Annotated in this window: 57 protein-coding genes, 1 tRNA gene and 1 pseudogene; 23 read left to right on the top strand and 36 right to left on the bottom strand. The window is 60.0% G+C overall.

Going from position 1 to position 56,434, the window contains the following annotated elements; genetic code table 11:
• The first annotated feature begins 410 nt into the window (after positions 1–410).
• Positions 411–854 (top strand): transposase, encoded by a 444-nt coding sequence (locus tag Q7J58_RS07095; RefSeq protein WP_304825394.1) that lies wholly within the window; start codon positions 411–413, stop codon positions 852–854.
• A gap of 217 nt (positions 855–1,071) precedes the next feature.
• Here Q7J58_RS07095 and Q7J58_RS07100 read toward each other — a convergent pair whose 3' ends face one another.
• From Q7J58_RS07100 to Q7J58_RS07115, 4 genes are all read right to left on the bottom strand, one after another.
• Positions 1,072–1,653, bottom strand: coding sequence for a Fe-Mn family superoxide dismutase (locus Q7J58_RS07100; protein ID WP_304825397.1), 582 nt, complete (start codon positions 1,651–1,653; stop codon positions 1,072–1,074).
• Positions 1,654–1,774: 121 nt separating this feature from the next.
• On the bottom strand, positions 1,775–3,067 hold the full coding sequence (gene xseA / locus Q7J58_RS07105; protein WP_304825400.1) for an exodeoxyribonuclease VII large subunit: 1,293 nt from the start codon (positions 3,065–3,067) through the stop codon (positions 1,775–1,777).
• Positions 3,060–3,257, bottom strand: coding sequence for a hypothetical protein (locus tag Q7J58_RS07110; protein WP_304825403.1), 198 nt, complete (start codon positions 3,255–3,257; stop codon positions 3,060–3,062). The genes xseA and Q7J58_RS07110 overlap by 8 nt, the downstream gene beginning before the upstream one ends.
• 152 nt (positions 3,258–3,409) lie before the next feature.
• Positions 3,410–3,559, bottom strand: coding sequence for a hypothetical protein (locus Q7J58_RS07115; protein ID WP_304825406.1), 150 nt, complete (start codon positions 3,557–3,559; stop codon positions 3,410–3,412).
• Here Q7J58_RS07115 and Q7J58_RS07120 point away from each other — a divergent pair.
• From Q7J58_RS07120 to lpxK, 3 genes are all read left to right on the top strand, one after another.
• Positions 3,558–4,085, top strand: coding sequence for a MotA/TolQ/ExbB proton channel family protein (locus Q7J58_RS07120; protein ID WP_304825409.1), 528 nt, complete (start codon positions 3,558–3,560; stop codon positions 4,083–4,085). The two genes, Q7J58_RS07115 and Q7J58_RS07120, sit on opposite strands and share 2 nt — an antisense overlap.
• A gap of 61 nt (positions 4,086–4,146) precedes the next feature.
• Positions 4,147–4,584 carry a biopolymer transporter ExbD gene (locus Q7J58_RS07125; RefSeq protein WP_304825412.1) on the top strand — a complete coding sequence of 146 codons (438 nt, stop codon included), beginning with the start codon at positions 4,147–4,149 and terminating at the stop codon, positions 4,582–4,584.
• Positions 4,585–4,602: 18 nt separating this feature from the next.
• Complete coding sequence (gene lpxK / locus Q7J58_RS07130; protein ID WP_304825414.1) at positions 4,603–5,724, top strand: tetraacyldisaccharide 4'-kinase; 1,122 nt, start codon at positions 4,603–4,605, stop codon at positions 5,722–5,724.
• 76 nt (positions 5,725–5,800) lie between these two features.
• Here lpxK and Q7J58_RS07135 read toward each other — a convergent pair whose 3' ends face one another.
• The 3 genes and pseudogenes from Q7J58_RS07135 to Q7J58_RS07145 form a co-directional block, all read right to left on the bottom strand.
• Entirely contained in the window at positions 5,801–5,977 is a 177-nt protein-coding gene (locus Q7J58_RS07135; protein WP_304825416.1) for a hypothetical protein, read from the bottom strand.
• Positions 5,978–6,087: 110 nt separating this feature from the next.
• Positions 6,088–6,368: pseudogene (locus tag Q7J58_RS07140) on the bottom strand (IS630 family transposase); the annotation flags it as partial.
• 83 nt (positions 6,369–6,451) lie between these two features.
• Positions 6,452–7,648, bottom strand: coding sequence for an amino acid aminotransferase (locus tag Q7J58_RS07145; RefSeq protein ID WP_304825419.1), 1,197 nt, complete (start codon positions 7,646–7,648; stop codon positions 6,452–6,454).
• 208 nt (positions 7,649–7,856) lie between these two features.
• Between Q7J58_RS07145 and Q7J58_RS07150 the strand changes: the two genes are divergently transcribed.
• Entirely contained in the window at positions 7,857–8,015 is a 159-nt protein-coding gene (locus tag Q7J58_RS07150; RefSeq protein ID WP_304825422.1) for a hypothetical protein, read from the top strand.
• Between the two features lie 227 nt (positions 8,016–8,242).
• Here Q7J58_RS07150 and Q7J58_RS07155 read toward each other — a convergent pair whose 3' ends face one another.
• The 29 genes from Q7J58_RS07155 to tsaD form a co-directional block, all read right to left on the bottom strand.
• On the bottom strand, positions 8,243–8,689 hold the full coding sequence (locus tag Q7J58_RS07155) for a S4 domain-containing protein (protein WP_304825425.1): 447 nt from the start codon (positions 8,687–8,689) through the stop codon (positions 8,243–8,245).
• 39 nt (positions 8,690–8,728) lie between these two features.
• Positions 8,729–10,192, bottom strand: a complete 1,464-nt coding sequence (locus Q7J58_RS07160) for a sensor histidine kinase (protein ID WP_304825429.1) — start codon at positions 10,190–10,192, stop codon at positions 8,729–8,731.
• Complete coding sequence (locus tag Q7J58_RS07165; protein ID WP_304825432.1) at positions 10,192–10,881, bottom strand: response regulator transcription factor; 690 nt, start codon at positions 10,879–10,881, stop codon at positions 10,192–10,194. Before Q7J58_RS07165 ends, Q7J58_RS07160 begins: the two co-directional genes overlap by 1 nt.
• A gap of 438 nt (positions 10,882–11,319) precedes the next feature.
• Positions 11,320–11,802: a DUF1178 family protein gene (locus Q7J58_RS07170; protein WP_304825435.1), complete on the bottom strand. Its 483-nt coding sequence runs from the start codon at positions 11,800–11,802 to the stop codon at positions 11,320–11,322.
• Between the two features lie 8 nt (positions 11,803–11,810).
• Positions 11,811–12,434, bottom strand: coding sequence for an NUDIX hydrolase (locus tag Q7J58_RS07175; protein ID WP_304825438.1), 624 nt, complete (start codon positions 12,432–12,434; stop codon positions 11,811–11,813).
• Between the two features lie 172 nt (positions 12,435–12,606).
• Positions 12,607–12,909, bottom strand: a complete 303-nt coding sequence (locus Q7J58_RS07180) for a DUF2818 family protein (protein WP_304825441.1) — start codon at positions 12,907–12,909, stop codon at positions 12,607–12,609.
• Positions 12,910–12,988: 79 nt separating this feature from the next.
• Positions 12,989–14,485, bottom strand: coding sequence for an NADH-quinone oxidoreductase subunit NuoN (gene nuoN, locus Q7J58_RS07185; protein ID WP_304825443.1), 1,497 nt, complete (start codon positions 14,483–14,485; stop codon positions 12,989–12,991).
• A 35-nt stretch (positions 14,486–14,520) separates the two neighbouring features.
• Complete coding sequence (locus Q7J58_RS07190; protein WP_304825446.1) at positions 14,521–15,996, bottom strand: NADH-quinone oxidoreductase subunit M; 1,476 nt, start codon at positions 15,994–15,996, stop codon at positions 14,521–14,523.
• A 13-nt stretch (positions 15,997–16,009) separates the two neighbouring features.
• Complete coding sequence (gene nuoL / locus Q7J58_RS07195; RefSeq protein ID WP_304825449.1) at positions 16,010–18,040, bottom strand: NADH-quinone oxidoreductase subunit L; 2,031 nt, start codon at positions 18,038–18,040, stop codon at positions 16,010–16,012.
• 27 nt (positions 18,041–18,067) lie between these two features.
• Positions 18,068–18,385, bottom strand: a complete 318-nt coding sequence (gene nuoK, locus Q7J58_RS07200) for an NADH-quinone oxidoreductase subunit NuoK (protein WP_304825452.1) — start codon at positions 18,383–18,385, stop codon at positions 18,068–18,070.
• Positions 18,382–19,038 (bottom strand): NADH-quinone oxidoreductase subunit J, encoded by a 657-nt coding sequence (locus Q7J58_RS07205; RefSeq protein WP_304825455.1) that lies wholly within the window; start codon positions 19,036–19,038, stop codon positions 18,382–18,384. Before Q7J58_RS07205 ends, nuoK begins: the two co-directional genes overlap by 4 nt.
• A gap of 35 nt (positions 19,039–19,073) precedes the next feature.
• Positions 19,074–19,613, bottom strand: a complete 540-nt coding sequence (gene nuoI / locus Q7J58_RS07210; RefSeq protein WP_304825458.1) for an NADH-quinone oxidoreductase subunit NuoI — start codon at positions 19,611–19,613, stop codon at positions 19,074–19,076.
• A gap of 9 nt (positions 19,614–19,622) precedes the next feature.
• Positions 19,623–20,705, bottom strand: coding sequence for an NADH-quinone oxidoreductase subunit NuoH (nuoH, locus tag Q7J58_RS07215; RefSeq protein ID WP_304825461.1), 1,083 nt, complete (start codon positions 20,703–20,705; stop codon positions 19,623–19,625).
• The gene (gene nuoG, locus Q7J58_RS07220) at positions 20,702–22,837 is read right to left on the bottom strand and encodes an NADH-quinone oxidoreductase subunit NuoG (protein WP_304825464.1); all 2,136 of its coding nucleotides are present in this window, start codon (positions 22,835–22,837) and stop codon (positions 20,702–20,704) included. The genes nuoH and nuoG overlap by 4 nt, the downstream gene beginning before the upstream one ends.
• 14 nt (positions 22,838–22,851) lie before the next feature.
• Positions 22,852–24,228, bottom strand: a complete 1,377-nt coding sequence (gene nuoF, locus Q7J58_RS07225) for an NADH-quinone oxidoreductase subunit NuoF (protein ID WP_304825467.1) — start codon at positions 24,226–24,228, stop codon at positions 22,852–22,854.
• Between the two features lies 1 nt (position 24,229).
• Positions 24,230–24,751: an NADH-quinone oxidoreductase subunit NuoE gene (nuoE, locus tag Q7J58_RS07230; protein WP_304825470.1), complete on the bottom strand. Its 522-nt coding sequence runs from the start codon at positions 24,749–24,751 to the stop codon at positions 24,230–24,232.
• Entirely contained in the window at positions 24,748–26,001 is a 1,254-nt protein-coding gene (locus Q7J58_RS07235; protein WP_304825473.1) for an NADH-quinone oxidoreductase subunit D, read from the bottom strand. Before Q7J58_RS07235 ends, nuoE begins: the two co-directional genes overlap by 4 nt.
• Before the next feature lie 23 nt (positions 26,002–26,024).
• Positions 26,025–26,645, bottom strand: a complete 621-nt coding sequence (locus Q7J58_RS07240; protein WP_304825476.1) for an NADH-quinone oxidoreductase subunit C — start codon at positions 26,643–26,645, stop codon at positions 26,025–26,027.
• 44 nt (positions 26,646–26,689) lie between these two features.
• Positions 26,690–27,169 carry an NADH-quinone oxidoreductase subunit B gene (locus Q7J58_RS07245; protein WP_068175390.1) on the bottom strand — a complete coding sequence of 160 codons (480 nt, stop codon included), beginning with the start codon at positions 27,167–27,169 and terminating at the stop codon, positions 26,690–26,692.
• 36 nt (positions 27,170–27,205) lie between these two features.
• Positions 27,206–27,565, bottom strand: a complete 360-nt coding sequence (locus Q7J58_RS07250; protein WP_304825479.1) for an NADH-quinone oxidoreductase subunit A — start codon at positions 27,563–27,565, stop codon at positions 27,206–27,208.
• 50 nt (positions 27,566–27,615) lie between these two features.
• A tRNA-Leu gene (locus Q7J58_RS07255) sits at positions 27,616–27,700 on the bottom strand.
• Between the two features lie 168 nt (positions 27,701–27,868).
• Positions 27,869–28,273, bottom strand: a complete 405-nt coding sequence (gene secG / locus Q7J58_RS07260) for a preprotein translocase subunit SecG (protein WP_304825482.1) — start codon at positions 28,271–28,273, stop codon at positions 27,869–27,871.
• Positions 28,274–28,309: 36 nt separating this feature from the next.
• Positions 28,310–29,056 (bottom strand): triose-phosphate isomerase, encoded by a 747-nt coding sequence (tpiA, locus tag Q7J58_RS07265; RefSeq protein WP_304825485.1) that lies wholly within the window; start codon positions 29,054–29,056, stop codon positions 28,310–28,312.
• A gap of 33 nt (positions 29,057–29,089) precedes the next feature.
• Positions 29,090–30,079 (bottom strand): NAD(P)H-quinone oxidoreductase, encoded by a 990-nt coding sequence (locus tag Q7J58_RS07270; protein ID WP_304825487.1) that lies wholly within the window; start codon positions 30,077–30,079, stop codon positions 29,090–29,092.
• A gap of 16 nt (positions 30,080–30,095) precedes the next feature.
• A complete protein-coding gene (gene pnp, locus Q7J58_RS07275; RefSeq protein ID WP_304825489.1) occupies positions 30,096–32,225 on the bottom strand; it encodes a polyribonucleotide nucleotidyltransferase in 2,130 nt (709 codons plus the stop codon).
• Between the two features lie 265 nt (positions 32,226–32,490).
• On the bottom strand, positions 32,491–32,757 hold the full coding sequence (gene rpsO, locus Q7J58_RS07280; protein ID WP_304825492.1) for a 30S ribosomal protein S15: 267 nt from the start codon (positions 32,755–32,757) through the stop codon (positions 32,491–32,493).
• Between the two features lie 114 nt (positions 32,758–32,871).
• On the bottom strand, positions 32,872–34,080 hold the full coding sequence (locus tag Q7J58_RS07285) for a pyridoxal phosphate-dependent aminotransferase (protein WP_304825494.1): 1,209 nt from the start codon (positions 34,078–34,080) through the stop codon (positions 32,872–32,874).
• A 26-nt stretch (positions 34,081–34,106) separates the two neighbouring features.
• Positions 34,107–35,429, bottom strand: a complete 1,323-nt coding sequence (locus tag Q7J58_RS07290; protein WP_304825497.1) for a branched-chain amino acid ABC transporter substrate-binding protein — start codon at positions 35,427–35,429, stop codon at positions 34,107–34,109.
• Between the two features lie 214 nt (positions 35,430–35,643).
• Positions 35,644–36,744: a tRNA (adenosine(37)-N6)-threonylcarbamoyltransferase complex transferase subunit TsaD gene (gene tsaD / locus Q7J58_RS07295; RefSeq protein ID WP_304825500.1), complete on the bottom strand. Its 1,101-nt coding sequence runs from the start codon at positions 36,742–36,744 to the stop codon at positions 35,644–35,646.
• Between the two features lie 154 nt (positions 36,745–36,898).
• On the opposite strand from tsaD, the gene Q7J58_RS07300 reads away from it, so the two are divergent.
• The 18 genes from Q7J58_RS07300 to rpsU all read left to right on the top strand — a co-directional run bounded on the left by Q7J58_RS07300 (position 36,899) and on the right by rpsU (position 56,382).
• Complete coding sequence (locus Q7J58_RS07300; protein ID WP_304825503.1) at positions 36,899–38,194, top strand: nitrate regulatory protein; 1,296 nt, start codon at positions 36,899–36,901, stop codon at positions 38,192–38,194.
• A 374-nt stretch (positions 38,195–38,568) separates the two neighbouring features.
• Entirely contained in the window at positions 38,569–39,864 is a 1,296-nt protein-coding gene (locus Q7J58_RS07305) for a CmpA/NrtA family ABC transporter substrate-binding protein (protein ID WP_304825506.1), read from the top strand.
• A 128-nt stretch (positions 39,865–39,992) separates the two neighbouring features.
• Positions 39,993–40,919: a nitrate ABC transporter permease gene (ntrB, locus tag Q7J58_RS07310; protein WP_304825509.1), complete on the top strand. Its 927-nt coding sequence runs from the start codon at positions 39,993–39,995 to the stop codon at positions 40,917–40,919.
• The gene (locus Q7J58_RS07315) at positions 40,916–41,728 is read left to right on the top strand and encodes an ABC transporter ATP-binding protein (RefSeq protein ID WP_304825511.1); all 813 of its coding nucleotides are present in this window, start codon (positions 40,916–40,918) and stop codon (positions 41,726–41,728) included. The genes ntrB and Q7J58_RS07315 overlap by 4 nt, the downstream gene beginning before the upstream one ends.
• A 1-nt stretch (position 41,729) precedes the next feature.
• Positions 41,730–44,213, top strand: coding sequence for a nitrite reductase large subunit NirB (gene nirB / locus Q7J58_RS07320; protein ID WP_304825514.1), 2,484 nt, complete (start codon positions 41,730–41,732; stop codon positions 44,211–44,213).
• A gap of 8 nt (positions 44,214–44,221) precedes the next feature.
• Positions 44,222–45,013 (top strand): type IV pili methyl-accepting chemotaxis transducer N-terminal domain-containing protein, encoded by a 792-nt coding sequence (locus tag Q7J58_RS07325; RefSeq protein ID WP_304825517.1) that lies wholly within the window; start codon positions 44,222–44,224, stop codon positions 45,011–45,013.
• 16 nt (positions 45,014–45,029) lie between these two features.
• A complete protein-coding gene (gene nirD / locus Q7J58_RS07330) occupies positions 45,030–45,431 on the top strand; it encodes a nitrite reductase small subunit NirD (protein WP_304825519.1) in 402 nt (133 codons plus the stop codon).
• Between the two features lie 16 nt (positions 45,432–45,447).
• Complete coding sequence (locus tag Q7J58_RS07335) at positions 45,448–48,297, top strand: nitrate reductase (protein ID WP_304825522.1); 2,850 nt, start codon at positions 45,448–45,450, stop codon at positions 48,295–48,297.
• A gap of 51 nt (positions 48,298–48,348) precedes the next feature.
• Positions 48,349–49,311: a DNA-binding protein YbiB gene (gene ybiB / locus Q7J58_RS07340; RefSeq protein WP_304825525.1), complete on the top strand. Its 963-nt coding sequence runs from the start codon at positions 48,349–48,351 to the stop codon at positions 49,309–49,311.
• Positions 49,312–49,313: 2 nt separating this feature from the next.
• Positions 49,314–50,132 (top strand): uroporphyrinogen-III C-methyltransferase, encoded by an 819-nt coding sequence (gene cobA, locus Q7J58_RS07345; RefSeq protein ID WP_304825580.1) that lies wholly within the window; start codon positions 49,314–49,316, stop codon positions 50,130–50,132.
• 60 nt (positions 50,133–50,192) lie between these two features.
• Positions 50,193–51,395, top strand: a complete 1,203-nt coding sequence (locus tag Q7J58_RS07350) for an NAD(P)/FAD-dependent oxidoreductase (RefSeq protein ID WP_304825528.1) — start codon at positions 50,193–50,195, stop codon at positions 51,393–51,395.
• Between the two features lie 24 nt (positions 51,396–51,419).
• Positions 51,420–52,337: a polymorphic toxin-type HINT domain-containing protein gene (locus tag Q7J58_RS07355; protein WP_304825530.1), complete on the top strand. Its 918-nt coding sequence runs from the start codon at positions 51,420–51,422 to the stop codon at positions 52,335–52,337.
• Between the two features lie 63 nt (positions 52,338–52,400).
• The gene (locus tag Q7J58_RS07360; RefSeq protein ID WP_304825533.1) at positions 52,401–53,039 is read left to right on the top strand and encodes a hypothetical protein; all 639 of its coding nucleotides are present in this window, start codon (positions 52,401–52,403) and stop codon (positions 53,037–53,039) included.
• 23 nt (positions 53,040–53,062) lie between these two features.
• Positions 53,063–53,797, top strand: a complete 735-nt coding sequence (locus Q7J58_RS07365; RefSeq protein WP_304825536.1) for a hypothetical protein — start codon at positions 53,063–53,065, stop codon at positions 53,795–53,797.
• Positions 53,798–53,929: 132 nt separating this feature from the next.
• Complete coding sequence (locus Q7J58_RS07370; RefSeq protein ID WP_304825539.1) at positions 53,930–55,186, top strand: hypothetical protein; 1,257 nt, start codon at positions 53,930–53,932, stop codon at positions 55,184–55,186.
• Between the two features lie 13 nt (positions 55,187–55,199).
• Entirely contained in the window at positions 55,200–55,589 is a 390-nt protein-coding gene (locus tag Q7J58_RS07375) for a hypothetical protein (RefSeq protein ID WP_304825542.1), read from the top strand.
• 167 nt (positions 55,590–55,756) lie between these two features.
• Positions 55,757–55,951, top strand: coding sequence for a hypothetical protein (locus tag Q7J58_RS07380; protein ID WP_304825545.1), 195 nt, complete (start codon positions 55,757–55,759; stop codon positions 55,949–55,951).
• 218 nt (positions 55,952–56,169) lie between these two features.
• Positions 56,170–56,382, top strand: a complete 213-nt coding sequence (gene rpsU, locus Q7J58_RS07385; RefSeq protein WP_011484193.1) for a 30S ribosomal protein S21 — start codon at positions 56,170–56,172, stop codon at positions 56,380–56,382.
• Positions 56,383–56,434 lie beyond the last annotated feature (52 nt).

The following is a 56,434-nucleotide window of genomic DNA, read 5'->3' on the forward strand; positions in this document are numbered from 1 at the left end:
CCCCGTTTGCTTGGGAATCGCTCATAAATCCGCTGACCTCCGTTTCCCTACAGGAAACATTAGCTGGTAAAAAAAACCTTCCGCGACACGGCTGAACCGATTGGCGGATGCGACAGTGGCTGTGGAAGGACCTGACTGCAAACAGCGATTGTGCCACCTTGGCCAACATCTGAGGTAAAAAAGCGGCTGGGGGCACCCACTGAAAACCGAAATGGGGTGCGATGTGTTGCACCATCGCGAACCGACAGTCTGGCGTCAGCAGCATTCAGACGATCCAAGGCATCAAGAAGGTCGTGCATAGTGCACGCACGGGTGGTCGGCACGCGATCCGTCAACAGAACCGTACCTGAAGTCATCTCGTTGTACACAAGTCCTAAGGGTAGCAACGCTGTACGGGGAGGAGGTGCAAGATGGACTGGGCAGAGGAAGAATTTGAGACGCTGGAGCTGGGTGATGCGCTGCTGAACCGGCGCGCGGTGCTGCTGGCCGAAAGGCTGAGCCAAACGACTGGTTCCAGTATTCCCGGTGCGTGTAAGAACAGGAGCGAGACCATCGCGGCCTACGGTTTTCTGGGCAACGAAGAAATCAGTTGGGATGTGATGAGCGCGCACTGGGATGCCACACAAAAGAGAATTGCCCAGCACAGCGTGGTGCTGTGCAGCCAAGACACCACAAAGCTGGCTTTCAACGGCCAGCAAACGCAAGGGCTGGGGCCGCTGAACTACGAAGCACAGCGCGGCCTGCTGCTGCACCCCACCTATGCGTCATGCCCACCAGCGAGAGCCCCTGGGCGTCATGAACGCCTGGATGTGGGCCAGAGCGTTCAAACAAGACAACGGCACACCCAGAGGTGAGCTGCTGGAGAGCAGGCGCTGGATAGAGGTTCACGATTTAAGCTCCACGCTTTCTTCCCACGATCAGTCACCCTCTCGCAGTTGCGCTTCACTTTGCTCACTGTGACCAGCTCGTAGCGGGAATTGCACCCGCAGGTGTGCGCGCATGCTGGGCGCACAACCGGAAAAAGGCCCGAAGGCATTGCCTTCGGGCCTTTCAAAAAATCGAAACCGGGGATCAGGCGAAATTAGCTTCAGCAAACGACCAATTCACCAATTTGTCTAGGAAAGCTTCAACAAACTTAGGACGCATGTTGCGGTAGTCGATGTAGTAAGCATGCTCCCAGACATCGACGGTCAGCAGCGCCTTGTCACCAGTGGTCAGTGGGGTGCCCGCTGCGCCCATGTTGACAATATCCACCGAACCATCGGCCTTTTTGACCAGCCAGGTCCAGCCCGAGCCGAAGTTACCCACAGCGCTTTTCACAAAAGCGTCTTTGAAAGCGGCGTAGCTGCCCCACTTTGCATTAATGGCATCTGCAAGCGCACCAGACGGTTCGCCACCACCATTGGGCTTCATACAGTTCCAGAAGAAAGTGTGGTTCCAGATCTGGGCGGCATTGTTGTACACACCGCCGCTGGATTGCTTGACGATGGACTCTAGGTCCATAGCTTCAAACTCGGTGCCCTTTTGCAGATTGTTGAGGTTGACCACGTATGCGTTGTGGTGCTTGCCGTGGTGAAACTCCAGCGTTTCTTGTGAGTAATGGGGTGCCAGTGCGTCGATAGCGTAGGGCAATGCGGGCAGGGTGTGTTCCATGAGTTCCTCGTGCTGTGGGTATTGTGGACGTTAAGCCGTTGGATAGTGTTCCAACAGGTGCGCCAGCCAAGCATTGTAGGCAAGCCCGGCGACAACCACCACGAACAGGGTTTCTGAGACCTCAGCTATCCACAGTGAGCTTGAGTTCACCGTCGGCCAGCATGGCGCGAAGGGTTTGTCCAGGCTTGGTTTGGTTGGTTCGGGAAATCGCCTGGCCTTGGTCATCGGTCAGGTAGGCATATCCTCGCTCAAGCACCAGGCGTGGATCCAGCAACCCCAGAGATGTTTCGCAGCACAGCAGTCGACGGCTTTTCTGCTCTATGGCACGCTGCAGCACCAGGGGCAGCTTGGCTTCCAGATTGCGAAACTGAATCTGCTGACGCTGACTGGACAACATCAGCGCGCTGTGCAAGCGGTGTTGTAAAGTGTTCAGTCGTTGGTGGCTGCCGTGTATCCGAGCCGAAGGTCGGCCCATGCGATGGGCTAGGCGGTCCAAGTGTTGAGCTCGCTGGTCAATAGCGTTGCAACAGACTTCGCCCATGCGCTCCTGCAGATAGGCCAGCTCACCCAGACGCACATCACGCGAGGGGGCACACATTTCTGCTGCGGCGGTGGGCGTAGGCGCGCGCAAATCGGCTACGAAATCGGCCAAGGTGAAATCGGTTTCATGCCCCACTCCGCACACCACAGGCATAGGCGCCTGCGCCAGGGTTCGCACCACCCATTCGTCGTTGAACGACCAAAGGTCTTCTAGCGATCCCCCGCCCCGCACCAACAACAGCACCTCGCTTTCACCGGTTTCGGAGTGTCTGCGGTAGGCTGTTTTCAAGGCAGCACACAACTCACCCGGCGCAAGAGCCCCTTGTACAGCGGCAGGGTAGACAACAACAGGCAGATGGGGTACGCGGCGGCGCAAAGTACTCACGACATCGCGCAAAGCCGCTGCACCCAGAGAAGTCACGATGCCAATGCTGTGCGGCTGCGCAGGCAAGCTCCGCTTGCGTGCGGAGTCAAAAAGGCCGTCCCCTTCCAACTGAGCCTTGAGGCGCAAAAACTGCTCAAACAGCGCACCCTGCCCAGCGGGTTGCAGGCTATCTACAATCAGTTGCAGGTCACCCCGAGGGCCATACACATCCAGTTTGCCACGGGCTTCTACCCGCAGCCCATCACGTGGGTTGAAACCAAGCTGATCGGCCGCTCGGCGAAACATGGCACAGCGTACCTGCCCTGTCTCGTCTTTCAGCACAAAGTAGCAATGACCGCTGGTCGCACGGGAAAAACCAGACAACTCACCGCGGACCACGACCGGGTTGAAACGGCTAGCCAAAGCGTCGGCAATAGCGCGCATCAACGGACCAACCGCCCAAACCCGCCCTCCTGGCGAGAGCTGCTGTGTGATGTGCAGCTCAGTCATTGGTCATCCCAAAGAAAAACTGTCCACAGCCAGTGGCTATGTTGGCTGCTTGGAAGAAAAATGTCACAAAACAGCCGGTGTTGGTCCAAGCTATTGATTTCATTGTATTTCGCACGGCCTGTTTTATCTTCATGTTGTCCACAATGAAATTATTTTCCGTGTTGCACGACGATTGGAGCAGGTTTTTCACAAAGTTATCCACAGATTCGTCGAGCAAGCTACAGGCTCAAAACATCAAGGGCTGTGTGGCATGGCGCATCGCAATATGCGGGGTTTACGAACTGGGCAGATCAGTGACACCAATGGCACTGAGCCATAATCACAAGGATTGCACATGGGCCGTCACTGTATGGCGGCATTTCCTTGGAGCCCCGTTTTGCTTTCCATCATACAAGCCGCAGGCTGGCCGATCTGGCCGCTCATCATCTGTTCTGTGCTCGGAATGGCCTTGGTGATTGAGCGCTTCATTGCCTTAAAAACCACCAAAATCATGCCTCCCAAGTTGCTTGACGAGGCCATCATGGTTTCACGCAACGGCATACCTGCAGCCGATGTGGTGATGCAGCTGGAGCAAAATTCGGTGTTGGGCGAAGTGTTGGCCAGCGGCTTTCAAGTGCTTCACAACAACCCCAGCGCCAGCGAAGACGATTTGCGCTCCAGCCTAGAGGGGGCGGGCCGAAAGGCGGCAGCCAAACTTCAACGCTACTTGGGCGCCATTGCCACCATCGCCTCAGCAGCGCCACTACTGGGCTTGCTGGGTACGGTCATCGGCATGATTGAAATATTTGGTTCCCAGGCTGGCGACGGTGGCGCAGGCCTGGCTCCTGGCGCAGGCAACCCGGGACAGCTCGCGCACGGCATTTCAGTCGCACTCTACAACACGGCTTTTGGCCTGATCGTGGCAATTCCCGCACTGATTTTCTGGCGCTACTTCCGCGGTCGGGTAGATGATTACCTGCTGTCCATGGAGTTGGCTGCCGAGCAGTTTGCCCGCCACTTGGTGAACCTACGCAAATGAACATCCGCACCTTTGGTTCTCTTCTTCTCTTGGTATTTCATGCGCTATTGGGGATGGTGCCATGAACTTCAGACTTGGTAACCGAGACGAACCCGAGATCAATCTGATCCCGTTCATTGACATTTTGTTGGTGGTACTGATTTTTCTGATGCTCAGTACCACCTACAGCAAGTTCACCGAACTCCAGGTGAACTTGCCTGTTGCGGACGCTCAGGCGCAGCGAGAAAACCCAAAAGAAGTGATCGTGGCTATCAGCAGCGACGGTCGCTACTCCATCAACAAAGAAGTACTTGATGGCGCCGGAGTGGAAGCTCTCACCCTCGCGCTCTCTCAGGCAGGCCAATACAACCGTGAAGCAGTCGTCATCATCAGTGCCGACGCGGCTGCGACTCACCAGTCGGTAATCAACGTGATGGATGCGGCTCGGCGTGCTGGACTGGTGCAAATTACCTTTGCAACCCAGCAGTCCGGTGGTAAAGCCGCCAGCGGTAAACCCTGATCACGGCAAGACTGAGGCATGGCAACCACGCGTGAGGGATCGGTGGGCTGTCAAGCCTATTGGCAAAGCATTGCCCAGCATCGCGGATTGAGCGCGTGGCTGCTGAGGCCGATTTCCTGGCTTTACGGCGCGCTGGTGGCGTTGCGCAAGCAAGGCTATGCATGGGGTCTTTTGCGATCCCACCGGTTGCCGGTTCCCGTCATTGTTGTCGGCAACGTGGTGGTGGGTGGCGCAGGAAAAACCCCCACGGTGATTGCACTGGTGCAACACCTGAGCGCGCAGGGCTGGCACCCCGGTGTGATTTCACGCGGCTACGGGCGCAGCAGCGATGCTGTGGTGGAAGTGACTGCCACAACGCCAGCAACCGACAGTGGCGACGAGCCTGCGCTGATCCAACGGACCACAGGTGCGCCGGTGTTCGTGGCCCGCCAGCGGGTGTCAGCAGGTCAAGCACTGCTGGCGGCGCATCCACACGTCAATGTGCTGCTGTGCGATGACGGGCTGCAACACTTGGCCCTGGTACGCGACATTGCAATTGCGGTGTTTGACGAACGTGGCTGCGGCAACGACTGGCTGCTGCCTGCTGGACTGCTGCGCGAATCCTGGCCACCGGCCAGTGGTTCAGCCTACCGTCCTGATATGGTGCTGCGCCAGCACCGAGAAGGCGCACAACCGCCCGACATCGCTTCTGTACCGGGTATACCCATCTTCAACGCCGTTCGCCGCTTGGCACAGTACGCTGTTGGCCCGCACGGCCAACGCATTGCACTGGAGCAACTGAAAGGTCAGGCCCTGACCGCGGTGGCAGGCATCGCAAGACCTAGCGTGTTTTTCGACATGCTACGGGCGCGCGGCCTCACCCTCGCGCGCGAACTGGCCTTGCCAGACCATGCGGATTCCGCTGCATACACCACGCTCCAGCAAAGTGAAGACGGCCTTTTGATCTGTACTGAAAAAGATGCCGTCAAATGTTTCGCATCAGTCATAGAAGAAAACAACCCCATGCCTCCTCGCATGTGGGCCGTACCATTGGAGTTGGCGCCCGAGCCTGAATTTTTTGCTGATATCGACGCCCGCTTGCTATTGCAGTCAACCCACAGCGTGGGGCGACGCCGTTACCGTGAAAACCCATCCAGGTAACGACAAGTGAACCCCAGCCGACCTGCAGCATGACAGGAAAAACCGCTGGGCCCGACCCCGGAAGATCGGCGGTGAATCAGATGGCGGCGAGGGCCACAGCGCCTGCGCTGGCAGTGGGCCACTTGCCGATGGCCTTGAGCTGCTTGATCCAGCGCGGTGCGTTCTTCTTCGCGCTCATGGCGGCGTAATCGATGTGCTGATCGAGATAGGGCTGGCGCCGCGACAGCAGGATGTAGATCAGCCGGATCACCATCAGACTTCGGTACTTCGAGGCCAGCGTGCTTGATGGATTTAAGCCTGTGAAGCCCAGTAGATGAGGTACTTGCCGATGCTGAGCATTTGCAGATTAATGCCAAATCATTACTCGATGAACTGACCCAGTGCGGCACTACTCCACGGGCCCAAATCTATCTTGAGTTGCTCGGAGCGCTTGTCGATGATCATGCGCTGGATAGTGGCTTCCTGGGCCTGACTGAGCACCTGACCATCGCCTGCAGCGCGCCCGCGAACAGCACCCCAATCGCGGCCGCCAGACAGATCGATGGCACTTCGCACCGTCGGTAACTCAGCCCCAGTCATTGTGACGATTGCATGATCTTGGAGCCTTACCTGTACAGCCTCACGACGTGCTTGTGGCATATCAAACAGCATTCAGACTTTTTTGGACCTCATCTACGGCAGCCGTCACGTCTGTTGGGGTGGCTGTTTTTTTCCCACATCAAATTCATCAGACCACTTTGGAAATCGCCTGACAAACGTAGTCTATGTTCTTGCTGTTGAGCGCTGCAACGCACATGCGACCCGTATCGGTGCCGTATACACCGAATTCGTTGCGCAAGCGCACCATTTGATCTTTGCTCAGGCCGGAATAGCTGAACATACCGATCTGCTTGGTGATGAAAGCCATATCTTGCTTGACTCCAGCGGCCTTCAGGCCATCGACCAACTTTTGGCGCATAGCCTTGATCCGCACGCGCATGTCGCTCAGTTCGTTTTCCCACAAAGCACGCAACTCAGGGTTATTCAATACGGCTGCCACCACGGCACCGCCATGGATGGGCGGATTTGAGTAATTGGTGCGGATCACAATTTTTAGTTGAGAGAGGACTCGTGAAGCCTCTTCTTTATCTTCACACAACACGGACAATGCGCCAACACGCTCGCCATATAGACTGAAACTCTTGGAAAAAGATGTTGATACAAAAAATGTGAGGCCGGCAGCAACAAACTTGCAGATCACGGAGCCGTCTTCTGCAATGCCATGACCAAAACCTTGGTAAGCCATATCCAAAAAGGGCGTGAGGCCGCGAGACTTGACTGTGTCGATCACCTGATCCCATTGCTCTGCAGTAAGATCGTAGCCCGTTGGATTGTGGCAGCAGGCATGCAGCACGACGATCGTGCCAAACTCAGCAGCATTCAGACTGGCGAGCATGGCTTCAAAGTTCACGCCGTGCTTTTCGGCGTCGTAATAAGCATAAGTGTCCACCAAAAAACCAGCGTTGGTGAACAACGCGCGGTGGTTTTCCCAGCTGGGGTCGCTGATCAACACCTTGGCGTTTGGGCTCAAACGTTTCAGAAAGTCGGCGCCAATTTTCAGACCGCCAGTGCCACCAATCGCTTGTACTGTGGCCACACGACCTGATTGCACGGGCTCGCTGTCGACACCAAAAACCAGGCTCTTCACCGCTGCGTCATAGGCTGCAATACCGTCAATGGGCAAATATCCACGCGCGCTGGGTGTAGCCATCATGGTTTTTTCTGCCGCTTGAACGCACTGGAGCAAGGGAAGTTTGCCGTTGTCGTCGAAATACACACCCACGCCGAGGTTGACTTTGTTGGGGTTCGTGTCGGCAGAGAACTGTTCATTCAGACCCAAAATCGGGTCGCGCGGAGCCATTTCAACGGCTGAGAAAAGAGACATGCTAAGTTTCCTGAGGGTTGATGTCAAAACAGCACACATTTTACTGGTCGCACTGCATCGCTGTGTCAATCAGAACCCCCACAGGTAAGTCACACACAAAGTTTTCCACAGCGTTTGAAAAACTGTTTCGAATGGAAGCAAGGCCTGTTGCCGGTGAGCAGATGGATCGAAGAAGATGGCACAGGTATGACCATCTGTCTCTAAACAGATGCGGCTCAAAGACCTTCAGCCCAAGACCATTGATGGTTATGCCCGCGCCATACGCCGCATCGGCACCCATTTTGACCATCAAGTCACCTCTCTCTTGCTCCAGCAACTCGCCGACTGCTTCACCGCCATGAAGGCCCAGCACTCCTGGCGCGGGTGATTGCAGAACTCGGCATCAAAAAACATCTCCGCACAGCCTGCGCCACGGCCGCGCCATGCACCTGATTGAGGCCGGTGAGCCATCACGGCATCCTATTGCGATGCGCCCGGATCAGACGGGGTGTTTTCTGCGAGCATGTGAAACTTTGACTGGTTGAGCTTCATTGCCAACCGCTTTACTCACTGATCTCTCGGGGGTAGGTGTCGCAGGTCGTATTGGCATGCGATTCAGTCGTCCAGTGAAGCACTCCATCGTGCGTTCCACTCACCTCGGGAGGCGTTATCTTTTAGGTGATCCAGTTCGCGCCGGTCTCGCTTAGTGGGACGGCCTTGGTTCAAGTGTTGGGCAGGTTCGGGAGCCAGCCTGCGTTGCTCGACGGTAGCCACCCGCACAGCGATGGATTCCGCTGTTTCTTCATAGAGCAAAGCCGCAGCAGATGCAGGGCCGCGTGCATTGCTGAGTGCCCGAACAACCACCGTTCGCACCACCGGACCGGTGCGTAACTCCAGTGTGTCTCCGGGCTTGACATCGCGTGAAGGTTTGGCCAACTGCCCATTTTGACGCACTCGACCTTTGTCTATTTCTTGAGAGCAAAGGTTTCGAGTCTTGTAAAAGCGGGCTGCCCAAAGCCACTTGTCAAGACGGACCTTTAACAAGGTGTTGTCGGTGTTCATGTAAAGTGGTTTTAGATGTTTCTAGGTTTCTGTGCACACTCAAAGGACCAAGGGCAAGCGCACAGTAGCGTCCAGACCCACCACCTGTGCGTGTGCTTCGCGGTTGGTCAACTCAATACTGCCATTCAGTGAGCGCACGATCCCGAGGCAAATAGCCAAACCCAAACCCGATCCGGTGCTTGCCGTACCCGCCCCCGTCTCGGTGGAAAAAGGCTGAAATAAACGCTCGCGCAAGTTAGATGAAATGCCGGGGCCACTGTCACTGATGGTAAGTGCAGCGGTCTGTGCATCGCTCACCAAAACGACCGCCAGACGCGACTCTGCAGGTGTGTGCTTTATGGCGTTATGCAGCAGGTTGCGGCTCAGTTCGCGAAGCGACCAGAGGTGCGAACGCACCAAGGCTGGCGCAATGTCAAGTGAAAAGTCAAGCGAACGTTCCGCGATCAAGGCAGAGAGATCAAGTGCCACATCGCGCACCACCTCGGACCAATCGGTACAGGGGGTGGTTTTGTCTTCTCGAAGTTGTTCGACTTTGGCCAGCGCCAGCATTTGGTTGGCAAGTTCATTGGCTCGCTCGACCGTGTGACCAATTTCCTCAAAGGCCTGCATAGGTTCGATGTCGCCGCGCAATGCTGATTGCACCTGGACTTTCAGTACCGCCAGTGGCGTGCGCAATTGGTGCGAGGTGTCGCGCACGAACCTCTTTTGGTGGTCCAGCAAATGGGCCAAGCGAAGCATATGCTGGTTGGTGGCGTCCAGCAACGGCAGCAATTCGCGGGGTGCGCCCGCCGTAGGCAAGGGAGCAAGGTCGTTGTCGTTGCGTGCTCCCAGCGCGTGACTGAGTGCGCGCACAGGTCGTGTGGCGTGCTGCACGACCAGTACCACCACCATGGCGATTACCAACACAAGCACAGCTTGCCGCCACAGGGTATCGAGCAAAATCTGTCTGGCCAAGGTTTCCCGCAATTCCAAGGTTTCAGCCACTTGAATGGTTGCCATGCCCTGACCCCCCAGGCCTGCTACGGGTTGCAGCAGCACCGCCATGCGCACGGGGACACCGCGGTATTCGTCGTCGTAAAAATGCACCAAGGCGGCGTAAATTTTCTGCGAAGGCATGGTCTGCGGCCCTGCAGGCAAGTCTTCAAAACCCGAAACGAGTTCGCCCGAAAAGCCGCTGACGCGATAAAACAGACGGCTTCGGTTGTCGGCCTCGAAGGCTTCAAGTGCCGAGTACAGCAGAGACGACTTTATGTGAGCACTGGAGCCTTCACCGACAACCTCCAATTGTTCGCCCAATGATTTAGCCGTGGCCAAAAGGGTACGGTCGTAGGCGGTGTCGGCTGCCGCCAGTGCCTGGCGGTAGAGCACCACGGTGTTGATCAGCACAAAGCCGAATACCGGAAGCAAAATACCCAACAGCAGGGTTCGCCGCAGGGAGCTGGGCTGGTGCTCACTTGGCGGTGCTTTGTGGAGCAAATCGGCTGCAGCAACAGCAGGTGCCATCAGGTTCCAGCCTTGAGTAAGTAGCCCAGCCCCCTCAGCGTGACAAGTTGAGCGCCGGTGTGTGCAATTTTTTTACGCAAACGATAAGCCACCACCTCAATGGCCTCGGGTTGTACCTGGCTTTCTCCAGGAAACACCAGTTCAAACAGGCGTTCCTTGGCAATAGCGTGACCTGGGTTGCCCAGTACCGCTCTCAGCAAAGCCAGTTCGCGCGGAGCCAGCTCCAAAGGCATGCCGTTGAAGTAAGCAGCCCCGCTGTCTTTTTCCAAGTGCATGCCGCACCACACGAGTGGTTTTCCCATTGCGTTGTGGTGTGTCTCCGTGTTGCCGTTGGCACGGCGCACGAGGGCACGCACACGGGCTTCCAGTTCGTCCAAATCGAAAGGTTTGGGCAGGTAATCGTCAGCACCCGTGTTGAGACCCACGATGCGGTCTCCCACAGTACCGCGAGCCGTCAATATGATGGTTGGTGTGGTGAGTCCGGCCGCACGTGCGTCCCCCAACACCAGCAAACCATCGCGCCCTGGCAGACTCAGGTCCAGCAACACCACATCAGGCAGGCAAGCCTGCCACAGTGCCAGCGCGCGCGCGCCATCCCCACAAGTCAGCACCTGGATACCGCGGCGCTCAAAAGAGCGCTGCAGTGTGGTCTGCATGGCTGGATTGTCTTCAATGAGCAGCAGTTTCATTCTAAGTCGGCAGTGCCGGAAGCAAAAGTCATACGATTACCGTCAAACCGATAACGTGGCGAGCGACCATGGCTACGACGGCATTGACTGCGTGCTAGGCGCCCAACCCGCACAGTGTGTTGTCGTACTACGACGAGATCATCGTGACGGACACACTGCCCGGGCGTGTTACACAGGCAGGATGAAGAGTTTTCTGTACTCGCGTGGTATCGGCATATTTGATTATCCGAAGTTTGCCAATCTCTTGCGGAATCGCATCCAATCGGTCTACGCGGCCAACAGCGTGAGCATCGAGCACATCAACAAAAGTCTCATCCGCAAGGAAGACCTGTTGGATCGCGTGCTGGCAGTGCGCGGCAATGCACCAAGCATGGTGCGTGTGATTGGCACCGATGACTTTCGCCCAGCTCGATCCGCGCCATGCACGGCACACACGATTTACTGCAGGGTTTCATTGAGCGCAAGAATATCCGGTAGCGGCACCACATCAATACCTTCATCCACCAACTCCATAGCCACTTCTGGGGTGGTGCGTCCGCGAATGTTGCTCGGGGCCATATCGCCGTGGTGCATGGCCCGAGCCTGATCGGCAAAGCGGTCTCCCACATCTTCGGTGTTGGCGATCACCTGACGCATGGCTTTGAGCAACTGCGCCTGAAGCTGTTTGGCCGGTGCTGCCTGATTCGAGCCAACATGGGCGTTAACGCCGGTCTCAGCTTCTGCAGTTACCGATAGACGTGAACTCTCCCGGCTTGTGCTCAGGTTCAGTCTCGGAGCACTCAGCATTTTCTGAATCTGCATATCGCCACACAGTGGACAACTCAGCAACCCGCGCGCTTGCTGGCTAGCGTAGTCGTCTTCCGACGCAAACCAGCCTTCAAAACCATGCTGGCGAGCACACTGCAGATTGAGGACTTTCATGAACGCAATTATCCAGTGCAAGTGAGGTGCGAAAGAACGGGAGGCGCATGGCTCCAGTCCAGCACCCAATCACCGTGCAGCACATTCTGCAACCACAACGCACCCACCAGCGTCTTGCCGTCGATAACCTCACCAGAGCGACACCAGAACTGGAGCTCGGCTGGTGAAGCGGCGAACACATCGAGAAACTCGCCATCGTCCAGGTGACGTTCTCCCAAACTCAGACCGCGTGCGAACCAAATATCGATGATTTCATTGGAATACCCGATGGTGGGGGCCAACCGACCTGCGAACGCCCACTCGCTGGCACTGTAGCCTGTTTCTTCCAATAACTCGCGCTTTGCGCACAGCAAACTGGCCTCGCCCGCATCCAGCTTGCCTGCAGGAAATTCAATCATGACTTGCTGCATCGGGTGTCGAAACTGACGCTCTAACACAACCCGACCGTCGTCCAGCAATGCAATCACCATTACGGCACCGGGATGCAACACAAACTCGCGTGTGGCTTCTTGTCCGGAAGGCAGGCGCACGGTGTCTCGCACCACATGCAGAAAATGACCTTGCAACAACTTGGTTCGGGAAACAAGGGTTTCGGACAGGTGAGCATCAACGGCGGCAGGCGTTTGAGGCATAGGAGTAACCGGTGATTCAGAACAATAGCCTAGAAGCAAGCTCGGCAGAAAGTATTGAAGCCACACGGGTGGGGGAAACCCACTTCAAACCTGCTTTTGAAGATTTTGACCGGTCCACAGCCGGAAAACCATGGATCGACCGGAAAAGCCCGTCCAAGCACCACACCTGTCGTCAACCGCGACGTTTGAAAAGGTAGCGGTACACGAAGCCAGGAAAAGCCAGAGTCAGGAACAGCGCACCCGTAGTGGCGTAAAACTCCCAACCTTGAGGGTAGATCTGACCCGCCGATTGCTCCAGAGCCAAACCGAATACCCCCACCAAGAGGTAACACACAAACAACTCACCCACACGCAGCCAGAGCGTTTTGGGTTGGTTGCGAGGAATCACGGCCAGCCAACGGTTGTTGACGAAAGGCAAGTTGGCAGCGATCAAGGCTGCCATCAGCACCAGCCAAACAGAGAGGGTATGGGTCATAGGTGCAGTTTGAGCCAGTGAGATGCTGCAAGTTTCAGACAGACACACCGACGCACATGCCGGTGATCTGCCTTCTGATTCAAATGAACAGGGATGCCACGGCCTGAGCACAAAGGGCCATCAGGCCGCCTGGCACAATGCCCAGAACCAACACCAATGCACCGTTCAGCATGAGCACCGATCGCACGTCCGCAGCGGCCACAATTTCGGCAGTTTGCGTGGGCGCATCAAAGTACATGACCTTGACCAAGCGCAGGTAGTAGAACGCGCCCACCAGCGACATCAAGACAGCAAACACCGCCAGACCGATGTAGAACCCGTCGCTGGATGCGAGCAGCGCCTGCAGCACGGACAGCTTGGCGTAAAAACCCACCAGCGGCGGCACGCCTGCCAGAGAAAACATGCACACGGCCATGACACCGGCGTAGAGCGGGCTGCGCTGGTTCAGACCTGCCAGATCGCTGATGTTTTCAGACTCGAACCCGCTGCGCGAAAGCAAGAGAATCACACCAAAGGTGCCCAGCGTGGTGAGCACGTAGGTGACCACGTAAAACATGGACGAACCGTAGGCGTTGGCCATGTTGCTGGCGTCGCCCTGCACCACACCGGCCAGCAAACCCAGCAACATGAAACCCATCTGGGCAATGGTGGAAAAGGCCAGCATGCGCTTGAGGTTGATCTGTGCAATGGCTGCAAAGTTGCCTACCAGCAAGGACATCACCGACAACACCGCCAACATTTGCTGCCAGTCGAAGGCCAACGGCTGCAAGCCTTCCACCAGCAAGCGCACCACGATGGCAAAGGCCGCCAGCTTGGGGGCGCCACCAATCATCAGGGTCACCGCAGTGGGGGCGCCGTGATAGACATCGGGCACCCACATATGAAAGGGAACGACACCCAGCTTGAAGGCCAGGCCGGCCACCAGGAACACCAGACCCAGGGTCAGCACCTGGGCCGAGCCTTTGAGCATCGCTTCGCCGCCCGCAATGACCTTCATCACCTCGGCCAGATCCAGCGAGCCGGTGGCACCGTAGACCATCGACATGCCATACAAGAGGAAGCCGCTGGCCAGAGCGCCCAGCACAAAATACTTCATGGCAGCCTCGGTGGCTTGCACGTCGTCGCGGCGCAGGGCCACCAGAGCGTAGCTGGACAGCGTGAGCAATTCCAGGCCGAGATAGATCACCAGGAAGTTGTGGCCCGAGATCATGACAAACATGCCCAGCAGAGCAAACAGGCTCAGCGTAAACAATTCGCCACCACGCAGCATGTCGCGGGCACCAGCGTAGGCACGGCCGTACACCAGGGTCACCATCATGGCGAGCGCAGCGAAACACTTGAGCCAATTGCCCATGGGGTCGCTGACGACCATGCCGCCCCAGCCCATGATGGTCTCGCCGGAACTGGCGTAATAACCCTGCAACAGGGCTACCACGGCCAGCGTCAGCAGTGTGAGCACATAAGTGGCACCACGCAGTGGCGACTTGACGCCGAGGTCCAGCAGCGCGATCACGCAAGCCATCACCAGCAACAGGATTTCAGGGTAAGCCGTGACCCAGCTGAGATTGTCAATCATGTAAGCGCTCTCTTTTATTTTGACCGGTCACGGAATCAATTCAGTTTGGAGATGGCAACGTGGCGCAGCAGATCCGCGACCGAAGCGTCCATCACATCGGTAAATGGCTTGGGATACACACCCATGAACAGCACGGCAATGGCCAGTGAAGCCATCACCAGAAATTCGCGGGGGTTGAGGTCGGTCAAGCCCTTGACGTTGTCGTTACCGACAGGACCCAGGTAGACGCGCTTGAACATCCACAAGGAATAGGCGGCACCAAAAATCAGCGCTGTCGCGGCAGCAGAGCCCACCCAGAAGTTGGATTTGACCGCGGCCAGAATGACCATCCACTCACCCACAAAACCAGCAGTCCCCGGCAAGCCGCAATTGGCCATGACAAACAGCAACGCAAAGGCCGAAAAATTGGGCATGGTGTTCACAACGCCACCATAGTCGGCAATTTCCCGCGAATGCACACGGTCGTACAGCACACCAATGGCCAGGAACATGGCCGCAGACACAAAGCCGTGCGCAATCATCTGCACGATGGCACCCGACACACCGAGGTCACTGAACACAAAGAAGCCCAGCGTCACGAAGCCCATGTGAGCCACCGACGAATAGGCCACCAGCTTCTTCATGTCTTGCTGCACCATGGCCACCAGGCCCACATACACCACCGCCACGAGCGACAGCGCAATCATGAGCCAAGCCCATTCTTGCGAAGCGTCCGGCAGGATCGGCAGCGAAAAACGCAAAAAGCCGTAAGCACCCAGCTTTAGCATGATGGCGGCCAGCACGGCAGAACCACCCGTAGGCGCTTCAACGTGAACGTCTGGCAACCAGGTGTGCACCGGCCACATGGGCACCTTCACGGCGAAGGCGGCGAAGAAGGCAAAGAACAACAGCGTCTGCGCCGTGCTGCTCAAGGGCAATTTGTACCAGTCAGCCAGCGCGAAGCTCCCGCCAGACTGGGTGTAGAGGTAAATCAGAGCCACCAGCATGAGCAGCGAACCCATGAGCGTGTACAGGAAGAACTTGAACGCGGCGTAAATCTTGTTGGGACCGCCCCAGATGCCGATGATGAGGTACATCGGAATCAGGGTGGCTTCGAAGAACACGTAAAACAGCATCGCGTCCTGCGCGCTGAACACGCCGATCATCAAGCCCGACAGAATCAGGAATGCCCCCATGTACTGGTTCACTCGGCGGGTGATCGACTCCCAACTCGCGACCACCACCACCACGTTGATGAATGCCGTCAGCAGCACCAGCCAGAGCGAGATGCCATCCACGCCCAGGTGGTAATGCACGTTGAAGCGCTCAATCCAGAGGCCCTTTTCAACGAACTGCATCGCAGCGGTACCTATTTCGAAACCGCTGTAAAGCGGAATGGTCACAGCCAGCGACACCAGCGCACCCACCAGCGCTATCCAGCGCACCACATGTGCCTGATCGTCACGGCCCAAGGCCAGCAGCACAACGCCAAAGAAAATCGGCGTCCAAATCGCAAGGCTCAGCAAACCCATCTTGTTCTTCCTCTTATTTGGCGAGCCACACGAAATACGTCATGAACAGCAACACGCCCACGATCATTACCAGCGCGTAGTGGTACAGGTAGCCTGTCTGCGCTTGACGCACCAAAGACGACACCCAACCAACCAGTTTCCAACTGGCGTTGACCACACCACCCTCAATCAACACACGATCGCCGCCCTTCCACAGACCAATGCCCAGGCCACGTGCGCCTTTGGCCAGCACGTTTTCGTTGAACCAGTCAAGGTAGTACTTGTTTTCCAGAATGGTGACGACGGGCTTGAGCGCACGGCCAATGGCCGCCGGCACCGCCGGGTTGATCAGGTACATGTACCAAGCCATAACAGCACCACCCAAGGCCAGGTACAACGGTGGGGTGTAGAGCGCATGGCTCAGCATGGCCAGCGGTCCATGGAAGATTTCAGCAAATTTCGCCATCGCGGGATGAGCATCGCTGTTGATGGTGATGGCGTCCTTGAGGAAGTCACCGAACAACATAGGCTCAATCGTCATGTAACCGATCACCACAGAGGGAATCGCCAGCAAGATCAGCGGCACCGTCACCACCCAGGGAGACTCGTGTGGTTTACCGTCACCGTGGTGCCCATGGTCATGGTGGTGGTCGTCGTGCCCATGGTGGGCATCGGGGTTTTGGTCATAACGCTCTTGACCGTGGAACACGAGGAAATACAGGCGGAACGAATAGAAAGACGTCACGAACACGCCAGCCAGCACCGCGAAGTAAGCGAAACCCGAGGCCGGCAGGTTGCTGAAGTGCACCGCCTCAATGATGCTATCTTTGGAGTAGAAACCCGAGAACAGCGGCGTGCCAATCAGGGCCAGCGTGCCCAGCAAGGAGGTGATCCAGGTGATAGGCATGTACTTGCGAACGGCACCCATCCAGCGAATGTCTTGATTGTGATGCAGACCCATGATGACCGAGCCCGCCGCCAAGAACAGCAGTGCCTTGAAGAAAGCATGCGTCATCAAATGGAACACCGCGACCGAGTAAGCCGACGCGCCCAGAGCAACCGTCATGTAGCCCAATTGAGACAGTGTCGAATACGCCACCACCCGCTTGATGTCGTTTTGGATGATGCCCAGAAAGCCCATGAACAAGGCCGTGATGGCACCAATGACCATGATGAAGTTGAGCGCCGTGTCCGACATCTCGAACAGCGGTGACATGCGCGACACCATGAAAATACCTGCCGTCACCATGGTGGCCGCGTGGATCAGCGCCGAGATGGGGGTCGGACCTTCCATCGAATCGGGCAGCCACACATGCAAAGGGAACTGCGCGGACTTGCCCATCGCACCGATGAACAGGCAAATGCAGATCACCGTGACCAGCAACCAGTCTGTGCCGGGGAAACCCAGCGTACCCAGCTCGGGCGCTTTGGCAAAAATCTCGGTGTAGTTCAAGCTGCCGGTGTAGGCCACGATCAGGCCGATGCCCAGAATGAAGCCGAAGTCACCCACGCGGTTGACGAGGAAAGCCTTCATGTTGGCAAAAATCGCGGTGGGCTTGTTGAACCAGAAACCGATCAGCAGGTAGGACACGAGACCCACCGCTTCCCAGCCAAAGAACAGCTGAAGCAGGTTGTTGCTCATCACCAGCATCAGCATGGAAAAGGTGAAGAGAGAGATGTACGCAAAGAAGCGGTTGTAGCCGGCATCTTCTTCCATGTAGCCAATGGTGTAGAGGTGCACCATGAGCGACACGAAGGTCACGACGACCATCATCATGGCGGTGAGTCCATCGACCATGAAGCCGATTTCCATCTTCAGGCCACCCACCACCATCCATTCGTAGATGGTTTCATTGAAGCGCGCACCATCCATCGCCACGCTCTTGAGCGTCATGGCAGACAGGATGAAGGCGATGAACACGCCCAGGATGGTGAGCGTGTGGGAGGTGCGGCGACCGATGACGTTGCCGCCAAAGGTAGTGCCCAGAATACCCGCGAGGGCTGCACCCACCAGCGGAGCCAGTGGGACGGCCAAGAGTGTACTTGCAGAAAGGGTGGTGCTCATGGTGTTCTTGCCTCTTCGGGTACGGGCTTAACCCTTGAGGGTGTTGAGTTCTTCGACGCTGATCGACGACTTGTTTCGGAACAGCAGCATCAGAATGGCCAAACCAATCGCCGATTCGGCAGCCGCCACCGTCAAGATGAAGAACACGAAGACCTGTCCATGCAAATCACCCAAGAAATGGGAGAACGCCACGAAGTTCATGTTGACCGCCAACAGCATCAGTTCGATGGCCATGAGCAACACGATGAGGTTCTTGCGGTTCAGGAAGATCCCGACCACAGACAGCGTGAACAGAATCGCGCCCACAGTGAGAAAGTGACCCAGGGTCAGACTGGTGAGGCTCATACCTTGCCCTCTTCGGTGTCAGCCGCTTCAGCAGCCAGCGGGGATTTCTGGGTGGCAGCCATGGGCAGCACGACCAGGCGGTCGCTGGCACGCACATGGACTTGCAGGCCCGGGTTGATGGCCTTGCTGTCCTTGCGCTGGCGCAGCGTCAGGGCAATGGCCGCGATCATGGCCACCAGCAGGATGACTGCAGCCACCTCAATCGGATACAGGTATTCGGTGTAGAGCAGCAGGCCCAATTCCTTGGTGTTGGCATAGTCCGGGGCATTCACACCGGTGCCGGGAGCATCGGGGCTCATGGACATGGCTGGAAAACCAGCCCACTGCACAGCGATGAGTTCGGCCGCAACCAAAACGCCCAAGACCGCAGCCAGTGGGAAGTGCTTCCAGAAACCCTTGCGCACACCTTCCATATTGATGTCGAGCATCATCACGACAAACAGGAAAAGAACCATCACCGCGCCGAGGTACACAAGCACCAGGGTGATCCCTAAAAACTCCGCCTTCAACAGCAGCCAAAGCGCAGCGGCCTGCGAGAAGGCAAGCATCAGGAAAAGCACGGCGTGCACAGGGTTGCGCGCGGTGATTACGCGGAAGCCTGCAAACAGCAGCAGTGCCGCGAACAGGTAAAAAAAGCCGGTCTGGTAGTCCATGGAATGGGTTCTTCGTTCTTGGGTCAGCCCAGGGATCAGCGGTAAGGCGCGTCAGCCGCCTTGGCAGCAGCGATTTCGGCTTCGTAGCGGTCGCCCACGGCCAACAGCATGTCCTTGGTGAAGTACAGATCGCCACGCTTCTCACCGTGGTATTCGAAAATGTGGGTTTCCACAATCGCGTCCACAGGGCAGGCCTCTTCACAAAAGCCGCAAAAAATGCACTTGGTCAGGTCGATGTCGTAGCGCGTAGTGCGGCGCGATCCGTCGTCTCGGGCATCGGACTCGATGGTGATGGCCATGGCCGGGCACACCGCTTCGCACAGCTTGCAGGCAATGCAGCGCTCTTCACCGTTTTCATAACGGCGCTGGGCATGAAGACCCCGGAAGCGTGGTGAGATCGGTGTTTTTTCTTCAGGAAACTGCACCGTGACTTTGCGACGGAACGCGTAGCGTCCCGTCAGCGCCATGCCCTTGAACAATTCAACCAGCAAAAAGCTCTTGAAAAAGTCCCGAAAGGAAAATGGAGCGACGGCAAGGGTCGTGGCAACGGAGGCGGTGGTTGTAGACATGGTCATTCGCCCTGCTTATTTCCAGATATTCCACGAGGTCTGCATCAGTGCGCCGACCAGCAGCAGATAGATGAGCGTGACAGGAATAAAAATCTTCCAGCCCAGACGCATGATCTGGTCGTAGCGGAAGCGCGGGAAAGTGGCACGGATCCAAATGAACATCGAGACGACGAGGAAGGTCTTCAGACCCAGCCAAATCCAACCGGGAATCCAGTTGAACAACGCGCTGTCGATAGGTGGCAACCAGCCGCCCAGGAACATCAAAACGGCCAGAATGGAAATCAGCCACATGCTGGCGTATTCGGCCAGGAAGAAGATGGCGAAGCCCATGCCCGAGTACTCGACCATGTGACCGGCAACGATTTCCGCCTCGCCTTCCACCACGTCGAAAGGGTGACGGTTGGTCTCGGCCACGCCGGAGATCAGGTAGACGAAGAAAATGGGCAGCAGGGGCAGCCAGTTCCAGGACAGGAAGTTCAACCCCATGTCGGCCGCCATACCGCGGCTCTGCGAAGCCACGATCTCACCGAGGTGCAGACTGCCTGCGGTCATCACAACCACCAGAAAACAAAAGCCGATAGCAATTTCGTAACTGACCATCTGGGCAGAAGCGCGCAGTGCACCCAGAAACGCGTACTTGGAATTGGATGCCCAACCGGCAATGATCACGCCATAGACCTCGATGGACGTGATGGCCAAAATGACCAGCAAGCCGGCATTGACGTTGGCGAGAATGGCGTCAGGGCCAAACGGCACCGCCACCCACGCTGCCAGCGCCGGCATGATGGCCATGATGGGGCCCAGGCGAAACAGGCCACTGCTGGCGGCGCTGGGGCTGATGATCTCTTTGGTCAGCAACTTGATGGCGTCGGCAATGGGCTGCAGCAGGCCAAATGGCCCTACGCGGTTGGGACCTAGGCGAACCTGGATGAAGCCGAGCAGCTTGCGCTCCCAGAGCGTCAGGTAAGCCACGGCTCCCATCAAGGGCGCAAGCACAGCCACGATCTTGATCAGAATCCAGAGCACAGGCCATGCGGCCGTGGTCCACCACGAGGCCGCAATCAAGCCCATACCGCCGTTGTACATGGCGTCAATCATGCGCTGACTCCTTCGATCTGAGCGCTCGATGCGCGGGCATCGTTCGTGAGTTGCAGCGAGGTGGCGCGACGCACCAGTCCATCCAACTGATAGATGGCTGCCACACACGGTTGCAGGTGGGCTGGGGTGAGGTCAACAGCTGCAGAGCTGGCATTGGAAAGACGCGAAGCATCCACCACCGTGCCAGCGGCCACGCCAGGCAGGGCGTTGGCCAAGACAGCTTGGGACGAATCGGCGTCAAAACCAGCCAGACCGAGTAGATTGCCCAATACACGAAGCACTTTCCAGGCGGGACGTGTGTCACCCAACGGGCGTACCACGGCATGGAAACTTTGCACACGTCCTTCGGCGTTGACAAAAGAGCCTGACGTTTCGGTGAAGGGAGCGATCGGCAACAGCACATCGCTCACGTCCATATTGCATTTGAACGGACTGAGCGTGACCACCATGTCAGCAGCCTTCAGACCCGCAGTGCCAGCAGCACTGTCGTAAGCAGGCTCTGTGTTCAACAGCAACGCGGCCTTGAGCGATCCACCCAACATCTGACCTGCATTGAAACCGCCCTGCCCCGGCGTAGCGCCCACGAGCTGAGCGCCCACGGTGTTGGCAGCTTCGGTGAGATAGCCCACCGTGGCACCGGTTTGTTGCGCAATCCAGTTGGCCAAAGACAGGAGGCTGGCCGCTTTTTCATGGTGCGCTGCGGCGGTACCCAGCAAGACGGCTTTCTGCTCGCCCCCCAACAGCGACTTGGCCACCGCGCGGGCTGTGTCAGTCACCTCGACAACCACCGGGGCTGTTGCGCCGGTTTCCTGCGCCACAGCGGCGGCAATACCGGCCAAAGCGACAACCCATAAGGAGCTGTCGGCCAACACGGTGTTTTTGACCGGCATGGCCCAGTCTTGCGTCGCGGTACCCAGCACGTTGATCTGGCAACCCTGGCGAGCGGCCTGGCGAATGCGTTGGGCAAACAGCGGATGGTCTTTGCGCAGGTGCGAACCCACCACCAGCACACGCTGAAGCGAAGACAACGAGGCCACCGACCGACCCAACCAGCGCGCAGCACCCAGTGGGGCCGTATTGGTGAAATTGGCGTGGCGCAGACGTGTGTCGATGTTCTGACTGCCGAGACCGCGCACCAAGGCAGCAGCCAGAGTCAGCTCCTCAACGGTACTGTGCGGGCTGGCCAACAGACCGATGGCGTCAACGCCGTGGTCGGCCTTGACCTGCTTCAGACCATTGGCGACATATTCCAGCGCCGTCTGCCAGTCCACCGTTTTCCACTCGCCACCCTGCTTGAGCATGGGCGCGGTCAGTCGCTCTTCACTGTTGACGGCTTCGTAAGAAAAACGGTCACGGTCGGCGATCCAGCACTCATTGACCGCATCGTTTTCCAGCGGCACCACACGCATGACCTTGTGGTTTTTCACCTGAACAATCAGGTTGGCACCGGTCGAATCGTGCGGGCTTACGCTCTTGCGGCGAGAGAGTTCCCAGGTGCGGGCGCTGTAGCGAAACGGCTTGCTGGTCAGCGCACCCACCGGGCAAATGTCGATCATGTTGCCAGAGAGCTCGGAATCGACCGTGTTGCCCACGAAGGTCTCGATCTCGGCATGCTCGCCGCGGTGCGACATACCCAACTCCATCACGCCGGCAATTTCCTGACCGAAGCGAACGCAGCGAGTGCAGTGGATGCAACGGCTCATTTCCTCCATGGAAATCAGTGGACCCACATCCTTGTGGAACACGACACGCTTTTCTTCTTCGTAGCGCGAAGCACCACCGCCATAACCCACCGCCAGATCCTGCAACTGGCATTCACCGCCCTGGTCACAAATCGGGCAGTCCAGTGGGTGGTTGATGAGCAGAAACTCCATCACCGACTGCTGTGCCTTGATCGCCTTGTCGCTCTTGGTGCGCACGATCATGCCCATGGTCACCGGCGTGGCACAGGCAGGCATGGGCTTGGGTGCCTTCTCCACATCGACCAGACACATGCGGCAGTTGGCCGCAATAGACAATTTTTTGTGGTAACAGAAGTGCGGAATGTAGGTGCCAGCCTTCTCGGCCGCATGCATCACCATGCTGCCCGGGGGCACTTCCACCTTCTTGCCGTCGAGTTCAATTTCAACCATGTGCGACTTCTTTTTCAGACGTTGGCCGTGGCCATGCGGGTCTTGTGTTCGATGTAGTGCTCGAACTCAGGCCGGAAGTGTTTGATCATGGCGCGCACCGGCATGGCCGCTGCATCGCCCAGAGCGCAAATGGTGCGCCCCATGATGTTTTCAGCCACGTTGTCCAGCAAGGCCATGTCAGCCGGCTTGCCTTCACCACGCTCGATACGGTCCACCAGACGCCAAAGCCATCCTGTTCCCTCGCGGCAAGGGGTGCACTGGCCACAGCTCTCGTGCATATAAAAGTAGGACAACCGCTTGAGCGATTCGACCATGCAGCGGCTGTCGTCCATGACAATCACCGCACCAGAGCCGAGCATGGAGCCGGCCTTGGAGATCGAGTCGTAGTCCATCGTGCAATTCATCATGATGGAGGCAGGCAACACGGGCGACGACGAGCCCCCAGGAATCACAGCCTTGAGCTTGCGCCCTTTGCGCACACCGCCGGCGAGCTCCAGCAAAGTCGAGAATGGCGTGCCCATGGGCACCTCAAAGTTGCCTGGGCTCTCCACGTCACCGCTGACGGAGAAAATCTTGGTGCCACCGTTGTTGGGTTTGCCACACTCCAGATAGGCCTGCCCGCCGTTGCGAATGATCCAGGGGACCGCAGCGAACGTCTCGGTGTTGTTGATCGTGGTGGGCTTGCCGTACAAACCAAAGCTGGCCGGAAACGGCGGCTTGAAACGGGGCTGACCCTTTTTGCCTTCCAGCGATTCGAGCAATGCCGTTTCTTCACCACAGATGTACGCACCAAATCCATGGAAAGCATGCAACTGAAAACTGAAATTGCTGCCCATGATGTTGTTGCCCAGCAAACCTGCGGCACGGGCTTCTTCCAGCGCAACTTCGAAACGGTCGTAGGCTTCAAAAATTTCGCCATGAATGTAGTTGTAACCCACACTGATGCCCATCGCGAAGGCAGCAATGGCCATGCCTTCGATGACGATGTGCGGGTTGTACATCAGGATGTCGCGGTCCTTGCAAGTACCCGGCTCGCCTTCGTCCGAATTACAGACGAGGTATTTCTGGCCAGGAAACTGGCGTGGCATGAAGCTCCACTTCAGGCCGGTGGGAAAACCGGCACCACCTCGGCCACGCAACGCCGACTCTTTCAGAGTGGCGATCACCTGGTCCTGCGTCAAGCCGGAAACTCCGGTGTCGGGGTTCGGTGCAGCACCGTCCTGGCCCAATACCTTGCGAAGCGCCTGGTAGCCACCGCGCGCTTCGTAGTCCTTGAGCGACCAGTTGCTGCCGTTCAAATCCGCGTAAATCTGCGGACGGATGTGGCGGCCATGGAAGCAGGTTTGTACGCCCGTGGCGCGAAACTGGGAAAGAATTTGCTCGGCGTTCATGTCACTTTGCCTCCGTCGAACGCAAGCCTTCGATCAGCTGGTCGAGTTTGTCGTTGCTCATGAAACTGCACATGTGCCGGTCGTTGACCAGCATCACAGGCGAATCGGCGCAGGCCCCCAGACATTCACTCTGCTGCAGGGTGAACATGCCATCGGCCGTGGTGCCACCCATGGTCACACCGAGCTTGTGCTCCAGATGTTTCAACGCTTTGTTGCCATCGCGCAGCTGGCAAGGCAGGTTGGTGCAGACGTTGAGCTTGTACTTGCCCACCGGCTGCTGGTTGTACATGTTGTAGAAGGTCGTAACCTCGTGAACAGCAATGGGTGCCATGCCCAGGTATTCAGCGATGGCCTTCTCGGACTCCAGGCTCACATGGCCCTGTTCCTGTTGCACGATGGACAGACAGGCCATAACGGCTGACTGCGCCTGATCGGTAGGGTATTTGGCGACTTCACGGGCGAAGCGCTGCAGGGTAGTTTCGGGCAGCGATGCCGTTTGCACAGTTTTGATGCCGGAGATCATCGGTCAATCTCTCCAAAAACGATGTCCATGGTGCCAATGATGGCCACTGCGTCTGCCAACATGTGGCCCCGCGCCATTTCGTCCATGGTGGCCAGATGCGCAAAGCCAGGAGCACGAATTTTCAAACGGTAGGGCTTGTTGGCGCCATCGCTCACAAGGTAAATACCAAATTCACCTTTGGGATGTTCGACCGCAGCATAGGCCTCACCCTCGGGCACATGGAAGCCTTCGGTGAACAGCTTGAAGTGGTGAATCAGCTCTTCCATGCTCGACTTCATCGATTCACGCGAAGGCGCCGCCACTTTGTGGTTGTCGGTGATGACAGGGCCCGGATTGGCACGCAACCACTTCACACACTGTTCAATGATGCGGTTGGACTGCTTCATCTCTTCCATGCGGACGAGGTAGCGGTCGTAGCAATCACCCGTCTTGCCCACCGGAATGTCAAAGTCCATCTGGTCGTAGACGTCGTACGGCTGGGTCTTGCGCAGATCCCACGCGATACCGGACCCCCGCAGCATGGGACCGGTCATGCCCAGGCTCAATGCACGCTCGGGCGTGACCACACCGATACCGACCGTGCGCTGTTTCCAGATGCGGTTGTCGGTGAGCAAGGTGTGGTACTCACCCAGGTAGGAGGGAAACCGTTGGGTGAAATCTTCAATGAAATCGAGCAACGACCCCTGACGGTTGGTGTTCAACTCGGCCATCGCCTTGGCGTTGCGGATCTTGCTCACGCGGTACTGCGGCATGGTTTCCGGCAGATCGCGGTACACGCCACCCGGGCGGAAGTAAGCTGCATGCATACGCGCGCCGGACACAGCCTCGTACATATCGAACAGATCTTCGCGCTCGCGGAACGCGTAAATCAAAATGGTCGAACTGCCGCAGTCGTTGCCGTGCGAGCCGAGCCACATCAGGTGGTTCATCAAGCGCGTGATCTCCGAGAACATCACACGGATGTACTGGGCACGGATCGGCACCTCAATGCCCAACAGTTTTTCGATGGCCAGACAATAGGCGTGCTCGTTACACATCATCGACACGTAGTCGAGGCGATCCATGTAGGGCAGCGACTGAATGAATGTCTTGCTCTCGGCCAGCTTTTCGGTGGCACGGTGCAGCAGGCCAATGTGTGGGTCGGCGCGTTGCACCACCTCACCATCGAGCTCCAACACCAGACGCAGCACACCGTGTGCGGCTGGGTGCTGCGGACCAAAGTTCAGGGTGTAGTTTTTGATTTCAGCCATGGGTATTCCGATTCGCCTACAGCTCAGTGCAACCCGCCGTAATTGTCTTCGCGGATCACGCGCGGCGTGATCTCTCGCGGCTCGATGCTCACCGGCTCGTACACCACACGCTGCCTCGTGGCGTCATAGCGCATTTCCACATGACCCGATAGCGGGAAGTCTTTGCGGAACGGGTGACCAATAAAGCCGTAGTCGGTCAAGATGCGACGCAGGTCGTCATGACCCTCAAACACAATGCCAAAGAGATCGAACGCCTCGCGCTCGTACCAGTTGGCAGACGCCCACAGCGACGTAACGGATGCCAGCACCGGAAAATCTTCCTCCGGGCAAAAAACCCGGACGCGAACACGCTGGTTGAGGCTGACCGACAAAAGGTGGACAACCGCAGCAAACCGCAAGCCTTCCCAGCGACCATCGCCGTAGGTTTGGTAATCCATGCCGCACAAATCAATCAACTGCTCGAAGCACGCCACAGGCTCGTCACGCAGGCTTTGCATAACATCGAAATAGTTGACCGAACTCACCGTCACGGTCACTTCACCACGCTCCACCGCGATCGACTCGGCGCGATCACCCAGCAAGGCAGCAAGAGAGGATTGAATCGCCTCGGGCGAGGTGGCGTAGGGCGTTCGGGTATCGCTCATGAACAGACTTTCTGGACGCAAACCGGATAGGCCATAACAGACACTCAGGCCCGCGCAATGGTGTTGGTGCGGCGAATTTTTTGCTGCAACTGAATGATGCCGTAGAGCAAAGCTTCTGCCGTGGGCGGACAACCGGGTACGTACACATCCACAGGCACGATGCGATCGCAGCCACGCACCACCGAATAACTGTAGTGGTAATACCCACCACCATTGGCACAAGAACCCATGGAGAGCACCCAGCGGGGCTCCGCCATCTGGTCGTAGACCTTGCGCAAAGCGGGAGCCATCTTGTTGCACAGCGTGCCAGCCACAATCATCAGATCAGACTGACGCGGACTGGCGCGAAACACCTCGGCACCGAAACGACCGAGATCATATCGAGCCGTGGCGGCATGCATCATTTCAACAGCACAACAAGCCAAACCAAAGGTCATAGGCCAGAGCGACCCTGTCTTGGCCCAGTTCACCACCGAGTCGTAACTGGTGGTTACAAAACCTTCTTTGAATACGCCTTCAATCATGAACAGCTCCGGAGTTTGCGCAAGGGTTGAGCTTGCTCATTCCCAATCCAATGCGCCTTTTTTCCACTCGTAAGCAAAGCCCACGGTCAGAATGGCCAGAAAAACCACCCCCGCCAGAAAGCCCGTCAGACCAATATCTGAAAAAGCCACAGCCCAAGGGATCAAAAATGCGATTTCCAGATCGAACAAAATGAACAGGATCGCAACCAGGTAGTAGCGCACATCAAACTTCATCCGTGCGTCTTCAAATGCCTCGAAGCCACACTCATATGGAGAGTTTTTTTCCGCGTCGGGGCGGTTGGGACCGAGTATGTAACCCAGAACTTGCGGAATGACCCCGACCGCAACACCCACCAAAATGAACAAGAGAACGGGAAGGTATTGTTCGAGACTCATCTTGGTAAGTTCCACTGACACGGCACACGGGCCATGCTGTCCAAAAATATTGGTGCCGACGGCGAGACTCGAACTCGCACAGCTTTCGCCACTACCCCCTCAAGATAGCGTGTCTACCAATTTCACCACGTCGGCTAGGTCTGCGTTGCCGGGCTCACGAGGGACTGTGTGAACCTTCTCGACAACCGTTAGAGTTTACCCTGAAACGACCCTAGTTTCGGGGGAAACTGTGGTTTTCGCTTCAAATCACACTCAAAAATCTCACGTGAAATCAACGCTTAACACAGTACATTGCCGGCCAGCTTACTTGGCTGGAATTTGGGCTGCACCTGTTCCTACAGGTTGGGTTTCCACGACAGCTGCAGCAGGTGCGCCACCGCTGGTCTGGCCAGGAATCTGTGCTGCAGGAGGCACTTCGGTGGGAAGAACAGAGCCCTCCAGCACACTGCCCGAACTCGGTGCTTCGCGCAAATTGCCGAAATAGGCCAAACCAAGGGTGCAGGTCAGGAAAACGCCAGCCAACACGGCGGTGGTCCGCGACAGGAAGTTTGCACCACCCGAAGCGCCAAACAAGCTGGCAGAGCCAGCGCCACCACCGAAGGCTGCACCGGCGTCTGCTCCCTTGCCATGCTGCATCAAAATCAAACCAATCATGCCGAGTGCAGAAAGGATCTGCACAGCAAGGAGGATGGTCAACAAAATGTTCATTTTTTTCTCCGTAATGGGTTAATTTGTGGCAACTGCTTACTGCGCAGCAGCCACGATCTGCAGGAAGTCCGCCGCCTTGAGCGAAGCGCCCCCGATCAGCCCGCCATCAATGTCGGGTTGCGCCAGCAAGCTGGCGGCATTGGCCGCGTTCATACTGCCGCCATAAAGAATATGCACCCGTTCAGGGTGTTGGGTGGCTGCAGCAAGCTGTGCACGCAACACAGCGTGCACCTGCTGCGCCATCTCTGGCGTGGCGGTCTTGCCGGTACCGATGGCCCACACAGGCTCGTACGCCACCACAATTTCGCTGGTGCAATGCGCCACGGCGTGAATGACGGCAGCCAGTTGGCGCTTGACCACGGCCTCGGTTTGGTCTGCTTCGCGCTCAGCCAGGGTCTCGCCCACGCAAACGATGGGGGTGATGCCCAGCGCCAGCGCGCGCTGCGCCTTGGTGGCCACCAGAACGTCTGTCTCGCCATGGTACTGGCGACGTTCCGAGTGACCCACGATGGCGTAGCGGCATGCGAAATCGCGCAGCATGGCCGCACTGACTTCACCGGTGTAAGCGCCCTGCTCGTGCGCCGACACGTCTTGCGCACCCCATGCGATCGGGCTACCCAGGAGCAGCGCCTGCAACTGCGCCAGATAAGGCGCTGGCGCGCACAGCGCCATGTCGGCGGCAGGTGCTGTGCCCTTCAAACCATGCAACATGGCTCGGACCAACGCCTCGTTGGCGGCCAGCGAACCGTTCATTTTCCAGTTGCCTGCAATGAGTTTTTTCATAGCTATCTCTCCAGAACTGTGTTCGGCTGGCAATCAGGACCACACCAGGACCAGCTTGCCGATATGTTGGTTGGACTCCATCAGGGCGTGCGCCGACGCAGCATCCTCAGCGTTGAACGCGCGATAGACAACCGGCTTGATACGACCGTTGGCCAACAGAGGCCATACGGTGGTGCGCAAACACTGGGCGATGGCGGCTTTGAACGACACCGGTCGTGGACGCAAGGTGGAGCCGGTGATGGTGAGGCGGCGGCGCAACACCATGCCCGCGTTGATCTCGGATTTGACACCGCCCTGCACGGCGATGATGACCAGTCGGCCGTCTTCAGCCAGACAATCCAGCTCTCGCGCCACGTAAGAACCCGCCACCATGTCCAGGATCACGTTGACACCCTGACCACCGGTCAGGTCGGCCACGGCAGCCACGAAATCCTGTGTTTTGTAGTTGATGGCGTGATCAGCGCCAAGGGCCAGACAAGCCGCGCATTTGTCGTCACTGCCTGCGGTGGCGATCACGCGCGCACCCAGGGCTTTGGCCATCTGGATCGCGGTAACACCGATGCCGCTGGTGCCACCTTGAATCAACAAGGTTTCACCCGACTGAAGCCGAGCGCGGTCAAACACGTTGCTCCAGACGGTGAAGAACGTCTCGGGCAAAGTGGCCGCAGCCACATCGTCCAGCCCCTCTGGCACCGGCAGACATTGACCCACGGGAGCCACGCAAAACTGCGCGTAGCCACCGCCCGCCACCAACGCGCACACACGATCACCCACAGCCAGACCCGCAGCCGTCATGGCGGCCGCATCACCCGACTCAATGACACCGGCCACCTCCAGACCAGGGATGTCGGAGGCACCGGGCGGGACCGGGTAGTTGCCTGTGCGCTGCAGCACATCGGGCCGGTTCACACCCGAAGCGCTGACGCGGATGAGCACCTCGCCCTCGCCCGCTGCGGGCATGGGGCGTTCGGTCAAACGCAACACATCGGGTGCGCCGTAGGCGCTGATTTCAACCGCTTGCATAGCCAACAAACCCGTCTTATTGCTGCTGTTGCTGCTGACCCTGATCACCGCTGTTGCGGTCGATCAGCGCCTTCATCGACAATTTGATGCGACCCTTTTCGTCGGTCTCCAGCACCTTGACTTTGACGATCTGACCCTCGCTCAGGTAGTCGGTCACGCGCTCGACACGCTCGTGGGCGATTTGGCTGATGTGCAGCAGACCGTCTTTGCCGGGCAGCAGGTTGATCAAAGCGCCGAAGTCCAGGATCTTGGTGACCGGACCTTCGTACACCTTGCCGATTTCAACCTCGGCGGTGATCTGCTGGATACGGCGCTTGGCTTCGTCGGCCTTGGCGCTGTCGGTCGAAGCGATGGTGATGGTGCCGTCTTCGTCGATGTTGATCTGGGTACCGGTCTCTTCGGTCAGCGCACGGATCACCGAGCCGCCTTTGCCGATCACGTCGCGGATCTTCTCGGGGTTGATCTTCATGGTGAAGAGCTTGGGCGCGAAGTTCGACACTTCGGTCTTGGCTTCTCCCATGGCCTCTTCCATCTTGCCCAGAATGTGCATGCGGGCTTCCTTGGCCTGGGCCAGTGCGACCTGCATGATTTCCTTGGTGATGCCCTGGATCTTGATGTCCATCTGCAGTGCCGAGATACCGTTGGTGGTGCCAGCAACCTTGAAGTCCATGTCACCCAGGTGGTCTTCGTCACCCAGAATGTCGGTCAGCACGGCGAAGCGGTTGCCGTCCTTGATCAGGCCCATGGCGATACCGGCCACGTGGGCCTTCATGGGCACGCCAGCGTCCATCAGCGCCAGGCAGCCGCCGCAGACCGAAGCCATCGACGAGGAACCGTTGGACTCGGTGATTTCCGACACCAGGCGCATGGTGTAGGGAAAGTCTTCCTTGCTGGGCAGCGCGGCGATCAGCGCGCGCTTGGCCAGGCGACCGTGGCCGATTTCACGGCGCTTGGGTGTGCCAAAACGGCCGGCTTCGCCGGTGGCGAAGGGAGGCATGTTGTAGTGCAGCATGAAGCGGTCTTCGAACTCGCCAGCCAGTGCGTCGATGCGCTGGGCATCGCGGTCGGTACCGAGCGTGGCCACCACCAACGCCTGGGTTTCGCCACGCGTGAACAGCGACGAACCGTGGGTGCGGGGCAGCACACTGTTGCGGATTTCGATGGCACGCACGGTACGCGTGTCACGACCGTCGATACGGGGCTCGCCAGCCAGAATCTGGCCACGCACGATCTTGGCTTCGATCTCGAACAACAGGGCTTCAATGGCCACGCTGTCAAAGGCCACACTTTCGGCCTTCAGGCTCGCCATGACGTCGGCGTAAGCCGTGCGGCAGGCCTGGGTGCGGGCCTGCTTGTTGCGAATCTGGTAGGCCGCTTCGAGTTTGGCTTTGGCCAGGTCGTCGATCTTGGCGATCAGGGCTTCGTCTTTGGCTGGTGGCTGCCAGTCCCAGACGGGCTTGCCGGCGTCGCGCACCAGTTCGTTGATGGCGGCGATGGCGATGTTGCCCTGCTCATGACCAAACACCACGGCGCCCAGCATGATTTCTTCAGACAGCTGGTCGGCTTCGGACTCCACCATCAGCACAGCGGCCTGGGTGCCGGCCACCACCAGGTCAAGCTGGCTGTCTTTCAACTGGGTCTGGCCCGGGTTGAGCACGTACTGGCCGTTGATGTAACCCACGCGGGCCGCACCAATGGGGCCGTTGAACGGGATACCGCTGACCGACAGGGCAGCCGAGGTGGCGATCATGGCCGCGATGTCGGCCTGGACTTCGGGGTTCAGGCTGACCACATGCACGATCACCTGAACTTCGTTGTAGAAGCCTTCGGGGAACAGCGGGCGGATCGGGCGGTCAATCAGGCGGCAGGTCAGCGTCTCGAGTTCGCTCGGGCGGCCTTCGCGCTTGAAAAAGCTGCCGGGGATCTTGCCGGCGGCGTACGATTTTTCGGTGTAATCCACCGTCAGCGGAAAGAAGTCTTGACCGGCTTTGGCATCGGTCTTGGCCACCACGGTGGCCAAGACCACGGTGTCGTCGATGTTGACCACCACAGCGCCGGTGGCCTGGCGGGCGATTTCGCCGGTTTCCATGGTGACCGTGTGCTGGCCCCACTGGAAGGTCTTGGTGACTTTGTTGAACATGCTCATGGGTTTTCTCCTACGAGCCACCCAGCAGAACTGGCGGGCGGCATGGCGTGCAGACCAGCTGCACAAAACCCGGACACACAACCCAGAACACGATGCCATTCCAGAGTTGTTGAGTGCCGTTTGGGCTCGACCCTCAACACCTTTGGAATGACACAGCTTCGCTCTGTTGTTGCTGCTCCGGAATCAAAAAGGGCGGCCAACAAACAAAAAACGCCCGAGCCAGCGAACCAACTCAGGCGTTTTGCGTGTCATGCCGTATTCAAAATTACTTGCGCAGACCCAGTTTGGCGATCAGGGCAACATAGCGCTGAGCGTCCTTGGACTTCAGATAGTCCAGGAGCTTGCGGCGGCGGCTCACCATGCGCAGCAGGCCACGGCGACCGTGATGGTCTTTGGCGTGCGTCTTGAAGTGGGGAGTCAGTTCGTTGATGCGGGCGGTCAAAATGGCGACCTGCACTTCTGGGCTACCGGTGTCGTTGGCAGCACGGGCGTTGTCCGCAACAACAGCGGCTTTGACGGTTTTTTCGATCATGTCGGATTCCTGGGGGGTTACATGCGCCCCGTCGCAGCCTGCCAGCGCCTGAAACACCAAGCCTGACCGCCGCAGCGGGCGTGGATTGCCGTTCAAACAAACAGCAACCGCGAATTATAGCCCAGTCGCTTTTTTGCCTTGGTCCCGCAGCCAAGCCTGCAGGCGCTCAACGCCCTGCACCAGCCGCTGCGGGTCGCGGCTGGCAAAGCACCAACGCAGCCAGCCCGCGGCTTCGGGGCCAAAGGCGCTGCCTGGGGCCAGACCCAGGCCGGCCTCACGCACCAGCCGCTTGGCCACATCCAGGCAGTCGGGCTGTCCATCCAGCCGGAAAAAAGCGTACATGCCACCTGGCGGCATGGCCAGCGTGACGCCAGACAGGGATTGCAGCAGCGGCACCAAGGTGTCGCGGCAGGCTTGCAGGTGGGCCACCAGCGCTGGCGTGACTTCGTCACCGCGCTGCAACGCCACCACGGCAGCGCGCTGGGTGAACACGGGGGCGCACGAAGTGTTGAACTCAATCAGCTTGCCCACCGCGTGGGTGAGTGCTGCAGGCAACACCAGCCAACCCAGGCGCCAACCGGTCATGAGAAAGCTTTTGGAAAAGCTGTGGGCCACGATCAGGCGGTCGTCCGGTTCGGCCACATCCAGGAAACTGGGCGCGGCACCGTTAGCGCTTTGGCCTGCGTAGTACAGCCGCTCATACACCTCGTCCGCCAACACCCAGGTGCCGGTGCAGCGGCAGTGCGCCAGGATGGTGCTCTGCTCTTCGCGGCTGAGCGTCCAGCCGGTCGGGTTGTTGGGTGCGTTGACAATCAGCAGGCGGGTGGCCGGCGTGATGGCCGCCAACAAAGCCGCCATATCGAGCACCCAGGCACCCGCCTGGTCACCCGACTCGACCACGTTCAGAGACACGGTTTTGACAAGCGCCCCCATGATTTGCGGCTGGGCCGCCAAGTTGGGCCAAGCCGGTGTGATCACCACCACGTCGTCGCCGGCCTCCACCAGCACCTGCGAAGCCAGCATGAGGCCGTTGACACCCCCCGAGGTGACGGCGATGCGATCAAACCAATGGTCGGCGCAGCGCCCGGGGTGCAGGCCATGGGTGTAAACCGCTATGGCCTGGCGCAACTCCGGCAGGCCCAGGTTGTGGGCGTAGAAAGTTTCGCCCAGCTGCAGCGAAGCCATGGCCGCCTCGCGGATGAACGCCGGCGTGACCTCGTCGCTTTCGCCAAACCAGAACTTGAGCACGTCCGGACGGCCCAGGCCTTCGTTGGCCACTTCGCGGATGCGGGACTCTTCCAGCTGATCAACCACGGCTCTCATGAACCGACTCCTTGAAATACCCGGTATCAGGGCCGCGCCATGTTACAGCCGTGCGGCTGCTCGGCTTGCTGGGGACTGATGTTGCGGATGACGCGAAAGCCATAGCCCGAGCCCTCAACATCGAACTTCACGCCGGGCGCGCCCTGGCGGTCCATCACCGCCACAGCCAGCGGTTGCTGAAACTGGTGATCGGCTGCGCGCATGCGGGCGCGCTGGCCAGCAAAGGTGACGTCGGCTTTTTCGAGCTGGGCGGCGATATGGGCCGCGTTGATCGGGCTGCCGTCTGCGCCCGCGCTCTCGATGGCCTGCGCCAGCGACTCGATCATGAGCTGCATGCGCATGTGCACGTAGTCTTCTTCGGGTTTCGGAAAGCGTTGACGGAACGACTGGTAAAAAGCTTCGGATTCGCGCGTGGCCACGTTGGGAAACCAGTCGGCCACTGCGATCACTTTGCCAATGCCGGCGTCGCCAATGGCGGCGGGTGCACCCAGCGCATTGCCGTAGAAGGTGTAGAACGTGCCTTCAAAGCCCACTTCGCGTGCGGCTTTCACCAGCAGTGTCAGGTCGTTGCCCCAGTTGCCGGTGAGCACCGCCTGGGCACCGCTGGCCTTGATCTTGGTGGCATAGGGCAAAAAGTCTTTCACCCGCGCCATGGGGTGCAGTTCGTCACCCACAATTTTCACATCGGGCCGTTTGGCTGCCAGCTGGTTGCGGGCTTCGCGCAGCACCGCTTGGCCAAAGCTGTAGTCCTGACCAATGAGGTAGATGTTTTTCAGGGCTGAGTCTTCGCGCAGCACGCTCATGAGCGCGGTCATGCGCATGTCGGCGTGGGCGTCAAAGCGGAAATGCCAGTAACTGCACTTCTCATTGGTCAGTACCGGGTCCACCGCCGAGTAGTTGAGAAACACCACCTGGCGCGACGGCTCGCGTTCGTTGTGCTTGTTGATGGCGTCGATCAGCCCCGCAGCTGCGGCCGAGCTGTTGCCCTGGGTGACGATGGTGATGTTGCGGTCGATCGCGGAGCGCAGCGCCGACAGGGCCTCTTCGGTTTGGCCTTTGCTGTCAAAACGGTCTATTTGCAGGGGACGGTTGCCGCCGGGCAGTTTCACACCGCCACGTGCGTTCACACGCTCGGTGGCCCACACCAGGTTGCGAAACACGGCTTCACCGGTGTTGGCAAACGGGCCTGAAAGGCCTTCGATCATGCCAATGCGAATCGGCGCGCCGCTGGCACTGGTGCTGGCGGAAGCGGTGGTCTGCGCGGCGACCGGCAGGCTCAGGCAGGCCGCCAAGGCCAGCACCCAGGTGGTGCAACGGCGGCGCAGGGGAGATGTCAAAACGGGATGCATACGGATTCCGGTGAAGGCGGGCTGGCGGGTTGCCAGCGCAGTTCCAGGGTTTGGCCAAGCGCCTGTTGTGCTTGGTTACGGGCCGAGTTCGGTCACAAGAGAGCTCGGGGAGGCGCAGTGTAATTCATAATTAACTTTACACAACCGCCTACCGATGAACTGCCGATCATCCATCTTCAGCACCCGGCAACCCCCTTGCAGCACAGGCTTCGCATTACCCGTGGGGCACAGACAACTCGGCCAACGGCCAACGCGGGCGCACGTCAAAGTGGTAGCGGGTGGCTTGAGGCTCTGCGTCCAGCTGTGCCAGCCCCGCCTGAACGCGCATGCCAGCGGCCAGGGCAATCATGGCACCGTTGTCGGTGCACAAATGCAACTCGGGGTAATGCACGCGGATGTGGGCTTTTGCACAAGCGGCATTGAGCTGCTCGCGCAACAGCGCGTTGGCCCCCACGCCGCCAGCCACCACCAGTCGGCGCAGCCCAGTGGCTTTGATGGCCGCCAGCGATTTTTTGACCAGCACCTCCACGATAGCGGCCTGCACACTGGCGGCCACGTCGGCCTTCTGCTGCAAGCTCAGCGGATCAGCCAGGTACGTGGTGGCCGGTCCGTCCATGCTGGCGTGGGCCAGCCGCTTCACTTGGGTGAGCACCGCCGTTTTCAGGCCGGCAAACGAAAAATCGAGGTCGCCGCTGTGCAACAGCGGGCGCGGCAGCTTGTAGGCCAGCGCATCGCCCTGCTGCGCCAGCTGGGCCAGCGCGGGGCCACCGGGGTAACCCAGACCGAGCAGCTTGGCCGACTTGTCGAACGCCTCGCCCGCCGCGTCGTCAATGGTTTCACCCAGCAATTCGTAGCGCCCAACCCCGTCCACCCGCATCAGCTGGGTGTGCCCGCCCGACACCAGCAGCGCCACAAACGGAAACTCGGGTGGGTCGGCGCTGAGAAACGGCGACAGCAAATGCCCTTCCAGATGGTGCACGCCCAGCACCGGCTTGCCCAAGGCAAAGCCCAGCGCACAGGCCACACCCGAACCCACCAGCAAGGCGCCCGCCAGCCCGGGCCCGCGGGTGTAGCCCACCGCGTCCACGGCCGACAGCGGCAGCCCGGCCTGCGCCAGCACGGCGTCGGTCAGCGGCAGCACGCGCCGGATGTGGTCGCGACTGGCGAGCTCAGGCACGACGCCGCCGTAGGCCTGGTGCATGTCAATCTGGCTGTGCAAAGCGTGGCCCAGCAGCCGGGGCGTGCCGGTGCCGCTGGCGTCCACCAAGGCCACGCCGGTTTCGTCGCAAGACGACTCGATTCCCAAAATCAGCATGCCGGGAGTGTACGGGGCGGCACAATCACCCGCCCAGCAGGGTTTGGCGCCCGTCTTCGCCGCCCCAAACCGCTGGTACGCGCCAGCACCCATGCCGTCGTACCCAAGACGGCATGTTTGTTGCTGATAGGTTCCGAAACACCCCATTTAGTGCATGAAATCTGGTTTGAGTTTTCTGGTTGCAGCCAAACGCTGCGAAATCGCGGAGCTGCAGGCGCTGGCGCTCACCAGCGCGCTGGTGAATGTGACCGGGCGGCTGGTGCACGGTCTGCAGCGCGAGCGCGGGCTGTCCAACCTGTACCTGGGATCGAACGGTGCCCGGTTTGCGCCCGAGCACCAGGCGCAAATCAGCAAATGCCTGGGCATTGAAGCGGAACTGCGCGCCTGCTTTGACAGCCTGGACACCGAATCGGCCACGGTGGGCAATGGAGCTCGGCTGTTCAGCCGCATCGCCGATGTGCTGCACGGGCTGGACGCCCTGCCCGGCCTGCGGGCGCAGGTTGAAAAGCAGGCCTGGACGGCAAGAAGGGCCACCGAAGCCTATGTGCGGCTGATTGCCGGGCTGCTGGCGGTGGTGTTTGAAGCGGCCGACAGCGCGACCGACCCCGAAATCTCCCGCCTGCTCGTGGCCCGCTTCAACTTCATGCAGGGCAAGGAATTTGCTGGGCAAGAGCGTGCGGCCGGCTCGGCCCTGTACGCCAGCGGGCGGGCTGACGCCACCGAGCAGCAGCGCCTGCTGCACCTGATCGACTCGCAAGAGCGCTGCTTGCAGGTATTCAGCGAATTTTCCAGCGCCGCGCTGGGCGCACTCTGGAGCCAGAACCAGCCCAGCGCCACGCTGGCCGAACTGGAGCGCATGCGTCGTGTGTTGTGCACCGCTGCACACGGCGCAGCGCTGGACGCCAGCCAGAGCCCCGTCTGGTTTGAATGCTGTAGCCAGCGCATGGACCGCATGAAGGCGGTGGAAGACCAGTTGGCGCAAGAGCTGCTGCGCGTATGCGAAGACAAGATAGCCGCGGCCCACCACGACCTGCAGTCCTTCACCGCCCTGAGCGCCAGCGTCCCCCGCGAGACCGATGCACTGACGTTCTTCAAAGACGCGCCACCGACTGGCGGTGCCATGGGCCTGCCCAGCAACGCGGGGGCCACCGGCCTCGCGCCGCCGCAGGGCTACGGACTTCACCTGGAGCGGTCGATTCTGGAACTGGTGCAAGAACAGGCCCGGCGCCTGCAAAGCATGGGCGACGAACTCGACACCGTGCGCGCCAGCCTGAACGAGCGCAAGCTGGTGGAGCGCGCCAAGGGCCTGCTGATGGCCCACCGCCAGTTGAGCGAGGAAGAGGCGCACAAAACCATGCGCCAGATGGCCATGAACCAGAACCGCCGGCTGATTGAAGTGGCCGAAGCGGTGCTGGCCATGGCCGACGTATTGCCAGAGCTGCGCCGCTGAAAAGACCACACGCGACCACCTGCCGTGCTGCAGCGCACAAAGACTGTGCCTGTCACGCACCGCGCACCAAAAAGTGGCCTGCTCAATCCACCCCAAACCACGACCAAAGTGCCCTTGCGTACGCCGCCGAAGGCGATGCGCACTGTTTTTTTCAATGAAATCAAGGCTTGACACCATGATTCACCGCGACAACCCTTGGCCTGGCACGGTACCTGCTTTAAACACAGCAAAGGATTTTGTGCCAATGGCGGCATAAACCCCGAAGTCTCCCCAGACACTGGACAACGGCGTCCATCACCAACTTGCTCACTGCAAGTCAGGTGATGGGCGCCGTTTTTTTTGGTCACCGTTTTTTCATCAGCAAGGAGTTGGACATGAGCGCACACACCACCACCCCAGCCACCGAAGCCACCGCCCCTGCGGTGACGACCACCCCCGAGACGGGCACGGGCTCACGCCGCGATTTCATCAAAAAAGGCGCGGCCACCGCCACCTTCTTCTCTACCCTGGGCCACAGCGGGGTGTGGGCCGCCGGTTCCGACGCACCAGAAAAGACCGAGGTCAAGATCGGCTTCATCCCGCTGACCGACTGCGCCAGCGTGGTGATGGCCGCCGAGCTGGGCCTGGACAAGAAGTACGGCGTGAAAATCATCCCCTCCAAAGAAGCCAGCTGGGCCGGCGTGCGCGACAAGCTGGTCAACGGCGAACTCGACTTCGCCCATGTGCTCTACGGTCTGGTCTACGGCCTGCAGATGGGCACGTCAGGCCCGCAAAAAGACATGGCGGTGCTGATGAACCTGAACCACAACGGGCAGGCCATCACGCTGTCCAAAAAACTGGCCGACAAGGGCGCGGTGGACGGCCCTTCGCTCGCCAAGCTGATGGCGGCCGAGAAGCGCGAATACACCTTCGCCCAGACCTTCCCCACCGGCACCCACGCCATGTGGCTGTACTACTGGCTGGCCAGCGCCGGCATTGACCCCTTCAAGGACACGCGCGCCATCGTGGTGCCACCGCCGCAGATGGTGGCCAACATGCGCGTCGGCAACATGGACGGTTTCTGCGTGGGCGAACCCTGGAACCACCGCGCCATCATGGACGGCATCGGTATCACCGCCAACACCACGCAGGACATCTGGAAAGACCACCCCGAAAAAGTGCTGGGCACCACCGCCGACTTTGTGGCGAAAAACCCCAACACGGCACGCGCCGTGACCGCCGCCATTCTGGAAGCCGGCAAGTGGATCGACGCCGGCTTGCAGAACAAGAACAAGATGGCCGAAGTCATTGCTCAGCGTTCGTACGTCAACACCAGCGTGGACGCGATCAACCAGCGCATCCTGGGTCGCTACCAGAACGGCCTGGGCAAGACCTGGGACGACCCGAACCACATGAAGTTTTTCAACGACGGTTCGGTCAACTTCCCCTACCTGTCCGACGGCATGTGGTTCCTCACGCAGCACAAGCGCTGGGGCCTGATGAAGACCCACCCCGACTACCTGGCCGTGGCCAAAAAGGTCAACCGCATCGACGTCTACAAGCAGGCCGCCACCGCCAGCAAGACGCCGCTGCCCAAGTCCGAGATGCGCAGCGTGAAGATGATGGACGGCGTGGTGTGGGACGGATCCAACCCCGCCAAATACGCAGACGGTTTCAAGATCAAAGCGTAACCCTCCGCGCCGGCCGTTGGCCATCACCCCCAGTGGGGGCAACGCTGGCGGCCCGGCAAAGCCGGTTCCGCGGCGTTCTGAATTTGAAGACACCCCTATCGCCGCACTGCACTGAAAGGACAGCCACCATGGTCAGCGCCGTTTTTCACTCTCCGTTGGAGGCGGTCTCGCCACCAGCCACCCCATCTGTCAGCCCCATTGGAAAAGCCATGAGCGTGCCCAAACCCGATGCACCCGCCGCGACCAGCGCCCGGCCCTCCGCGGCGAGCCGCGACTTTCGCGGACTCTGGATGGCGGTGCTGCCGCCGGTGCTGGGGCTGGCCTGTCTGGTGCTGATCTGGCAGCTGATTGCCAGCACCAGCAACAGCGGCATTCCCAAACCACTGGAAACCTGGACGCAGGCCGTGCAGGTGTTTTCCGATCCGTTTTACAGCGAAGGCCCCAACGACCAGGGTATTGGCTGGAACGTGCTGGCCTCGCTCAAGCGCGTGGCCATTGGCTTTGGCTTGGCCGCGCTGGTGGGCATTCCCGCCGGCTTCGCCATTGGCCGCTTTGAATTTTTGAGCCGCATGTTCAACCCGCTCATCAGCCTGCTGCGCCCGGTGTCGCCACTGGCCTGGCTGCCGATCGGTCTGCTGGTGTTCAAGGGCGCCGACCCGGCCGCCATCTGGACCATCTTCATCTGCTCGATCTGGCCCATGATCATCAACACCGCGGTGGGCGTGCAGCGCGTGCCGCAGGACTACATGAACGTGGCCCGCGTGCTCAACCTGAGCGAATGGAAGATCTTCACCAAGATCCTGTTTCCCGCTGTGCTGCCCTACCTGCTGACCGGCGTGCGCCTGGCGGTGGGCACGGCCTGGCTGGTGATCGTGGCCGCCGAGATGCTGACCGGCGGCGTGGGCATCGGCTTCTGGGTCTGGGACGAGTGGAACAACCTCAACGTCTCCAGCATCATCATCGCGATCTTCGTGATCGGCATCGTGGGTCTGTTGCTCGAATTCGCCCTCATCAAAGTCGCCACCCTGTTCACGTTTGAGGAAGTCAAGTCATGAGCAACAGCAACACCACCAAGTACATCGACATCCAGAACGTCGAGCAGACCTTCAAGACCAAAAAGGGCAACTTCCCCGCCCTGCGCGGCATCAACCTGACCGTGGCCAAAGGCGAGTTCATCACGCTCATCGGTCACTCGGGCTGCGGGAAATCCACCCTGCTCAACCTGATCGCCGGCCTGACCACTCCCACCAGCGGCGTGCTGCTGTGCGCCGACCGCGAGATCGCCGGCCCCGGCCCCGAACGTGCGGTGGTGTTTCAAAACCACTCGTTGCTGCCCTGGCTCACGTGTTTTGAAAACGTGTACCTGGCGGTCGAGCGCGTGTTTGCGGCCACCGAAAACAAGGCCCAGCTGAAAGCGCGCACCGAAGCCGCGCTGGCCTTGGTGGGCCTGATGCCCGCCGCCCAGAAGCGCCCCGGCGAAATTTCGGGCGGCATGAAACAGCGCGTGGGCATTGCCCGCGCCCTGTCGATGGAACCCAAGGTGCTGCTGATGGACGAGCCCTTTGGCGCGCTCGACGCGCTCACCCGCGCCAAGCTGCAAGATGAGCTGCTGGAGATCGTGGCCCGCACCCGCAGCACCGTGGTGATGGTGACACACGACGTGGACGAAGCGGTGCTGCTGAGCGACAAGATCGTGATGCTGACCAACGGCCCGGCCGCCACCATTGGCGAGGTGCTCAGCGTGGAGCTGCCGCGCCCGCGCAACCGCGTGGCCTTGGCCGACGATCCGCAGTACCAGCAATGCCGCAAAGCCGTGATCGACTTCCTCTACACACGCCAAGCCCACGTGGAAAAGGTGGCCTGAAATGGACATGCGCGTCAACCCAAAAGCAAAAATGAAACTGGTGATGGTCGGCAACGGCATGGCCGGTGTGCGCACACTGGAAGAGCTGCTGAAGATCGCACCCGACCTGTACGACATCACCGTGTTTGGTGCCGAGCCACACCCCAACTACAACCGCATCCTGCTCAGCCCCGTACTGGCCGGTGAACAGACACTGGACGAGATCGTGCTCAACGACTGGTCCTGGTACACCGACAACGGCGTGACCCTGCACGCGGGTTGCAAGGTGACCGAGGTGGACCGCATCAAGCGCGTGGTGCACGGTGTGGGCCCGGCGGGTGAGCGCCTCAGCGCGGGCTACGACCGCCTGATCATGGCCACCGGCTCCAACCCGTTCATGCTGCCGATACCGGGCAAAGACTTGGGCGGCGTGCTGGCTTACCGCGACATTGCCGACACACAGGCCATGATCGACGCGGCCACCACCTACCCACACGCGGTGGTGATTGGCGGTGGCCTGCTGGGCCTGGAAGCGGCCAACGGCCTGATGAAGCGTGGCATGAGCGTGAGCGTGGTGCATGTGGGTCCGTGGCTCATGGAACGCCAGCTGGACGAGGTGTCGGGCAAGCTGCTGCAGGGTTCACTGGAAGAGCGCGGCATGCGGTTTCTGATGGGTGCGCAAACGCAAGAACTGGTGGGCGGTGAGGATGGTCGCGTCAAGTCCGTGAAATTCAAGGACGGCACCGAAGTGGCCGCCGACCTGGTGGTGATGGCGGTGGGCATTCGCCCCAACACGGCGCTGGCCGAAAGCATGCGGCTGCACGTGAACAAGGGCATCGTGGTCAGCGACACGCTGCAAACCGTGACCGACCCACGCATTTACGCGGTGGGCGAATGCGCGGCGCACCGCGGCATTGCTTATGGCCTGGTGGCGCCACTGTTTGAACAGGGCAAGGTGCTGGCCACGCACCTGGCCGAATTTGGCATTGGCCGCTACACCGGCTCGCTCACGTCCACCAAGCTCAAGGTCACCGGCATCGACCTGTTTTCCGCTGGCAACTTCATGGGTGGCGACAACACCGAAGAGATCGTGATGAGCGACCCGGCCAGCGGCGTCTACAAAAAGCTGGTGATTCAGAACGACAAGCTGGTCGGCGCCTGCCTGTACGGCGACACGGTGGACGGCAGCTGGTACTTCAAGCTGCTGCGCGAAGGCCGCAAGGTCAGCGATATTCGCGACAAGCTGATGTTTGGCGAGTCCAACATCGGCGACACCGGGCACCAGGGCCACAGCAAGGCCGCCGCCATGGCCGACACCGACGAGGTCTGTGGCTGCAACGGCGTGACCAAGGGCGCAATCTGCAAGGCCATCAAAGACAAAGGCCTGTTCACGCTGGAGGAGGTGCGCAAAAACACCAAGGCCAGCGCGTCGTGCGGTTCGTGCACCGGCCTCGTGGAACAGATTCTGATGTTCACCGCCGGCGGCGACTACTCGGCCACACCCAAGCTCAAGGCCATGTGTGGCTGCACCGAGCACGGTCACGAAGCGGTGCGCGAAGCCATTCGCACGCCGCTGGCCGATGGCAGCAAGCTGCTGACCACCCACGCGGTGTTTTCGCACCTCGGCTGGAAGACACCCAACGGTTGCGCGAGCTGCCGCCCGGCGATCAACTACTACCTCATCAGCACCTGGCCCAAGGAGGCCAAAGACGACCCGCAGAGCCGCTACATCAACGAGCGCTCGCACGCCAACATCCAGAAGGACGGCACCTACAGCGTCATCCCGCGCATGTGGGGCGGCGAAACCACGGCCGACGAGCTGCGCCGCATCGCCGACGCGGTGGACAAGTACAACATTCCCACCGTCAAGGTCACGGGCGGGCAGCGCATCGACCTGCTGGGCGTGAAGAAGGAAGACTTGGTCAACGTCTGGAAAGACATCGGCATGCCGTCGGGCCACGCCTACGCCAAGGCGCTGCGCACGGTGAAGACCTGTGTGGGCAGCGAGTGGTGCCGCATGGGCACGCAGGACAGCACCCAGATGGGCAAGGACCTGGAGCGCGCGATGTGGCGCATGTACGCACCGCACAAGGTGAAGTTTGCGGTGAGCGGCTGCCCGCGCAACTGCGCCGAATCCGGCATCAAAGACGTGGGCATCATCGGCGTGGACAGCGGTTGGGAGATGTACGTGGGCGGCAACGGCGGCATCAAGACCGAGGTGGCCCATTTCTTCGTGAAGCTCAAGACCGCCGAAGAGGTGATGGAGTACACCGGCGCCTTCATGGAGCTGTACCGCACAGAAGGCTGGTACCTGGAGCGCACAGTGCACTACATCAACCGCGTGGGCCTGGACTATGTGAAAAAGCGCATTCTGGACGACGCTGCGGGCCGCAAGGCGCTGTGGGAACGCCTGCAGTTTGCGCTGGACGGCGAGCCCGATCCGTGGGTTGACTTCCAAAAAGCGGCCGTGGACACCCGCCAGTTCATTCCCTTGATACCCGCATGAGGCACACGATGCAACGACGACATCTGATGATTCTGGCCGCTGCGGCGGCCACCTCTGCCACCAGGGGCGTGCAAGCCCAGGTGGTGGACCTGAACGATGCCATCAACAAAGCCGGGCGCCAGCGCATGCTGTCGCAGCGCATGGGCAAGGCCTGGCTGGCGCTGGTGCACCAGACTTCCAGTGCCAACGCCCAGTTGGTGCTGGACCACTCCATGGCCCTGTTTGACCGCCAGCTCGTGGAGCTGAAGGCCTACGCGCCCACCCCCGACATCCGCGAAACCTACGTGAAACTGGAAGAGGCCTGGAGCGGTTACAAAACCACACTCGTGGGCACCGTGCCCCACAAATCGGCCGCACAGGCTGTGCTGGAAGCCGATGCCAAGGTGCTGGCGCTGGCCCACCAGGGCACGGTGCAATACGAAGCCATCTCGAACCGCCCGGTGGGCAAACTGGTCAACGTGGCCGGCCGCCAGCGCATGCTGTCGCAACGCATGGCCAAGTTTTACTTTGCGGCCATGCTGCCGGTGGATGCGCGGGTGGCCAGCGCCGAAATCGGCAAATCGCGCAGCGAATTTCTGAACGCGATGGACCTGCTGCGCAACGCGCCACAAGCCACCGACCGCATCCGCTCGGAGCTGCAACTGGCCGATGGACAGTGGGTCTTTTTTGACCAGGCCCTCAAGAACATGCAAACCTCGGGCGCAGCAGCCAAGCCGCTGTCCCACGTGTTTGTGAGCAGCGAAAACCTGCTCAGCGTGATGGACCGCGTCACGGGTCTGTACGCCGCCATCACCACCTGAAACCTCTGGAGCCAACATGAACCGATGGATCGCCATCTGCCGCGTGGAAGACATCCCCGTGCTGGGGTCGCGCCGCGTGGCGCGCGACCAGGGCCTGGATGTGGCCGTGTTCCGCAACGACCGCAACGAAGTCTTCGCCCTGCTCGACCGCTGCCCACACAAGGGCGGCCCGCTCTCTCAAGGCATCGTGTTCGGTACCAGCGTGGCCTGCCCGCTGCACAACTGGACGATTGGCCTGTGCACCGGCCAGGCCGCAGCACCCGACGAAGGTTGCACACCAACGTTCAGCGTGAAGGTCGAGAACGGTGACGTGTTTCTGGACGCGAACGAACTCGCCACCCAGGCCACCGATCTGACACGCCCCATCGCTGGCCCTTTGCGCCGTGTTCTGTCCCCGCTCCCGCTGGGAGAGGGTTAGGGTGAGGGCAGCAGCCATGCCAGCGAACACCGGAAGTGACCCTCGCAGCAAGCCTCTCCCCGAGGAAGTGAAGGCCGTCACACGCTCCACCTGCCCCTATTGCGGCGTTGGCTGCGGCGTGCTCATTGAAACCCAGGGCCGCGAAATCACCGGCGTGCGCGGCGACCCGGACCACCCGGCCAATTTCGGCAAGCTTTGCACCAAGGGCACCACGCTGCACTTCACGGCCTCGCCCGCCGTGACGCGACAGACGCGCCTGCTGCAGCCCTTGCAGCGGCTGCAGCGAAAAGCACTCCCCACGCCCATCGCATGGGACAGCGCACTGGACCTTGCAGCCGAGCGCTTCGCCAAGACCATCGCCGAGCACGGTCCCGATGCGGTGGGTTTCTACATCAGCGGCCAGCTGCTGACCGAGGACTACTACGTCTTCAACAAACTGGCCAAGGGCCTGATCGGCACCAACAACGTCGACACCAACTCGCGCCTGTGCATGAGCAGCGCGGTGGCAGGCTACAAGCTCACCCTGGGTGCCGACGCGCCGCCGGCGTGTTACGACGACGTGAACCACGCCAACTGCCTGTTCATCGTGGGCAGCAACGCCGCCTTTGCCCACCCGGTGCTGTTTCGCCGCATTGAAGAAGCCAAGAAGCAAAACCCGGCCATGAAGGTGATCGTGGCCGACCCGCGCCGCACCGACACCGCTGGTCTGGCCGACCTGTATTTGCCGCTGCAACCCGGCAGCGATGTGATGCTGTTCCACGGCCTGCTGCACACCATGCTGTGGGAAGGCTGGGTCAAGCCCGACTTTATTGCGGCACACACCACCGGATTTGAAGCACTCAAAACCCTGGTGCGCGACTGCACGCCCGAGCGCGTGGCCGATGTCTGCGGTCTGCGCAAAGAAGACCTCTACACCGCTGCCCACTGGTTTGCCACCTCGCCAGCCACGCTCAGCCTGTACTGCCAGGGCCTGAACCAGAGCAGCAGCGGCACCGCGAAAAACGCGACCCTCATCAACCTGCACCTGGCCACCGGCCAGATCGGCAAACCCGGCGCCGGACCCTTCAGCCTGACCGGCCAGCCCAACGCCATGGGCGGGCGCGAAGTGGGCGGCCTGGCCAACCTGCTGAGCGCCCACCGCGACCTGGCCAACCCCGCACACCGCGCCGAAGTGGCCGCGCTCTGGGGTGTGGCCGATGTACCGTCCAAGCCCGGCAAGACCGCGGTCGAGATGTTCCAGGCCGCGGCCGACGGCGAGATCAAAGCGCTGTGGATCGCCTGCACCAACCCGGCGCAGTCCATGCCCGACCAGACCACCGTGCGCCGCGCGCTGGAGCGCGCCGAGTTTGTGGTGGTGCAAGAAGCCTACGCCACGGCTTCGACGTGCGACTGGGCCGACCTGCTGCTGCCCGCCTCCACCTGGGGCGAAAAAGACGGCACGGTGACCAACAGCGAGCGCCGCATCAGCCGGGTACGCGCTGCGGTGCCCGCACCGGGCGAAGCCCGGCACGACTGGCAGATCGGGGTGGATTTCGCGCAGCGGCTGGAAAAAGCCCTGCCTCAGCAACTGCAAAGCGCCCTCTTCCCCCTCTTTCCTTACCAAAACCCCGAACAAATCTGGCTCGAACACCGCGAGTCCACCCGTGGCCGCGACCTCGACATCACCGGCCTGAGCTACGCCATGCTGGAGCAGCAAGGCCCGCAACAATGGCCGCTGCGCGAAGGCGAGACCACAGGCCAGGTGCGCCTGTACGAAGACGGCGTGTTCCCCACCGCCGATGGCCGCGCCCGCTTTGCCGCCCTGCCCTTTGTGCCATTGGCCGAGCCCCGCGAATCGCGCTACCCGTTCTCGCTCACCACCGGGCGTCTGCGCGACCAGTGGCACGGCATGACGCGCACCGGCACCCTGGGCCGCCTGTTTGGCCATGTGGCCGAACCCGTGGTGCAACTGCACCCGCAAGACATGGCCCGGCGCGGGCTCACGGCGGGCGACCTGGTGCAGGTCACCAGCAAGCGCGGCTCCATCGTGGTGCCCGTGCAACCCAGCGACGAGCTCGGTCTGTCGCAAGCCTTCATGGCCATGCACTGGGGGTCGGAATATTTGAGCGGCGTCAGCAGCACCGGCGAAGCACTCGCCGGCGTGAACGCACTCACCACTTCGGCCCACTGCCCCACGTCCAAACAACCGGAGTTGAAACACGCCGCCGTCAAAGTGCTCAAGGCCGACCTGCCCTGGACGCTCCTGGGCATGGCCTGGCTGCCCGACGCACTGGCCCTGAGATCCCGCGAAGACCTGCGCGCGCTCATGGCGCAATTTCCGTTTGCATCGTGTGTACCGTTTGGGCGCGACCGCACCGGCGTGTTGTTTCGGGCCGCCGCCCACGAAGCCCCTGAGACGGCGTTGATCGAACGCATTGAAGCCCTGCTGGGTCTGGACACCCCCGACGCGCTGCGCTACGCCGACCGCCGGCTCGGCCAGCGCCGCACCGCCCGGCTGGTGAAACACGGTGCATCGAGCACGCTGGAAGGCTTTGTGCTGGCCGGCGACACCCGCGCCGAAGTCTGGATCAAACCGCTGCTGGAAGACGAACAGCCCGCGGGCGCGTACGGCCGCCTGATCCTGATGCCAGGTGCCCAGGCGCCGATCGCCGTCACGGCCAAGAGCCGCCAGGTATGCACCTGCTTCAATGTCAGCGAAGACAGCATCCAGGAACAACTCACGCGGTGCAACGGCTCCCCCGACGAGCGCCTCGCCACGCTGCAAGGGCAGTTGCAATGCGGCACCAACTGCGGATCTTGCCTGCCCGAACTGCGCCGCCTGGTGCGTGCGCAGCCACAGGACATGCGGACAACAGACGTCCTCTGAAAAATCCGCATATAACCCGAAGTCATCAGGTCTGACTGAAAATCGCGCACCATGGGAATCAGCCAGTACATCAAAGTCATCGGGCGCGGCAAAGACGGCGCGCGCGCGCTCACGCGCGAGCAAGCCGCCGACCTGTTTGGCCAAGTGCTCGACAGCACCGTCACCGACCTGGAGGTAGGCGGTTTTTGCCTGGCCATGCGCATCAAGGGCGAAACCGCCGAAGAGATGGCGGGCTTCCTGGATGCCACACACACGCGCTTGCACCGCCCGCCTGGCAACAGCAACAGCCTCACCACCGTGGTGCTCCCGAGCTACAACGGTGCACGCAAACTGCCGGTGCTCACACCCTTGCTGGCCCTGCTGCTGGCCCGCCAAGGCGCGGCGGTGCTGGTGCACGGCACCGCCACCGAAGACCGGCGCGCCACCAGCGAAGCCGTGTTCGCGGCGCTGGGCGTTCACGCGAGCCGCAGCCTTGCCCCCCTGGCGGCGGGCGAACTGGCCTTCGTGCCCACCGAGGTGCTGTGCCCCGGTTTGAAGCGCCTCCTGGACGTGCGCCGTGTGGTGGGCCTGCGCAACCCGGCGCACAGCCTGGTCAAACTCATGAACCCCTGCGCTGGGCGGGCACTCATCGTGGGCAGCTACACCCACCCCGAATACGCCGTTTCCATGGCCGATACCTTTGCGCTGACCGGCACGCACGCCCTGCTGCTGCGCGGCACCGAAGGCGAGCCGGTGGCCGATGCCCGGCGCACCCCCCAAATGGAAGCCTTCCGTGACGGCCAGCGCCACCTGCTGCAAGCCGCCCAAGACGGCCCACTGGCCAGCCTGCCCGATCTGCCCCGCGACGTGGATGCGGCCAGCACCGCCGCTTACATCCAATCGGTGCTCGACGGCGAACGCCCCATACCTGGGCCCATTGCGCTGCAGGTGGAACACATCTTGCGAGAAGTCCGGTGCCAGTCCACAACACAGACCGCCGAGACAACGGCCACGCCAGAGGTCAGCCCACCATGAACATGCCCGCCACCGTCACCACGTCCACCACCCAGTTCCACCCCGGCACCGTCACGCTCGTCGGCGCCGGTCCGGGCGACCCGGAACTGCTCACCATCAAGGCGGCCCGCGCCATTCGCGCCGCCACCGTGCTGCTGGTGGACGACCTGGTCAGCGACGCGGTGCTGGAACACGCTTCACCCAAGGCCCGCATCGTGCACGTCGGCAAGCGCGGGGGCTGCAAGAGCACACCGCAGGCCTTCATTGAAAAGCTCATGATCATCGCCGCGCGCGAAGGCGAGGTGGTGGTAAGGCTCAAGGGCGGCGACCCTTTCATCTTCGGGCGCGGCGGTGAAGAGGTGGAACACCTGCGCGCGGCCGGTATCGAGGTGCAGGTGCTCAACGGCATCACCGCCGGGCTGGCCGGGCTCACCTCGCTGGGCGTGCCGCTCACCCACCGCGAGCACGCGCACGGTGTGGTGTTCGTCACCGGCCACGCCAAACCCGGCGACAGCGGCACCGACTGGCAAGCCCTGGCCGCTACCGCACGCGACGCCAAGCACACCCTGGTGATCTACATGGGCGTGTCCAGCGCGGCACACATTCAGGGCGAACTGCTCAGCGGCCTCCCGGGCAGCACCCCGCTGGCCATCATCCAGCACGCCAGCCTGCCGCATCAGCGCCACGCCGTGACCACGCTGGGCGCGCTGCGCACCACCATCGAGCGCGAGCAGCTGGGCAGCCCGGCCGTGATCGTGGTGGGCGACGTGGTGCGCGGCATTGCGGCGGTGGGTCAGCCCGAGGCCAGCACCCTCACGGCCGAGGCACGCTACCGGGCTTGAGCCGCTGCGCGAGCGCGGCGGCGGGTTCTTGCAGCAGGCCGCCCGCATACACTGCGGCCCATGGAAAATTTTGATGCGGTGATCGTGGGCGCCGGTGCTGCCGGGTTGTTTTGTGCCGGCGTGGCGGGTCAGCGGGGTTTGAAGGTGCTGGTGCTGGACCACAGCGAGAAGGTGGCTGAAAAAATCCGCATTTCGGGCGGTGGCCGGGCCAACTTCACCAACCGCGACCTCGACCCGCACGCGCCCCACAAACACTTCATCAGCCTGAACCCCCACTTCTGCCGTTCCGCGCTGTCGCGCTACACCCCGGCAGACTTTGTGGCGCTCATGCAGCGCCACCAGGTGCCGTTCCATGAAAAACACAAAGGCCAGCTGTTTTGCGACCGCTCCGCCGACGACCTGATCCAGATGCTGCTGCGCGAGTGCGAAGCCGGTGGCGTTCAACGCTGGCAGCCCAGCGGCGTGAAAGCCCTGCGCGTGGCGGGCGATGGCGGCTACCAGATCGACACCGAGCGCGGCACCGTGACCAGCCGGTCTGTGGTGATCGCCACCGGCGGCCTGTCCATTCCCAAGATTGGCGCCACCGACTTCGGCTACCGCGTGGCCCAACAGTTTGGCCTGCGCCTGGTGGAGCCGCGCCCCGGCCTGGTACCACTCACTTTTGATGCGCAAGCCTGGGCGCCGTATGCGCAGTTGTCCGGTCTGTCGCTGCCGGTCCACATTGAAACCGGCGACAAGAAAAACCGCATGGCATTTGCCGAAGACCTGCTGCTCACCCACCGAGGGCTGTCAGGCCCCGCCGTGCTGCAAATTTCAAGCTACTGGCGCGAGGGCACACCCATCCGCCTCAACCTGGCTCCTGAAACCGACCTGCCAGCGGCCTTGGCGCGCGCCAAGGCCACGTCGCGCAAGCTCATTGCCAACGAACTGGCCACCCTGGTGCCCAGCCGCCTCGCCGACGCCTGGGTGGCGCAAGACGCCGACTGGCAGCGCCCCGTCTGCGACGCCACCGACAAGGCGCTGACCCGCCTGGCAGAGCGCCTCTCGCGCTGGGAACTCACCCCCACGGGAACCGAAGGCTACAAAAAAGCCGAAGTCACGCTCGGTGGCGTGGACACGCGCGACCTGTCTTCGCAAACCATGGAATCCAAACAACCGGGGCTGTATTTCATTGGCGAGGTGATGGACGTAACCGGTTGGCTAGGCGGCTACAACTTCCAATGGGCCTGGGCCAGCGCGCACGCCTGCGCGATGGCGCTGTAAGCGTTTTTTTGAGGGAGGAAAACCATGAGCTATGTGCATTTTCTGGACGTGTTCAACGCCAAGGCAAGCCTGTGGGAACAGGCGACTCAGGCGGTTCAGCTCAAGAACGGTTTCATGGAGTCGGCCCGCCACGCCATGGCAGACGCCCATGCCGCGTTGCAATTGAGCATGACCCTGCCCACGCGCACCTTTGATGAATTGCTGGTCATGGCCAATAAGAAAGGGCTATTTGGCAATGCTGCGTACACGGATGTGATGACGCAAGCGCAGCAGGAGATGAAGGCAAGGCTGGACTTGTCTCAAATGAAGAATATTGGCTGCTTTGTTGCAGGGACTTTGGTGCATACCAGGGAGGGGCTCAAGCCGATTGAACAAATTCAGGTCGGTGATTGGGTGTTGTCAAAACCCGAATTTGGGGAGGGTGAGCAGGCTTACAAGCTCGTGACCAAGACAGTTTCTTTTGATGAGAAAGAGGTATGGACAATTGCAATTTCTGAAAAAGATGTCACAGATCCTAGTGTTGAAACCTTCTACCATAGTAAGGAGTGCACTCGAATCGTTGCTACTCCGAATCATCCGTTTTGGGTGGTTGGTAAAGGCTGGACCGCGCTTAGAGATGTGAGTCTTTATGATCGGTTGTTGTTAGAAAATGGACGAATCGCCATTATCTATCAACATATGAATCTTCACAGATACAAGTCCTCAAAGAATATTGCGTATTGTGGTACCGGTTCGGGCATGAACGAAGGATATTTGTTTGATTTTTCGTTGGAATCTCATGTGGAGTTTTGTGTTCCCGAGGAAACTGTTCCAGAGCCAATTGAGGTTGACTTTTATAACCCTCAAACTTACTTTTATACGACTGTTTATAACTTTGAGGTAGAAGATTTCCATACCTATTACGTAGGAACCAAAGGCGTTTGGGTGCACGACACCAATTGAATTGCGCTGAAATGTTCGAATCAATCTTAGCACCTACCGTCCATCGAACCTAATGAATGCCTTATGAACCCCATTCAGCATGCTCGCGTGTCTGCCCGTCGTTGGGGTGGTGTGCCTGATGATTATGTGGCGATTCATGCCCTGATTGACAGTACCAAAATGCTGTGTACTGATAATCGGCATCGTATTTTGCACACCTTTTGGGCGGTGCAAGAAGTGGTCATTCCAGTGTTTGGGCACACCATGCACAACAGCGCCGGGCGCGAGGTGGACATCAAAGACATCTGCGAAAAAGACCATTTGCTGCCCGATTTTCAGCATCGCTTTATTCCCACGCTGAGCGATTTTGTGGCGGCGATGGACGACATTCCCACCAAGGGCCTGGTCCAGCGCGTCGAGCGGTTTCATGCCGATGTGGTGCAAGACGCGGCGATGTCGGCGCGGCTGTTGTCGCCCTTGGCGGCCACGGGGCGCTTGGCCTCCTTGCTCATCACCCACAACAGTTGGTTTGTCCACACCATCTTGCCCATGATGGGGCACCATCGCCCTGCGCTGATGAACTTGATGCCGCCGAGTTGCGTCTTCGATGCCATGCGGTTTGAACTGTGGATGGACAATGGCTCCGATCTGCCACCCAGCGCCCGAAGACTGCCGTCCGCTGCACCCAATACTTTGGTTTCCCCCGTGTCATTACGTGCTTAAATATTTTTCCGAAAGGTATTGCGATGTCTGTTTTTGTAATTAGACACTTTGATTTCGCCTACAACGACGAATGGTACATGAAAGATGGAGAGTTAGGACGAATCAAAGCTGTTTTTGACAATAGAGCCAGCGCCGAAGCCGAACTTCAAAGGCTGGTGGTTAAATTCATGCGGGCTGAAGAATTGTCAGGCCATGAAGTTTTTTGTGAACCAGAAGAAGAATTGATGGGCAAGCTCAATGCCTTTTGCTTGGAACGCTGTGGTGAAGCATTAACCGACGAGTACGGTGACGCCTACCAAATACCTTCAGGCTTGAATGATACCGATGTATTCGAGTTGGCCAAGTTGGCTGACTTTATGTCCTATCAAGTGGTAGAAGTTCCTGATGGCGGAGGATTTGTGGCCCTGTGGTTGCCTGCAGAAGAGCGATATGTGGGTAGTTACGATACTGAAATGATCTATCACCCATCTTCAGAACCCTTCATGAGCGATCTGCCTGATCAACTTTATGAAGCTTTTCCAGTCGAATGGTGTGGTGGCTACGAAGACATCAGCCACAGCCCGTTGCTGTTGCGCCAATTGATCGCTTCACAGCCGGAATACTTTTCATACGACGAAGCAGAACAGCGGTTATCCCTTAAGAAAAGTACATGGCAACTTCCGGGCGCACAGGTCTTTGCTCTGAATGCCTTGCTGAAAACCCCTGTGTTTGAGGTGCGCCAGTTGAGCGTGGAGGAATTGGTAGAAATGGGTGCTTAAACGCTTGGGCATCAAGCGCTGGATGGGTCATTGCAAAAGTGCCTGCCCGAAAATGCGCCGCTGGTAGCCCAACAGTGCCGAAGGTACGCCTAATGGACCCTCTCGGCTCCACACATCAAAAGGAGGAACCCCATGAGCTATGTGCATTTTCTGGACGTGTTCGACCCGGCGGGCCTGCCCGCCGGTCTGTCAGACCGCGAAGCGGCCGAACAGGCGCGCCAAAAACGGCTGACCGAGCCCAGCCCGCGCCTGCTGGCGCTGCTCACCCGCATCCGCCAGCAGCCCCCGGACATCACCGTCAACGTGGTGGGTGGCCAGGACCAGCAGCCGGTGGAATGGGTGGCGGGCAACCCGCCTCGGGTGCAGGGCAAAGGGGCCCACTGTGCGTTGTGGACGCTGGTGCTGCCGGTGGACGACGATTTTGAAGCCTTGCAAGAGGCGGTGCCGCTGCTGCAAGCCCTGGCCTTGGCGCGGGGCTTGCGGGTGTACGACGCGGCGGCGGAGGCGTTTTCGCAGCCTGCACCCAAGCCCGAGCCGGTTGCCGGGCCTGTGGTCGATGGCAAAGAACTGCCAGGCCCCAGCGACATTCTGATCTTGCAGCCCCTGGCTTTTTTCACCACCTTGGACGAAGTCCTGCAACGCCAGCCCGGGATGGACATCTACCAGGTGGTACGCGGTTTTCTGCGCGAGCCCAAGGAATACCGTTACGGTTGCGCTGACACGGGGCGCCTGTTGACGCGGCTGCTGCAGACATATCCCTTTGAAACCCACGGGCACAGCGTCTGGGGCGGCCGCCATCCGCAGCATGAGCCGCTGTTTCGCAATGAGGGCGTGCGCCTGATCCGTGTGGCACCCGAACAGTTGGAGGCGGTGCTGCGGCAACTGCTGCCCCTGGCGCGAGAGTTGTTTCTGTCGGTGGCCGTGCCCGGGTTGAACCTTTACGTGGACCGCAGAGGCGATCCCAAAGATTTCAAGGCGCATCCCTTGGCGCTGCTGGAGACACTGGACCCGCAGTGGCGCGAACACCGCATGCCGCAAGACAAAGTGGACGCGCTGTTTCAGCAGGCGCTGTCCAAGGTCTTGCACCCCCATGGGTTTCGCGTGCTGGACGAAAAAGGGGCCTATGTTTTTGCGTTTTGGCGGCCATTGCGCATGGGCGGTGGCAGGCAGGTGATCAGCTATGGGAGGGGGGGGCTGAGAGTCGAAGTACAAAGTGAACGCTACTTGGGCGTGGAACTAGCGGTCTTTCCGACAGCTGGATGGAGCTCAGCAGCCGTTGCCAAGTTGACGCTGTCTGCGGAGCGCCAACGCGACAATGCCGATTGGGATACCTACCCGGGCCAGGGGGGGGGGGGTGGCCTCGCCGGAACACATCCTCTGGGCCGTTGAAGACATTCAACGCTTGATCCTTCCAAAATTGGATGCTCTGCAAACGGCCGAAGATCTGTGGAAACAGCGTTGCCCGCCAGTTGAGTACGAAGGGGGTTTTCCGGGGTTGGCGGACTTGGCGCGCGCCGTGGCTTGGTTCGGGTCCGTGAACATGCACATGGATGTCATGAGCGATTGGCTCTATGCGGCACGGGTGTTACCTGAGGAAGACTACGAGCAATTGCTCGGCGCTTGGGAGTTGGCTTCGCGCAAGGAGGTCACCGCCGATGTGATCAAACCCCCTCAAACCGAGCGCGACCTTCCAGGCATACGCGAGAGACGTGAGCTGTCCGCCCAGAACGTTTCGAAGTACGCAGCCGTTTTAAGGGCGTTGCCGAGAACACCCTGGGATGGGCCTTTGTGATCGATTGGAGAGACGGGAGCTTATGAAAATGAAGGTGAAGAAACACGCTTGGTTCGGTTCTGCTGGCTTCGTGGCCAAGACGCGACCATCTTTGGGTGTCTTGGGAACCTGGTTGGCGCTAGGGCCTTGCGTGGGCCAACACAGATGCGGCCGGGACGGCCTCCACCGTGCCGGACCTGTCGGGCGTGGGGCGCGTGCTGGGCATGATGCTGTTTGCCTACCTGGCGCTCAAGTGGTTCAACCACAGACAAGACCACGATGCCGACGGGTCGCGCGGGTTTCTGGGGCTGCCGGTCAAGCCTTGGGTGGTGTGGCTGGTGGTGATCGGTGGCCTGGCGCTGCTGATGGTGCGCTCGGGCTGATGGCATGGGGACCGCATACACGTCAGACAACGCCTGTGTCTGCCCGCACAGTGCCTGCATGCCCTTGTCGGACTGGCGCGAGACGCTATAATCTGCGGCTTTGCTGGCAAAACCCCGTCGGCCCATACTAGTTAACAGGCGGGGAACTTTGCAGAAATGACGGCTGGGCCCGATCTCCCGGTCATCCTCTTTTTGCGCATTCTGGAATTTCCTCTTCAATGACGACCATCCGTGTAAAAGACAACGAACCCTTCGACGTCGCTCTGCGCCGCTTCAAACGCACCATCGAAAAACTGGGCCTGCTGACCGATCTGCGCGCCCGCGAGTTCTACGAGAAGCCCACCGCCGAGCGCAAGCGCAAGAAGGCTGCAGCCGTCAAGCGCAACTACAAGCGCATCCGCGCCATGCAGTTGCCTAAAAAGCTGTACTGAAATGGCTGTGCTGCCCGGGGCAACCCGGCAGCCACCCAAAAAGCCCGCCAGA

It is taken from the genome of Hydrogenophaga sp., assembly GCF_030656115.1.
Taxonomy (GTDB): Bacteria; Pseudomonadota; Gammaproteobacteria; order Burkholderiales; family Burkholderiaceae_C; genus Hydrogenophaga.

Excerpts from the sequence above, each read along its gene's own strand:
- Q7J58_RS07095 (WP_304825394.1), top strand. The coding sequence starts at position 411 with ATGGACTGGGCAGAGGAAGAATTTGAGACGCTGGAGCTGGGTGATGCG.
- Q7J58_RS07100 (WP_304825397.1), bottom strand. The coding sequence starts at position 1,653 with ATGGAACACACCCTGCCCGCATTGCCCTACGCTATCGACGCACTGGCA.
- xseA (WP_304825400.1), bottom strand. The coding sequence starts at position 3,067 with ATGACTGAGCTGCACATCACACAGCAGCTCTCGCCAGGAGGGCGGGTT.
- Q7J58_RS07120 (WP_304825409.1), top strand. The coding sequence starts at position 3,558 with ATGCCTCCCAAGTTGCTTGACGAGGCCATCATGGTTTCACGCAACGGC.
- Q7J58_RS07115 (WP_304825406.1), bottom strand. The coding sequence starts at position 3,559 with ATGATTTTGGTGGTTTTTAAGGCAATGAAGCGCTCAATCACCAAGGCC.
- Q7J58_RS07125 (WP_304825412.1), top strand. The coding sequence starts at position 4,147 with ATGAACTTCAGACTTGGTAACCGAGACGAACCCGAGATCAATCTGATC.
- lpxK (WP_304825414.1), top strand. The coding sequence starts at position 4,603 with ATGGCAACCACGCGTGAGGGATCGGTGGGCTGTCAAGCCTATTGGCAA.
- Q7J58_RS07135 (WP_304825416.1), bottom strand. The coding sequence starts at position 5,977 with ATGGTGATCCGGCTGATCTACATCCTGCTGTCGCGGCGCCAGCCCTAT.
- Q7J58_RS07145 (WP_304825419.1), bottom strand. The coding sequence starts at position 7,648 with ATGTCTCTTTTCTCAGCCGTTGAAATGGCTCCGCGCGACCCGATTTTG.
- Q7J58_RS07150 (WP_304825422.1), top strand. The coding sequence starts at position 7,857 with ATGCGGCTCAAAGACCTTCAGCCCAAGACCATTGATGGTTATGCCCGC.
- Q7J58_RS07155 (WP_304825425.1), bottom strand. The coding sequence starts at position 8,689 with ATGAACACCGACAACACCTTGTTAAAGGTCCGTCTTGACAAGTGGCTT.
- Q7J58_RS07160 (WP_304825429.1), bottom strand. The coding sequence starts at position 10,192 with ATGGCACCTGCTGTTGCTGCAGCCGATTTGCTCCACAAAGCACCGCCA.
- Q7J58_RS07165 (WP_304825432.1), bottom strand. The coding sequence starts at position 10,881 with ATGAAACTGCTGCTCATTGAAGACAATCCAGCCATGCAGACCACACTG.
- Q7J58_RS07170 (WP_304825435.1), bottom strand. The coding sequence starts at position 11,802 with ATGAAAGTCCTCAATCTGCAGTGTGCTCGCCAGCATGGTTTTGAAGGC.
- Q7J58_RS07175 (WP_304825438.1), bottom strand. The coding sequence starts at position 12,434 with ATGCCTCAAACGCCTGCCGCCGTTGATGCTCACCTGTCCGAAACCCTT.
- Q7J58_RS07180 (WP_304825441.1), bottom strand. The coding sequence starts at position 12,909 with ATGACCCATACCCTCTCTGTTTGGCTGGTGCTGATGGCAGCCTTGATC.
- nuoN (WP_304825443.1), bottom strand. The coding sequence starts at position 14,485 with ATGATTGACAATCTCAGCTGGGTCACGGCTTACCCTGAAATCCTGTTG.
- Q7J58_RS07190 (WP_304825446.1), bottom strand. The coding sequence starts at position 15,996 with ATGGGTTTGCTGAGCCTTGCGATTTGGACGCCGATTTTCTTTGGCGTT.
- nuoL (WP_304825449.1), bottom strand. The coding sequence starts at position 18,040 with ATGAGCACCACCCTTTCTGCAAGTACACTCTTGGCCGTCCCACTGGCT.
- nuoK (WP_304825452.1), bottom strand. The coding sequence starts at position 18,385 with ATGAGCCTCACCAGTCTGACCCTGGGTCACTTTCTCACTGTGGGCGCG.
- Q7J58_RS07205 (WP_304825455.1), bottom strand. The coding sequence starts at position 19,038 with ATGGACTACCAGACCGGCTTTTTTTACCTGTTCGCGGCACTGCTGCTG.
- nuoI (WP_304825458.1), bottom strand. The coding sequence starts at position 19,613 with ATGACCATGTCTACAACCACCGCCTCCGTTGCCACGACCCTTGCCGTC.
- nuoH (WP_304825461.1), bottom strand. The coding sequence starts at position 20,705 with ATGATTGACGCCATGTACAACGGCGGTATGGGCTTGATTGCGGCCTCG.
- nuoG (WP_304825464.1), bottom strand. The coding sequence starts at position 22,837 with ATGGTTGAAATTGAACTCGACGGCAAGAAGGTGGAAGTGCCCCCGGGC.
- nuoF (WP_304825467.1), bottom strand. The coding sequence starts at position 24,228 with ATGAACGCCGAGCAAATTCTTTCCCAGTTTCGCGCCACGGGCGTACAA.
- nuoE (WP_304825470.1), bottom strand. The coding sequence starts at position 24,751 with ATGATCTCCGGCATCAAAACTGTGCAAACGGCATCGCTGCCCGAAACT.
- Q7J58_RS07235 (WP_304825473.1), bottom strand. The coding sequence starts at position 26,001 with ATGGCTGAAATCAAAAACTACACCCTGAACTTTGGTCCGCAGCACCCA.
- Q7J58_RS07240 (WP_304825476.1), bottom strand. The coding sequence starts at position 26,645 with ATGAGCGATACCCGAACGCCCTACGCCACCTCGCCCGAGGCGATTCAA.
- Q7J58_RS07245 (WP_068175390.1), bottom strand. The coding sequence starts at position 27,169 with ATGATTGAAGGCGTATTCAAAGAAGGTTTTGTAACCACCAGTTACGAC.
- Q7J58_RS07250 (WP_304825479.1), bottom strand. The coding sequence starts at position 27,565 with ATGAGTCTCGAACAATACCTTCCCGTTCTCTTGTTCATTTTGGTGGGT.
- secG (WP_304825482.1), bottom strand. The coding sequence starts at position 28,273 with ATGAACATTTTGTTGACCATCCTCCTTGCTGTGCAGATCCTTTCTGCA.
- tpiA (WP_304825485.1), bottom strand. The coding sequence starts at position 29,056 with ATGAAAAAACTCATTGCAGGCAACTGGAAAATGAACGGTTCGCTGGCC.
- Q7J58_RS07270 (WP_304825487.1), bottom strand. The coding sequence starts at position 30,079 with ATGCAAGCGGTTGAAATCAGCGCCTACGGCGCACCCGATGTGTTGCGT.
- pnp (WP_304825489.1), bottom strand. The coding sequence starts at position 32,225 with ATGAGCATGTTCAACAAAGTCACCAAGACCTTCCAGTGGGGCCAGCAC.
- rpsO (WP_304825492.1), bottom strand. The coding sequence starts at position 32,757 with ATGATCGAAAAAACCGTCAAAGCCGCTGTTGTTGCGGACAACGCCCGT.
- Q7J58_RS07285 (WP_304825494.1), bottom strand. The coding sequence starts at position 34,080 with ATGAGAGCCGTGGTTGATCAGCTGGAAGAGTCCCGCATCCGCGAAGTG.
- Q7J58_RS07290 (WP_304825497.1), bottom strand. The coding sequence starts at position 35,429 with ATGCATCCCGTTTTGACATCTCCCCTGCGCCGCCGTTGCACCACCTGG.
- tsaD (WP_304825500.1), bottom strand. The coding sequence starts at position 36,744 with ATGCTGATTTTGGGAATCGAGTCGTCTTGCGACGAAACCGGCGTGGCC.
- Q7J58_RS07300 (WP_304825503.1), top strand. The coding sequence starts at position 36,899 with ATGAAATCTGGTTTGAGTTTTCTGGTTGCAGCCAAACGCTGCGAAATC.
- Q7J58_RS07305 (WP_304825506.1), top strand. The coding sequence starts at position 38,569 with ATGAGCGCACACACCACCACCCCAGCCACCGAAGCCACCGCCCCTGCG.
- ntrB (WP_304825509.1), top strand. The coding sequence starts at position 39,993 with ATGGTCAGCGCCGTTTTTCACTCTCCGTTGGAGGCGGTCTCGCCACCA.
- Q7J58_RS07315 (WP_304825511.1), top strand. The coding sequence starts at position 40,916 with ATGAGCAACAGCAACACCACCAAGTACATCGACATCCAGAACGTCGAG.
- nirB (WP_304825514.1), top strand. The coding sequence starts at position 41,730 with ATGGACATGCGCGTCAACCCAAAAGCAAAAATGAAACTGGTGATGGTC.
- Q7J58_RS07325 (WP_304825517.1), top strand. The coding sequence starts at position 44,222 with ATGCAACGACGACATCTGATGATTCTGGCCGCTGCGGCGGCCACCTCT.
- nirD (WP_304825519.1), top strand. The coding sequence starts at position 45,030 with ATGAACCGATGGATCGCCATCTGCCGCGTGGAAGACATCCCCGTGCTG.
- Q7J58_RS07335 (WP_304825522.1), top strand. The coding sequence starts at position 45,448 with ATGCCAGCGAACACCGGAAGTGACCCTCGCAGCAAGCCTCTCCCCGAG.
- ybiB (WP_304825525.1), top strand. The coding sequence starts at position 48,349 with ATGGGAATCAGCCAGTACATCAAAGTCATCGGGCGCGGCAAAGACGGC.
- cobA (WP_304825580.1), top strand. The coding sequence starts at position 49,314 with ATGCCCGCCACCGTCACCACGTCCACCACCCAGTTCCACCCCGGCACC.
- Q7J58_RS07350 (WP_304825528.1), top strand. The coding sequence starts at position 50,193 with ATGGAAAATTTTGATGCGGTGATCGTGGGCGCCGGTGCTGCCGGGTTG.
- Q7J58_RS07355 (WP_304825530.1), top strand. The coding sequence starts at position 51,420 with ATGAGCTATGTGCATTTTCTGGACGTGTTCAACGCCAAGGCAAGCCTG.
- Q7J58_RS07360 (WP_304825533.1), top strand. The coding sequence starts at position 52,401 with ATGAACCCCATTCAGCATGCTCGCGTGTCTGCCCGTCGTTGGGGTGGT.
- Q7J58_RS07365 (WP_304825536.1), top strand. The coding sequence starts at position 53,063 with ATGTCTGTTTTTGTAATTAGACACTTTGATTTCGCCTACAACGACGAA.
- Q7J58_RS07370 (WP_304825539.1), top strand. The coding sequence starts at position 53,930 with ATGAGCTATGTGCATTTTCTGGACGTGTTCGACCCGGCGGGCCTGCCC.
- rpsU (WP_011484193.1), top strand. The coding sequence starts at position 56,170 with ATGACGACCATCCGTGTAAAAGACAACGAACCCTTCGACGTCGCTCTG.